The following is a 57671-nucleotide window of genomic DNA, read 5'->3' on the forward strand; positions in this document are numbered from 1 at the left end:
AGGCCGCGATCACCAGCAGGCAGACCCCGAAGAACGTACCGACGATCTTCTTCCAGGTGAACAGCCTGCGTATGAAGCTCTTGCGGGGTCCCCCGCCGGGCCCGGCGCCGGCTTCGGGCGTGGAGCGGCGACGCTGGGGCGGCGCTGCGCGGTGGCCGCCGCGCTCTCGCGCTCGTCTCTCTTCCGCTCGTCCCATGGGTCCTTCGCTCCGCTTGCGTCTCGGTGGTCAGCTCCGGACAACATCCGGCACAACAGACGCACACAGCCGCTCGAGTGCGATCTGGGGGAACCCTGCACAGTGCGCAGGGGTCGGTCAATCGATGCCGCACAGCCGCGGACCCCACCGGCCTGTTGGGCTGGTGCCGGTGAGGCGCGCGCGGAGGCACACCGTATGCGGGGGCCGACCGTTTTTTCCCCGGCCTCCCGCGTCCGGAAAACGATGTCCCGGGCTGGAGCCGGGAACGTGAAGGGCCACCGGCCCGCTCGCCGCCTCCGGTAATGCTCAGCCAACGCGAGCGTTCCCGGTGACTGCCCCGGCGGACGGTGCCGGCGTCGTCCCGGTTGCGTGTGGGCGCGGGCCGCCCGTCGGTCCTCCGGCTTCCCGCCGGCGCCGAATGTCTCCGGACCGCGTCGCCGCGCTCGTCCTGGCACTCGTGGCTCGGCGGCCGCTGTTCAGCAGCCACATGTCCCGGTTCTGTACGACCTCCAGCGAGGGCCTCACGGATCGCGTTGCCCAGGCAGCGGGGCGTCGGACTTGCTCACGGCGGGCACGCCCCGTGCCGGCGGTGAGAAGAAGGCAAGGCATCTGGGCCTTTCGGAGCGGCCAGTAGGGTCGCCCGTATGGGGAGGGGGGCCAAAGTGCCGAGCGCTCGAAGGACCAGGACCCGCACGTGCCTGAAGTGCGGCGGCCCGCTGCCGGAGAGCCGCGTGCCGCGGCTCTTCTGCTCACCGCGTCATGCGGCAGCGGGCGTGTGGATGAGCGTGTTCGTCGTCGCCCTGCTGGTCGGGCGCCTGTCTCACCTGTGGGCGCTGTTCGGCTGAGCCGACCGGGGTGTCGGTCTCGGACGACGCCCTCCCCGGCGGCCCCGCAGACGGACTTCGGACGCGGAGTGGCCGGCCGCCCTGAACCGGGAGGCCTTCTCCCCCGCCGCGGCGGATGTCGTCCACGAGGGAATGCGGTGCGCCGTCGGTGAGAGCCGGTGTTCTCAACCGATCGGGCCGTCTCCAGCGTCGGCCAGGCCCCGGCCGAGGTGCGGGCGGTGCCGGCCTGGACCCGTGCGACGTGGGCCCTGCTCCTGCCACGGCGGCCGGCCGGGACTCCCCGGTGGCCGCTTCGGCGCAGGGCCGGGCATGTGCCACGGCCGCTTCGTCGCGGGCCTCCCGCCGCATGCGCTGAACGGCGTCCAGGGCGGCACGGGTGAAGGCACCGCACGGCCGAGTCGGATCACGACCACGGCCGGGGTGAGGACCATGGACACCGCCGTCATGGCGAGCAGTGCGTTCTTGCGACCCGGCGGGTCTAGTACCAGTGGTTGGCCTGCCAGAAGGACCAGGCCTGGCACGGGCTGCCGTACCGGCTGTTCATGTAGGTGAGGCCCCACTTGATCTGGGTGGCCGGGTTGGTCCGCCAGTCGGCGCCCGCGGAGGACATCTTGGAGCCGGGGAGGGCCTGGAGGAGGCCGTAGGCGCCGGAGGAGGCGTTCGTCGCCTGGTAGTTCCAGCTGGACTCACGGTCCACGATGTTGCTGAAACACTGGAACTGGTCGCCCGCCACCATCTGGCGCGCCATCGCCCGGATCTGCGCGGCGCTGTAGCTGCTCTGGACCTGGGAGCTGGAGGATTCCCGGACGCTGTCACGGCTGGCCGCTTCGGTCTTGGCCTGGGCGCGCTTCTTGGCCTCCTCGGCCGCCTTGTCCTCGGCCGCCTTCTCGGCAGCGGCCTTCTTGGCGATCGCGGCCTCGGCGGCCGCCTTGCGGGCCGCCGCCTCTGCGTGCTTCCTGGCGCTCGCGTCGGCGGCGACGGCCTGGGCGTCGGCCTGGCGCGTCAGGGTCGCGGACTGGACCTGGGCCTGCTGACCCGCGGGTATGTCCGCGAGGAGCGTGGTGTCGGCGGCCGTCGGCTCGGCGTCGTTGTTCTGCGCGACGCTGCCCGAGGCAACTCCGACGACGCTTCCGACGGCGGTGACCGCGGTGGCCGAGGCCACTGCGAGTCCCCGGACCGAAATCCGGCTCACACGGTTTTCCTTCCGGCATCGCCCCCTTCGGTGACCCTGGCGGACGCGATCGTGCCCCTGGCACTGGCCTCCCCACTGCGGGGTCACGGGAGGCGCGGGCCCGGTGGGCAACTCACCCGGAGGGAGTGCCGCATGTGCGTGGGCGGCATACGAGCGGCTGTGTGGAGTTGGCGAGGTGCCGTACCGCTGAGGGCACAGGTGTGTCGTATGCGGGGCCTGACAGGGCTGAGACCCTGCCGTAACCGCACGCCGGACGGCAACTCCGCGTCGCGTCAAAGGCTCGCGCCCGTCCAGCCCCGCGACCGTGCCCCATGCGGTGCTGCGGCCGCGTCGCGTGGAGCGGAAGAGGGCTGCCGCGCGTACGAGAAGAGCGAGGTGATCGCGGGGATGTCGCTCGCAGCGGTGGTGGAGCCTGCTGCAGCCGGTCAGCCGCGAGAGGGTGGGTGCGGGGCCCGGTCTGCGGCGTCCCGATCGCTCACCGGATTCGACACCTTTGCGGTCGGTGCCGAAGCAGGGCGCCAAGGCCCGACCGACGACGACACCGGCACAGCGATGCTGCTCTCGGCCGACTCGCGGCGCGCGTGTGCTCCGTCCTCGGCCGCCTCGGTGCCCCGCACGCATCCTTCGCCGGCCGGTCTCCGTGAGGGTGTCCCGGTGACCGGCGCACCGAGGGCGTGACTCCGGGCAGGGGGTGGCGGCGGGACACTGCCGCCGCCGGGCAGCGGGCACCGCGTGGACGCGGGGGTATGCGTCACGTTCGCTCTCCGTGGTCTCGGCTGTGGTCAGCGCGCCGGTCGAGCCCGCTGTTACGAGGTGTCCCCGGCGGCGCGGCGTCCGTGCAGCGTCCCGGACGGCTGGTGCCGGGCATCGGGCCACCGCCTCGGCCGGTCACGGGCCGGCGCCCGATACCCGCGCCGGCGCGCCGCAGCCCGTCCCACCAAGCGCCGGGTGGCCGAACCTCGCCGGGAAGGGGCACGCCTCGCTGCCCGAATAGGGGCCTGTCTTCCGGGTCTTGCCGGGGGTCGCGGGGTGCCCGAAGGCGCCGCCTTCCGGCACCGGCCTTATCCGGAAGAAAGGCCCTGGTGGTGCCGGCTCCGGTGGCGGGGGGCGAGTACGGCTGCGCTCAGAGTCTGTTTCATCCACCGGCGGAAATCGTCGTGCTTGTAGCCGAGACGGTGAACCAGCAGGTCGTAGCTGTCAGGACTCGCGATCGCCCACGCCGTGTCGACCGCGGCTTCGGGCGTGAGGCCGTCGGCCAGTGCCGTTGCGGGGATGCCGTCGAGCACGCGGGCAAAGAACCGGTGCCGCAGGAGTTGGAGTTCGTTCCAGTCGGCCGCGATTTCAGGTTCGACGGCTGAGGCGTCCCGGTAGAGGCGCCATCCGGTCGCGGCGCGTTCGGCGATGTCCGCGACGAGATCGGCCAGTTCTTCCAGTCGCTCCGCAGGCGACATGCCCTCGAATCGCGCGGTCGCGTCTTCCGGGGAGGAGGCATCTCCGGAGAGGGCTCTTTCCATGTATCCGCGAAGAAGTTCCCGTTTGCTTCCCCACACCAGGTACAGGGTGGGCACGGAGACTCCGGCCGCGGCGGCGAGCCGGGTGACCGTCGTCCGCGTGTAGCCGTGTGCCGTGAACTCTTCCTCGGCGGCCTCCAGCAGCCTGTCGCGGGTCTCCCGCCGCAAGGCGTCGCCGATCCTCTTCTGGCGGCTCCGGTGTTCCGGTTCGTCGGTTCGGTCGACGGTCATGACAGCAGCATACCATCATGCTTTTAAGTGCCAATAAAGAGAACTAGAACGCGACTAAAAAGCATGGTAGGACGAAGCCATGAAGAAGACCACGCTCGATCGTCCCTGGAGACGCCCCGGCGCCATGGCCTACGCACGTCGCCGGATCGCCACTGCGCTGCGCCCCCCTGTCACCGTGTACCCGATGCCGTCGGACATCACGAAGGACGAGGACGTACCGGTGCGGATGCGGGACGGCGTCACGCTCCGCCTGAACCTGTTCCGCCCCACCGGTGACGGCCCGTTCCCGGTCCTCCTGTCGGCGCACCCCTACGGGAAGGACTCCGTACCGAAGAGGAGGCGCGGGAAGTGGTCGGTGAATCCGCAGTTCCGGGTGATGAACCAGTCGGCGCCGCTGCGGATCTCGGACCAGACCAGCTGGGAAGCTCCGGATCCGGTCTGGTGGGCCCGGCGAGGCTACGCGGTCATCAACCTGGACACGCGCGGTGGCGGTCACTCAGAGGGCCGCGGCGACCTGCTCTCCGACCAGGAAGCCGACGACATCGCCCAGGTGATCGCGTGGGCCGCGGAGCAGCCGTGGTCCACGGGCCGTGTCGGCATGCTCGGCGTGTCGTATCTCGCCCTGTCGCAGTACAAAGTCGCCGCGCTCAACCCGCCCGCCTTGAGGGCGATCTGTCCGTGGGAGGGCTTCACCGACGCCTACCGCGACCTCTTCACCCCTGGCGGGGTCGTCGAGGACGGCTTCGCCCGCGTCTGGCTGTTCCTCACCGGCCGAACAGCCCGCCTGAAGTCCAGTCTCGCGGCCGAGCGGCGCAGGCACCCCCTCCGCGACGCGTGGTGGGAAGCCCTCACCCCGAGCCTGTCCGAGATCACGGTCCCGATTCTGGTGTGCACCAGCTTCTCCGACAGCAACCTCCACAGTGCGGGATCGATGCGCGCCTTCCAGCGCGTCGGGTCCACGGAACGGCACGCCTACACGCACCGCGGGCCCAAGTGGGCCTCCTTCTACGGCGAGGAGGCCCTCCGGGTCCAGCTCGCGTTCTTCGAACGGCACCTGCGCGAACAGGACGTCCCCCCGCTGCCCCGCATGCGGCTGGAGATCAGGGACCGGCTCGATCACGTCGTCCAGGTGCGCGACGAGCAGGAATGGCCACTCGCACGCACCGACTGGCGCCGCCTCTGGCTCGCCGACGGCGGCGCCCTGAGCGATGTCGAGGGCAGCACGGGAAGCGTCACCTTCGACCTGCGCCGCAACGCGGCCGTCTTCGACCATCGCTTCGACAAGGACACCGAACTCAGCGGGCCGATGACCCTGCGGCTTCGCGTGGCCACCACCGGCGCCAAGGACCCGCGGCTCTTCGCCGGAATCGAGAAACGCTCGCACGACGCACCGGTGGCGTTCGAAGGAAGCTACGGGTACGGACGCGACATGGTCGCTCAGGGCCGCCTCCGTCTCGCGCTGCGCGAACTCGACCCGGTGCTCAGCACCCCCCACCAGCCGGAGCACACCTTCCGAACGCTCCAGCCGGTCCAGGACGACGAAGAGATCGAGGTGCTCATCCCCCTGAGCTCTTCCGCGACCCTCTTCCACGCCGGGGACACACTCCGGCTCATGGTGGCCGGCCGATATCTGCAGCCCCGCAACCCTCTCTTCGGTCATTTCCCCACCCACTACCGACCGACCGCTTCGGGAAAAGCCACCATCTTCTGGGGACCCGGCCACACGTCCGCCCTTGAGATCCCTGTCATCCCGTAGAGGTGGCCGGCCCCGCACCCAACCGCGGCCGCTGCCGTGCGATGCCCGCGTGGACCGGGCACAGGAGCGCACCGCCCCGCCCCTGACCGCAGGGCCGCGCACGCGTCGGGCCCGCCCGTCCGCAGGCCCCGCAGCCCTGCCGGACGAGTCTCCGGCAGGGCGCGAGCGGCCGACGGCTTCGGTGCCGGCGGCGGACCGGAGCGGCTCGGGCGAGGCGCCCCGGGTGGGGTCAGCGGGAGGACAGCAGTACCTGTGCGGACCCGTCGGGCATGCCCGCGATGCCCACCTGGTCGGCGGCGAAGTAACCCGCCCCGCGGACACCTGCGATGGCGCGGAACGGTGCGAAGCCCGCATCGCCCCGGATGCTGTGGTAGACGTTGCCGTCCAGACCGACGGCGAGGATCTGGCTGGTCCCGTCCGGCATTCCGGTCAGGGCGAGAGCGGACGCTCCCATCGCCTGGGTGGAAGGTCCCTTCGGGGTGAACCAGTTCTCCCAGGTCCCGTCGGCGTGATGCGTGGTGGCCCAGATGTTGCCGTCGTTGCCGATCGCGGTGATCTGGCTGTCCCCGTCGGGCATGGCGGCGATCGCGAGATCGTGCCCCTGGAAGTCGGGCGCCCCGCCCGTGCCCTTGACGATGGTCCACGGCTTCCAGGAGCCGTCCGTGGCGCGTGTGCCCAGCCGCATCCTGCCGTCAGCGCCGAAGAGCAGTACCTGACTGGATCCGTCGGGCATGCCGGCGATGGCCGCCTTGGTGGCCACGACCGCGCTGCTGCCGTCGGTCATGGGGGCCCAGCCCTGCCAGGAGCCGTTCGCACGGCGGATGTTGTGCCACACGTGACCGTCCTTGGCCACCGCGACGACCTGCGCGTCGCCGTTGGGCATGCCCGTGACGGACACGTCCGTGGCCGCGAATCCCGGGCTCTTGCCGTCGGCGGCCGGCAGGATGTTCCAGCCCTGCCAAGAGCCGTCGGAGCGGCGGACGTTGTGCCAGACGTCGCCGTCCAGGCCGATGCCCACCACCTGTGCGCTGCCGTCCGGCAGCGCGGCGACGGACTCGCTCGAACCCTGGAAGCGGAAGGAGCCGGAGGCTCCGTCGAGTGCGCTCGGGCTGGTCCACGAGCCCGAGGGCAGGCGGGCGACGTCGTAGTACGTGTGCGGCGTGACGGGAACCGTCAGGTTCTTGGAGATGATCTCCTGTTGCAGTTCTCCGGTTCCGACGCCGGCGGCGTTCTGGTTGACGTCGTCGGTCATGACGATGTTCATGTTGTCGGTGACGTTGGAGGTGTTCCAGTCACCGCGCAGTTTGTCCAGCAGCTGCTTGTTCAGCCGGTGCTCGATGGTGAGCAGGATGTTGTCGGCGACACTGGACGGGAACAGCTTGAGCTCGCTCAGGAACCAGGCGGCCCCCGCCAACGGGATGGAGTTGGTCGGGTCGACGATGCCCTGGAGGACGAAGAGCTTGTTCGCGTCGTCGCCCGGTGCCCTGCCGAGCACCTCGGAGGCCCGGTTGATCACCGCATCCCGGTTCTCCTGGTCCTGGTCCTTGTCGAACATCTTCAGCAGGATGTCCGCGGCGTCGTGGCTGACCTCGAGATAGCTGCCGCGGTCGGACGAGGCCGACGGCTGCCAGGCCCACGGGTAGGTGGTGCTGCTGGAGGCGTCGATGAGGACGACGTGCTTGCCCGCGGCCATGAACTGGTTGTACGTGGAGGTCGGGCTCAGCGAGCCGTCGGCGATCTCGGGGTTGTCCAGCCGGCTGCCGTCGAGGAGGCCGCCCAGCTCGGATATGGCGGCGCGGCTGTCCTCCTTGGCCGTGGCGGGCGGCGCCGCGGTCTGGACCCGGACGATCACGATCTCCTTCTTGTGCCGGTGGACCCAGTCGCCGAGTTCGTCGGCCTCGCCCTTGACGGTGTGACCCTTGCCGTCGAAGGAGTCGAAGAACTGCCGACCGAGCGGGCCTCCGTGGTACAGGTACCATCTGCCGCCCTGCTCGCACAGACGCAGGTCCAGGTACCGGGACCCGCCGTCGAGTTGCTGGACGAGAGAGCCGCTCTGGCTCCTCGACATGCTCGCGGCAACCGACAGGTTCTTCTTCGCGACCGAGGCGGAGTCACCCCAGTCGCAGATCCCGCTGTCCTTGGTGATGCCCGCGGTTCCCGCGTCATGGCTGCCGGGCATGACGATCCGGTTCAGCGGCCGGTCACCGATCGCCGCGTTCATCTGCTCCATCCAGGAGCCGAGATCCGACGGGGCCTGGTCGGCCCTGACCCCGGGCCGTGCCCCGTGAACGGTGTGCGGGGCCGTCGCCGCGACGGCCGCGGGGGCGCCGGCGGCCAATAAGAGTCCGGCGGTCGCGGCCGCCGTGGCCAGCTGTCGCCCGGGGCGTGCGGATACACCGCGCGTCCTGTTGAGCATCGAGTTCTCCTGCCGATAGTGACCGGTGGAAAGCCGCGCCATGGGCCGACGCGGCGCGAGCACCGGGATCAGAGCGCCTCGCGGGATGGAAGCGCTCCCAGTGCGGCGAGTGTGTGATCACACATGATGTCCCGTCAATCGCCACACGACCCACACACATGGCATCGACTCACCGGGCGCGCCGCCTTGCGCACCCATCGCGTACGTCCCGGTCGCGGGGAACGACTCCCCCTCGCCGACCTCGGCGCGCCTCGTCACGGCGCATCCCCCGTATGCGGGCGCGCTCGGTCGCCGCACGGCCTCTGACCAGCGCGACTCCCCCTCTTGTCATGCTCGCTCCGCCAGGCGCCACCCGGCCCCCGTGCCGGTGCCCGGCCCCTCCCCCAAGCGCATGCGGGAGCCGTCCCACGGCCGGCTGCGGGTACTCCTGTCCGTCGTGACCGGGGATGCTCCGCGGACATGGCAGACCCCTTCTCGGATGCATGTCACGGGGCGTCAACCGCTCACTTCGGGTGAGCGATCCGGGGCGCCGCACGCACCTACGCACGCCAGGCAGGCGGGCCGGCCGGCCGGCCGGCGCTCCAGTGCGTCGGCACATGCATCCGGCCCATGTGCACCTGCCCACCGCCGCGTCACCATTTCGTGGACCTGCTGCACACGGCGGGGCTCGACGCCAATGGGCGGCGAGGACCCGGCGGAACTCCGGGCGTCCGGGCCGGCCGACTCCGTCACCGGGCGGGCCGGCGCGCCACTGCGAGCGAGAGTTCGCCTCGGCGGCGCGAGGGACCTGTCCGGCGAGCAAGCGCCGGCCGTCACCGTCGGTCGGGCCTCGTCCGGTTCGGCGCCACGGAATGAGGGCGGCACTGCGGGGGGCCGAGCAACGCGCTCTGCGCCGGGGGTAGTTCCCTCATGCCCTGTCGTCTACCCCTTCGGTCCTGTTCCCGGGGCCGTGGTCGTCCCATGCTGGAGGCTCGAAGGCCGAGGGACCGGCACCGCGTGCCGTTGTCCGGCGCGGTGGCCGCTCGGTGACCTCCGGTGCACCGCCGGCATCCCCCGCCCACATGGGCCCACTCCGACCGCGAGCGGTGTCGGCGGCAGCAATGATCATGGTGATCGGGCAGGAGCGAGGCTGATATGAGAAAGAGATTCCGACTGCGAAGGGTTGCTCCGCTGCTGGCTCTGGCCGGGCTGCTGATCCCCGTGGCGGCGTTGGCCTCGAGCCCCGGCGCCGCCGGTGTCACCACGACTCTCGGTAGCCCGAAGATCGTCCCGATTCCCGCCAATCCGGTGCACTGGTACGCGAACGACTCGACGTTCCCCTATCTGCGCAACTCCAAAGGCACCACGAACATCACGTTCTGGGTGGACGGCGCGAACTATCGCAGCTCCGGGAAGAGCCTGGACAAGATGGGGCCGATCCGTCCCACGACGGCGGTGCTGCGCAAGGGTGCCGCCAACGCCTTCGACGGCAACGGCGTCTGGCTGTCGTCGGCGCAGCGGGCCCCGGGGAAGCCGGGGGGTGTCATCTACGGCTTCTACCACGCCGAGGACCACCGGTTCGCGGACGGAAAATACGGCGAGTGGAATTCCACCGGTCTCGCCACTTCCACGGACGACGGGGCCACCTGGACCAAGCGAGGGGAGATCATCGGCAAGGCCAAGCCGGCCGCCCACGCCTTCGGCGGGATCGAGGCGAACTCGGTGGTGTACGACCCGGTGGCGAAGCGATGGCTGGCGATCGGGCACGGAACCGGGTACGTATCGACGGACCCCGAGGCCGCACCGGGTACCTGGAAGGGCTGGTACGACGGCGCGTTCCGCACCCGGATGCCCTCCACCTCGTCCTCTCCCCGGCTGCAGTCGCTGCCTGGCCTGTCGAAGAACATGGCAACCGACAATGTCACGTGGAACACCTACCTCAAGCGCTTCGTCATGGTGTGGCAGGCATGGGGGAACAACAAGGACGTGAAGATCACCACCAGTGCCGACGGAGTGCACTGGGATCCGTCCCGCACTCTCTTCAGCGTCAGTTCGTCACGAAACATCGGCTACGTACAGATCATCGGTACCTCGAGCAGCGAGTCCGGGGCAGACGCGACGCTGGTCTACGAGCAGTCGCCGTCCACGACGGGGCGGTATCGCGACATGATCGAGCGGCCGATCCACTTCCATGGCAAGGGGGCGACGTCGCCGAAGACCACGGCGCCCTGAGGCGGCCTCCGCGACGGCCGGGGCACCCCGGTCCCCACCCCGAGTTCGCGCACGCGGGCGACGTCGGTGGGCCCTGCGCGCTCCGACGCCGCCGGGGCCGAAGGGGCCAGGTGACATGGCGAGGGCCGACGGAGTCCGCTGGTTCTGCCTGGCCGAAACGGTGTGGCCAATCCCCTTCGCATGTGCACGGGAACCCCTGATTCGACGTTCATCCGCCCGCTGCGTCCTCGGCCTCCCGGCGCAGCAGGTCACCCGGCTGGCACTCGAGCACCTCGCAGAGCGCGGCGAGCGTCGCGAAGCGCACCGCCTCGGCGCGGCCGTTCTTGAGTACCGCCAGGTTGGCCGGAGTGATGCGGGAGCGACCCGTCCTCCGGATCGCTCCCGCCGACCACGCCCACACCATCCCTGCCTGCACGAACACGGTGCCGGTGAGCACCACCACGAGCACGGCGCGCAGCGCACGCACTGTCAGCTTTCCCGTCCGGCACGGGGTCCCTCCGTGCGCCCACGGAGGTGAAGGTGCCTCAGGCGCTGCCACCTCGCTGCCCGATAGGGGCGGGTTCCCTTCCCGGTCGGGCAGCTCGGCGACGGTGGCACGGACCCCCGGCAGGCGTATCCGCCCTGGCCGCGCCGGTACATGAGCCCGCCCCCGCCGTGACGGTTGGGGCAGGTGCGCGGCGCTTCGGCTCGGCACCTGTCATCGCCGGGGGTACTGACGGTGGCCCGCGGCCGGCTCTACGATCACGTGCCCGATCCCGACCAGACGGGGGACACATGACCTCTCGTACCCGCACCGCCGCGATCCTGCTCGCCGTCACGGCGGCAGTCGTGACCGCCATGGGACAGCCCGCCGCCGCGGCGGATCCGTCGCCCGGCGGCTGGAGCCCCGAGGGCTACTCGCACGTCGACTCCTTAACCGGAGGCGAGGGCCTGGCCAGCGGCCCGGACGGCTCACTGCTCTACCGCGGACTCGCCTCGGTACCGCTGTCGCTCCGGACGAAGGGGTGGAACCACATCGGTGACCCGGACATCTCCGAGGGGGGCTACGTCTTCGACGCCTACCAGAACGACGGGACGACATCGAAGATGTTCACCGTCACCACGCCCCAGGGGCAGCGCTACGAGTACGAGCACACCCTCGACGGCGGCGAGGCGCACAACAACTCCTTCGCCGCCGTCTCGCCGGACGACCAGTGGCTCGTCTCCGGCGAATGGGGCGACGAGAACCGGCTGCAGGTCTTCCCCGCGCCCCTGCTCAACGCCTCGACGCCGAGCACCGGCGGTGCGCTGCCCCAGGCGGGGCAGATCTCCCTCGACCGCACCGTGAACAACGTCCAGGCGTGCGACTTCGTCTCCGGCACACGTCTGGTGTGCGTCTCGGACGACGCGACGAAGGATCTGCTCCAGGTGGACCTCCCGCACGCACTGGACGGCAACCCCACCACGGGCACGGTCACCACGCTGCTCCAGCTGCCGCGCAAGAGCATCTGCTCGGGCAGCTTCGAGGCCGAGGGCGTGGACTACGACCCGCGGACCCGGACTCTGCGGGCCGAGGTCGTCCCGCCGGGCATCTGCAAGGTCGCCACCAGGGTGTACGCGTACCGGCCGACCACCGGCTGACCGCCTGAACACCGGACGACCGCCCGACCCGCGCCGGAGCAGCATGTCACTGAGGGCCGGAAGTCGCGCCGCGTGTGCCGACCCGGCCTCGCCGAGGCGGCCCCGTCGACTCGGCGGGGCCGGCTCGGCGAGCGGGTCGCAGGTGGGCGCGCCGTGCCGGGCGGGAGGCGGTCGGCGTGTGCGGCGGCCTTCAGACGGCAGGGGCGTTGACCAGGCCGCGGGCGGCGAGCGCGGCGAGGGCGAGTGCGTAGCCGTGGGGTGTGGTGAGGTCCGCGCCCAGCAGTTCGCCCGCCCGGCGGACGCGGTTGTCGACGGTGTTCGGGTGGAGTCCGAGGGCCTGGGCGGTCGCCCGCCGGTCCTGCTGGTGGGCCACGTAACCCCGTAGCGTCACGGCGAGTTCGGGACGGGCCAGTACCGGGTCCAGCAGGCTCCCCAGTGCCCCGGCGCTGCGGCCCGGCCGGCTGAGGTGGTACTCCAGCAGCACGTCCCGCATCCGGTGCGGACCTGGCCCCCGACCAAGCGCGAGAGCCAGCCCGAGGACCTCCCGTGCGCGGGCCGCCGCCTCCGGCAGATCTGCGGGGTCGTCCGCCGCGTCCACCGCGGCGGGTACGGCCTCCTCACCGGCTCCGATCAGCAGACCGGCCACCTCCTCCGCCAGTCGGCCGTGTCCGTCACGGCCTCGGGGGAGCAGGATGTAGCCGAGGTCGTCGGCCAGCAGTACCAGGGCCTCCAGGCCGTCGCCGCGGTCCAGCCGCCGCTGCCACGACCGCTCCAGCCGCCGCCTGGACACCGCGCCGCTCCGGCCGCTCCCCGACTGGGACGTGGGCGGCTGGACCACCACGACGACCGCGCCGCGCGGGAAGCCGAGGGTGTCCAGCTCCTCCCCCGACAGCTGCGATCCGTGCACGAGGGCGAGCCCCAGGGACCTGCGGCGCTCCCGGGCATGTGTCCCAGCGGCGCTCTGCTCGGCGGTATAGGCGGCCACGACGTCGCCGATGTCTCCCGGCAGCGCCGAGAAGAGCAGGTCGGCCAGCTCCAGCAGGGGGCCTTCCTCTCCCGGTTCCGCCAATGCGCGCAGCACCGACCACATCTCCTGGCGCGCGACCAGATGCGCGTGGACCAGCGCGGTCAGCGGGAAGCCCTCGCGTGCCCGTTGCGCGGCCCGTCGCCGGAAGAGCCGGTAGGCCTCCGCTCCGGCTGTCGTCATCTCGCCACGCGCGACCTGCGCGAACACCCGCAGACCTTGGCGAACCGTCTCCGCGATCTCCACGTCGACCATGTCGTCCGGCAGGTCGCGGTACCCCGGCAGGCCGTCGAAGCTCTCCCGCGAGATACGGCGGGCGAGCGCGTTGATCCCCGCCTCCCACCGGGACGCCAGCCGTCGCGCCTGCTCCGAGACCTGCAGGGCCGGGGCCGACAGGGCCGGGGCCGTGTCCGCGGCGGCGGGGTCGCCGGCGGTGGTTCGGGCGGTGGCGGCGCGGTCGGACATGGCGACTCCTCGCCGGAGTGGGCGCCGTGTCCGCGGCGCCGGGCCTGTGATGTGTCACAGAGCCTGTGTGACGTCAGCCGCTTGTGTCGACATGACTCGGATCACACACTCACAACCCTGATCCGGACTCCGATCCGGAGACCGCCGCCTCGGACAGACCACCTCGCAGCCCAGTGCACAGGGAGAATCCCGTGAACGACCACATCCCGGCCGCCTACCGCGCCTACCTCGACCGCGTCTGGGAGGGCACCGCGTCCATAGGCGAGCACATGACCGGTGCCTGGTCCAAGGACGGCCTGATCCCGGTCGCCCCCGGCGCCGCGGTGTTCGCCTCGTTCGCGAACGTCGCCGTCCTCGACACGGGCGACGGCCTGGTGCTGATCGACTCCGGCGAGTTCCGCACCGCCGAGGAGCTGCACCGCCAGGTCCGCGCCTGGTCGGACGCGCCGGTGGCGGCCGTGGTCTTCACCCACGGACACGTCGACCACGTCTTCGGCGTCCACCCGTTCGACGCCGAGGCCGGGAGCCGGGGCACCGCGCGGCCGGAGGTGATCGCGCACGAGCTGGTCGCGGAGCGCTTCGACCGCTACGCGGCAACCGCCGGGTACAACAGCTGGATCAACCGCCGCCAGTTCCAGCTGCCCGCGCTGGAGTGGCCCACCCGGTACCGTCGCCCGGACACCGTCTATCGCGACAGCCTCAGCCGCCGCCGCGGCGGGCTCACCTTCGAGCTCCACCACGCGCGCGGCGAGACGGACGACGCCACCTGGGTATGGATCCCCGAACTGCGGGCCGTCTGCACCGGCGACCTGTTCATCTGGAACGCTCCGAACGCGGGCAACCCCCAGAAGGTCCAGCGCTACCCGCTGGACTGGGCCCGTGCGCTGCGGGCGATGCGGGAGCTCGACGCGGAACTGCTGCTGCCCGGCCACGGCGTGCCGATCGTCGGTGCCGAACGAGTGCGCCAGGCACTGGGCGAGACCGCGGAGCTGCTGGAGACGCTGTGCGAGCAGACCCTGGAGCTGATGAACACCGGGGCCCGGCTCGACGAGATCGTCCACACGGTCCGCGCCCCCGAGCACCTGCTCGCCCGCCCCTACCTCCAGCCCCTCTACGACGAGCCGGAGTTCGTGGTCCGGAACCTGTGGCGGCAGTTCGGCGGCTGGTACGACCAGAACCCCGCCCACCTCAAGCCCGCACCCGACGCCGTCCTCGCGGCCGAGGTCGCCCGGCTCGCCGGCGGCCCGCGGGCGCTCGCCGCCCGCGCCACCGAACTCCTCGCGGCGGGCGAGGACCGCCTCGCCTGCCACCTCGCCGAATGGGCCGCCCAGGCCGCGCCGGACAGCCGCGAGGTCGCCTCCGTCCGTGCCGACGTCTACGCCCGCCGCACCGATAGCGAGCGCTCCACCATGGCCAAGGGCGTCTTCACCTGGGCCGCCTGCGAGTCCCGCGCGCACGCCGCCGGACGGGACATGTTCGAGGTCCTGGCCTCCTCGCACACCGGGGAGCGCGACAGCCTCGGCACGGTCGTCGTCGACACCGCGCGGCGGGCCGGGCAACAGGACGCGTGACACGCGGGCTTCGTGCTCGCCACCCCGGAGGGCGGGAAGCCGTCCTGGTCGTCCGGACCGCCGAGTCCCCGACTCAGCGGGTCAGTTCGGGGGCCGCAGTCGCACGGGGACCTTGAGGTGTCCGTGCGCGATGAGGCTCGGCAACGGCTGCAGCTTCTCGGGTGGCACGGCGAGAGCCATGTCCGGGAAGGTGTCGAACAGGGCGGGAAGCGCGATCCGTGCCTCGGTGCGGGCCAGGGCGGCGCCGAGGCAGAAGTGTGCGCCGTGCCCGAAGGCGAAATGCTGCTTGTCCTCACGCAGGACGTCGAAGTCTCCGGCGGTGGCGCCGTGCAGGTCGGGGTGGCGTCCGGCGGGGCCGTACGAGGCGAGGATGGCCTCGCCCCGGCGGACCACGATGCCGTCGGGGAGGGATATGTCCTCGACCGCGTACCGCAGCGGCAGGTGGCTCACCGGGGCCGCGTAGCGGAGGGACTCCTCGATGACGTCGTCCCAGGAAGCGCGCCCGGCTCGGACGTGAGCGAGCTGGTCGGGGCGTGAGAGCAACGCGACGACGGCTTGGTCGAGCAGGTTGATGGTCGTCTCGTAGCCTGCCGTGATCACCGTGAGCAGCGTGTCCAGCAGTTCCTGCTCGGTGAGCGCGTCTCCGTTGCCCTCGTCGTCGCGCACGTGGATGAGCGCCGAGGTGAGGTCCTCCCCGGGGGTGGCACGCTTCGATGCGACCAGTTCGGTGAGCATGCCGTACAGGTCCGCGGTGTTGGCGCGGGCCTCCTCGTAGGTCAGCGAGGTGTCGAAGACTCCGTGGACCACTGTACGGAAGTGGGCCCAGCGCTCTTCGGGCAGACCCACGAGGTCACTGATCACCTGGATCGGAAGGGGCGCGGCAAAGGCTTCGCGCAATTCGATCGCTTCGCCCGGCCGGGTTTGGGCCATCTTGTCGATGATGCCGGCCGTGATCCATTCGATCCGTGGCGTCATTGCGACTGTGCGCCGGGCGGTGAACGCCTTGCTGACGAGACCACGCAGCCGCCGTAACTCGTCCCCATAGGCGGTGAACATGTCCTTCAAACTGACCCATAGGGCTAGCGGCCACCTGTCGGATATCTCGCCGTTGATGAATGCGGGCCAGTGCTGACTGGCGTCCTTCGAGACTCGACGGTCGTTCAGCAGAACCTTGAGTACAGCGGGATCGCTGACAGACCACGCGGGCACGCCGAGGATGTCCACGAGCGTGGCGGGGCCGGCGGTGTGGAGGGTGGCTTCCTCGGTCTTTCTGCCGCGGCCCATGGGATCGAGCACAAGGGGCTGGGTACGGTCCAACTAATTCTCCTCGGGAGCGTCCGGATCAGGAGCACCGCACTCTAGCTCCACCGGCCACGGCCGAACGGCGGACTGGATACCCGGCCGTTGAACTGACGCCGAATCAGTCAGGGATGTTGATCATTCTCGCCGATCGGCCGGTGGGCTGCCCGTCAGTCGCTGGACGGTTTCCTCCAGCTCGCGCGGCTGGTCCGCGGAGAACTGCTCGTCGTCGTAGTCGAGAACCAGCATGGGAGTTCTGATGCGGCTCGCGACGTCGTCGGTGAGGGCGAGTGCCTCCATGGCCCTGGCCGGGGTGTAGATGATTGTCCGGACTTCGACGGTACGAGCCTGCCTGCTGCGCGTCGAAATGCTCGGATGCTCTGAGCATTGGGTGTGAACAGGAGGCACGAACAGGAAATGGCGGTCCGGGCGCCGGTTCGGGAGGGGGAAAGTGCGTGCACGGCTGCGCGTTCACCCTCTGGGCCGGACCTCTCGGCGCAGGTCCGGCCCAGGGCGGCAGGCGTGGTCGGCGCGGTGCGGAGTACCGCCCGGGCTATCGGGCGGCGAGGTCGAGACCGAGGGCGGGGATCCGCAGAGAGCGGGTGCTGACCTCGACGCCGGTCGTCGTGAAGCGGCGGGCCCGCAGAACGCCGGTCACGAAGGCGCGGACCTCCTGAGGCTGCTGGGAGAGCTTGCTCAGCAGTGTCGCGGGGACTTCCACGGCTCCGTCGTACGCACGCGGGTTGTCATCCAGGCCATCGGCCCGGGGGAACTGCCGCAGGGGGTCCACTGTGTGCAGCGTCAGACGGAGCGAGGAACCGCCACGGAAGCGGAGATCCAGTGGTGTCGCGCCCGTGGCGGTGTTGAAGCCGGCCACCTCGGCGCTGTAGCCGCTGCCGTTCCCCGCGTAGGAGAAGGGCGACGGCGGAGCCAGGGTGTCGGCGGAGCGGTCGTCGGCCGTGTTGTCCAGCAGCCGTCGCCGCAAGGGGTCTGCGGTGGGAACGAACGACCACTCGGGGGCACGCATGTCCTTGTGCCACAGGCCCGTCACGCCGTTCTTCACGCCCTCCACCCGCAGTTCCCTGGCGTTCGGCCCGGGACCGGACTTGTGGACCGAGATGAGGTCGGTGATCTCACCCGGGACCTTCGGCTGGTGGACCCAGTCCTGCGCGGGGAGCTGCACGGCCGCGTAGTGGTGGTCGAGGCGCTCCAGCAGCAGGTTCGGTGCGGTGGGCAGACCGCTCTGGTCCTCGTAGGAGTAGCGGAAGACGACGGAGTTGGCGCCGGACATGTCGAAGTCGTACGTGCGGGTGTACATGTCTCCGTAGCGGTTCGTCACGAACACGGTGGAGCCGCTGGCCGACAGCCTCGTCGCCTGGAAGCGCCCGTCCGCGGGAGCGCGCAGCTGATAGCTGTGGTCGCTCGGCAGCCATGGGTCCAGGTAGGTGATCCGGCTTCCGTCGCCTGTGAGCGCGTATACGTGGCTCACCTTGGCGGGCTCGATGTCGTGCGCCTTGCCGATCCCGTCGCTCCATTGCTCGTCCTCGGCCGGCGAGATCACCGACCAGGCCCAGTCGATCGTGCGGTCCGGCAGCGTGTTGCCGCTGCCCAGCCAGAGGGGCGCACCGAATCTGCTCGTCCAGTTCCACCAGCGCGGCGCGTTCATGGCGTGGTCCATGGTGAACAGCCGGCCATCCGCGTCGGCGGCCACCAGTTCGTCGTCGTCGGCGGAGATGCCGCTGATCCGGCCGTCCAGGCAGTCAGGGACCGGCACCACGCGCCAGCCGCCGCGGAGGTCTGCGGGCTTGACGTACACACCGCCGTCGGCCAGGGCGAACGACCACACGCGGTTGAACGTACCCTGCGTGTCCCGGAAGCCGACCTGATCGGGTAATCGCACGTCGGCCGGCGCGTGGGGCAGTGCCGTGATCCCGTCGGTGCCGTCGGCGGGCACGTCGGGCGCTCCCGCGGTGCCGACCGGGGAACACCGCTCGGCCTGGGTGCGCGCGCTGGCCTGCGGGGCGGTCACCGCGGTGCCGGCGACCAGGAAGGCCAGCGCGAAGACGGCTGACCGGCGTTGAAACACCCTTGTACCCATGCTCTTCCCTTCGTGCGGGGGCATGCCCGGGGCCCCTTCGACCCGGGTGCCGGGGACGGGGAGTTACCGCCGGACACCATGCCCCGACGGCCGCGCCCGGGACACCGCCACCGGGCAACCGCCCCTCTTTGTGAAAGAGGTGTCCCTGGAGACGAAGTGACGCTCGGGTGGATCTTGCCCGGCCCCGGACGCGTCAATGTCCCGGTCGGCTGCCCGACGCCGGTCTCGTGCCGAAGGCCGCGAACGGTACGGCAGGGCGGCAGCGATCCGGCGCACGCCGGTGAGCGGGCCGTGTCCCGGACGCCCTGGCGCGCGCCGCCACAGGAGCCTGTGCCCTTACCGCCGAACGGCACGAGAACGGCCCGGTCGCTGTCTCGTTCGCCATTCTGAACAGGCAGAAAGCGGTGCGAGACAGGACCGGGCCGGCGTTTTCGTGCCCGAACTCAGAACGTGAACGGTCAGGGGAGCACGGTGACGGCCTCCGCCTGGGGACCCTTGTGGCCCAGCACCACGCTGAACTCCACTCGCTGACCTTCTTCAAGAGAACGGAACCCGTTGGCCTGGATGCTCGAGTAGTGAACGAAGACATCGGTACTCGTGTCGTCCGATGCGATGAAGCCGAAGCCCTTCTCCGCGTTGAACCACTTGACTGTTCCGGTGGTCCTGTCATCTGCCATTTCTGCCCTCCAAAGGGTCTCAGAGCCGGCCGCCACACTGTGCGGAAGCCAGAGGTGATCGCCCTGGTCCTCGGGAACTGTTAACGGCAGAGCCGCTGTGAACTGACATTGCAGTCATTCGTGCTTCGGAACCATGACGGGCCGCAATCAGTCGCCTGATATCGCCTCACCACAGGGAAACCATAAGGCCGGGCGGACCTATCGAGAAGGCCCTAAAGGGCAGCGCTGCGGGCTTCACCAAGGGGCGCGCGGCAGGGCCTCGCCACCTTCCTGTACCGCGGCGTACGCGTCGCGTCGAGGTCAAGTACCCCTCGTTACGGATCGTTTCGAGCGGTGCTCGGCCGCTCGGGCTCAACCCGCTCGGGCGGATCCTCAGGCCAACAGAAAAGGTGGTATTCGCCCGCAAGTCGCTCCATGGGGATGAGGTCGGTGATCCCGCAGACCCTCAAGACCTTCACACAGTGACCGGACGTACAGTCATAAAGCTTCTCCACGATGGAGATACGTTTAAGCTTTGACCGGTGACGGCCAGCGTTTCAGGCACACTGGTCAAACCGGAATTCAGTGCGGAGAGTTATATGGCAACTGGTTCGGTCAAGTGGTTCAACAGCGAAAAGGGCTTCGGGTTCATCGCGCCGGACGACAATAGTTCCGACGTTTTCATTCACTACAGCGCCATCAACGTGCCCGGATTCAAGTCCCGGCCGGACCCTTCTTCTCCGGGGTCTCACCCTGTTCGCTGGTGAGCCGCTGACGTGGGCACCACCAGGCGAACCGACGGGGCTGACGGGACTGTCGGAGCGGCATACCGTTCACACGGGGCCGGTGTGTTCCACACCCAGGCTCCGCCGACCCGGACGGCCGGTCCCGTCAGTCCCGCGTCTCGCGGCCCGCTCACGTCCCCTAACGGCCGGCGGGTGTTATCTCGGCGGCTCTGCCCTTCTGCGAGCGAAGGGTCTTGGCGCCCACCTTGCCCGCCTCGATGGTGCGGGGGTCGACGGCCTCGCCGGGGGCGCCCACCGAGTAGGGCCCGTGAGGCTGCTTGTCCCGGTCGTGGGGCAGGAGGAAGAAAGCACGGCGGGCGAAGAGACCCGAGTCGGGATCACTGGCGGCGTCCGGCCGGAGGTTGGTGTAGCCGATGAGGCGGCCGTCACGCGAGTATCGGGGCCTGCCCTTGCGGGTGGGCACCTTGTCCAGGGCCTGCCGGACGTAGTCGAGGTCTTCCGGGTCCTCCAGCCAGACCACTTCGGCTTCGTCGGTGAGCTGGCTGTCTTGCAGCATCGAGCTCATGGCCGCAGTCCCTCCTGTCCCGTGGGCCGGCCTCCGGCCGGATCGTGCGGCGCGCTCACCGCAGGTCGTCTCGTCCATTATCGCAAGAGTCCGCAACAGGAACCCGCCGGTCTCCCTGCGGAGCGTCATTCGTCCGGTCCAGCCCCGGCGACGGGGAGAAGGGCCAAGCCGGGGTAGAGCTTGCGGTCGTTGTTCTTGATCATCTCCGCCGGGGAGGCCAGGCCGAGTTCCTGACGGATGCGGCTGGCGAAGGCACGGCTCGTGGCGGGGCGGATCCCCTCGTCCGAACACCAGCGGCCGTAGGTCTCGTAGAGCAGCTTCTGCTCGACGCGCAGCTCGGGGTTGCGCTGTCCGCCCCGTCCCTTGGTGCACCGCTCGGCGATGAACCGGCCGATGTGGTCCTCGGTGCGCTCGTAGGCCTCGGTCGCAAGCCGCACGGAGGCCGGCCCATGGAGCGGGTCCCTGGTGGCGAGGTATTTCTGGGCGCCCTGGATGAGCCAGTTCAGGATGCCGGGGCCCTCGTCGCGGACGAGTTCCTGGGCAAGGTTGTCGATCTTGAGTGCGTCGGGGACCTTGCGTTCGAACGGGATGATCCTCATGCGCCGCCAGAACGCGTAGCCGCCGGTGCCGACTTCGGGCCGGTGGTTTCCCAGGAGCCACAGCTTGTGCGTGGGCCGGAAGGTGAAGAAGTCCTGCCTCATGCGGCGCGCGGTGATGGTGTCACCGCCGGTGAGCAGCTTGACGCGGGCCTCGTTGAACTTGTCGTTGGGCTTCAGCTCGGAGCACACCACGATGCGCCGGCCGTGCAGTTCGGTCAGCTCGGTACTGTGTTCGGTGAACTTGCCCTTCTCCATGAGGAAACCGGGCGGGGCGGCATTGGCGTAGTCCCCGAGGACCTGCATCATCACCTCCAGCAGGACCGACTTGCCGTTCGCTCCCGACCCGTACAGGAAGGGCAGGATCTGGGCGCCCACGTCTCCCGTGACCGAGTAGCCGAGCAGCAGGTGCAGGAACGCGATCGTCTCCTGCCCCTTGGCGTCGTCCCCGAAGGTGTCGCGCAGGAACCCGTGCCACCGGGGCAGGGGCATCTTCTCCGGGCCGACGGTGGTGGCGCGCGAGTGCATGTCCGACAGGGGGTCCGGCTTGCGCAACTCACCGGTCCGCAGGTCGACAACCCCGCCCGGGGTGCACAGGGCGTACGTGTCCCCGTCCATCGAATCGGGGTCGAGGCTGAGTCCCGGGGCCGCCTGCGCCTGCTCCAGCAGGGCCTTCATCCCTGCCGTCGACTGGGTGCGGCGCCGGTGTGTGGACAGCTCACGGTCGCTGAAGCCCCCGAGTGGGTCGCTGCGCGGCATTTGCTCGGCCATGTCCCCGGCGGCCCACATCGCACCCTTCTCCCCGCCTGTGCGCTTCCACCGGTACTGCTCCCAGCAGTACCACCCGAGACCCTCCACATGCCTGAAGCGATCGCTGTAAAGACGCGCGAACAGCTTGGCGTTGCCCCGGTCGGTCAGCTCGTCCGGCAGCAGACCCGCCGGTACGACTCGTCGTGCTCCGTCGCCTCCCGTCTGCGCCGGCACGGTCGCCTGGTCCCCGGACGGACCGATCTCGAGGCTTGTCTGACGGATCTGTCCGGCGGCGGCCGAGGTGTCGAAGCGTACCGACTCGGCGCTGCTCATGAGCGTCCCTTGTGAGAGCCCGGGTGGAGAGGGCCGGTGGAAGGTGCGGGAACGGGCCACGAGGTCCTGGCGAGTGCGTGCTCGCCGCGAACGCGCCGGGCACCGCTAGGTACTGACGAACCTGTCGCAACCTGCCCGAGCACTGGAGAGTCCTTGTCCTGGCCGATCATCTTCGCCTACGGCGGCACCAACCCCGTAGACACCCCTTCCATCACGCCACGACCCGTCTCTCACGCGGGATCAACGGGACTGACGGGACTGAAGTTCCCACTCAGAGTCAGAGGCTAGCGCACACCTCGCCGTTCCAGAACACGCTTGGCCTGCATGTCGAACATTCAGTCCCGTCAGTCCCTCCCGGCATACGGCAACCGAGCCGGACGCCCCGGGCCAGGACCCGGCGCCGCTTTCGGTCCCGTTCAGTCCCGTCGGCAAAAGACCAGCTCAGAGAGTTGAGGCCGCCGATCACGGGACTGACGGGACTCAAGGCTCTATATATGAGCTACGTAGCACAGGAAGTACTACAACCTTACGTACGCGCGCATACGCGCGCGCCTGATCGTTATAACTCCCACCTTGAGTCCCGTCAGTCCCGTAAACTCTGTCTCCACGCTTCTGACCAGCACTTTTGGCAACGGGCCTGAAACGGGACCGAACACTGCGTTCAGTCCCGCCCACTTCCCGGTACTCCCGGTCGTCGCCGAGACCACACGGACAGAACAAGGAAGCGTGGCTGAGCCGTGCGGGTGGCCCGGGTGACATACGCGTGCGTGCTCGGTCGGCACGCGCTCTCGTCGTGGCGTGCTTTCGTGGGCTGGTGTGACTACGGGGTGTCCAGGGGCGGTTCACATCGGATCGTCGAGCTGCCTGGCCCGGCTACAGGTCGAACTCGACCTGTTCGACCTCGGTGAGGCGCACCTCCTCCAGGCTGCCGGCGCGGCGGCCGCTGTCCTGGAAGTACACCTCTCTCAGCGCTTCGGCGGTGATCTCCTGGAGCCGTTGGTCGGAGGCGCCCTGTTCCCTGGCGTCGAAGAGACGGGCGGCGTACTGCGGCGGCAGCGCCACGGTCAGGTGTCTGAGGCGGGCGTCGTCCGTGGAACCGATCGGCGCGGTGTAGCCGATCCGGGCGCGGGTGTCGATGACGATGCCGTCCGTGGTCGCGGCTCTCTGCCGGGCCCTGGCACGGATCTGGGGCTGCCACCGCTTCCTCACCTCGCGCCCGAGGCGCTCGGCGAGGTCGGGACGCGGTTTCCTGATCTGGTCCTTCACGTACCGCTCCACGGTGCGCTGGGAGACCCGCAGCAACTGGGCCACCGCCCTGGTGCCCTTGAGCTGTTTGACCAGATAGCGCATCTGCGCGGGCGCGCTCTTGGGCACCGGGCGGGTGAACGACTTTTGCACGGCCGCGTCCAGGCCGTCGCCGAACAGGCTCATCGGCCTCTCCTACTCCCCGTTGTCGACGTCGGTGACCGTGCCGTCCTTGATGTACCGGGCGAGGTTGAGCTCCGGGGCGTCGAAGCGATCGCGGACCTCCTCGCCCCACAGGACGGTCTGGGTACCCTCGTGCTTGACCAGGCCCGGGTTGATGCCGAGCTTGAAGCCGCCCGGCAGCGGCTTGCCGTCCCGGTAGGGCAGGAAGTCCAGCGGTGAGGGGCCGCCGGCCGCGTACACGACGCAGTCGGACAGGATCGCGACCGGGTACTGGCCGGTGTACACCGCGTGCTTGACGATCTTCCGGTGCAGGTTGATCCGGGTGCGGGAGATGACCGCGGCGCGGATGTCCGGCCGCCACGTCGGACGTGCCAGGGCCCGCCACGGCTGACCGGGCCGCCAGCCCTCGCCGCGGGGCCTTTCGCGCAGCTTGCCCAGGCCGCCCTTGACCGTGGCCTTGATGGCCGAGACGACGATCGCCAGCTCGGGGTCGCGGTCCTTGTGACCGTCCATCGCCGCGAGGAAGTCCGCGGGCGACAGGTCCGCGGCCACGCCGAGGTCGGCCATCGTGGCGAGGTAGGCGTCGCGCAGTCGGCTGTACCAGCCGTCCAGGTAGCGGCCGTTCTCGTAGCGGACGTACGCCTCGATCGGGCGTACCTCGTGGCCCAGTTCCTGGGCGTAGGCGACGGTCGGGGTCGCGTACCAGGCCGGGCCCTCGGGGCGGTCGCCCTTCGGTGTGAACGGGCTGGGCAGCAGACGCGCGTCCAGGTCGGCCCACTTGTCCTTGCCGACCTTCACCCGGGACAGGTCGACGTGGGAGAGGTCCACCAGCCACGAGCCGGGCAGCTTCGGGTCGAACACCGGTGCCTTGACGTGGGTGGGCGCACCGAGACCGACGATGAGGCCGTTCGCTCCGGCGGCGAAGGCCATGTTCACGTCGATGCCGACCAGGTGCCGCAGGGTGCACTCGGCGTCCGTCATCGGGCGCGCCCAGTCGTATGCCTCCTCGAACAGCTTCTCCGCCGGGCCCCGGACGTGGAACCGCGGCAGGTCCGCCAGGAGCGGGTGCCCGTCCGGGGCTTCGCACGGCGCACAGTCCACCGGGTCCTTGCCCAGGCTTCCGGGGTTGTGCTCGGAGTGCCGTCTGCCGTCGGCGCCGGGCTCGGAGGCGCGGGTCGGCGGGTGCAGCGCGGTCATCAGCTCCAGGCCGGTCACGGCCGTGGAACCGCGCGGCGTCATCACCCGCGACGCGTACACGCCCAGCAGCCGGGCGAGCTCCGCCGGCGGAAGCTGCCCGGCCGCGCCCCAGTGGCGGGAGTCGAGCGCGTGCCAGGACGGGATGCACAGCTGGACGCAGGCCCGCTCCGAGCCGTGTGCCGGGCGGTAGATCCGCGCCCACGGTCCGAAGCCGCGCTTGGTCAGCTTCCAGTCGGCGCGCGCCAGTTGCTTGATGACCTTGTGGGCCTCGGGGATCCGTCCGGCGATCCGCTCCTCGTCGGTGAGGGTGACCGGCAGGCCGTAGCGTTCCAGCGCGGCCTCGGTGAGTACGAGCAGCGGGTCGGCGTCCTTGCCCGGTCCGGACAGCTTCGGCTGCCCGAGCCTCGCTTCCGTGAGCGTCCACTCCACCAGGGCCGGGATGCTTTGGGCGGGCACGTCCAGGACCAGGCCGCCGACACCGTAGGCGAGGACGTGACCGTCTTCGTCGACGTCGATCACGGAGAGCGGACCGTTCTCGAACCGCGGGTCGGCGGCCGGCACGGCCGGCTTTCCGGCCGCCGACCTCGTGCCTGGCTTCGTACCTGGGCGCCGGGATGACACGGGGGGCCTGCGCGCCGGCGTCGGACGGGCGGTGGTGGCCGAGGCCGGCGGGGCTGCGGCGGGGTCGGTCGGGGCTGGAGCCGGCAGGGCTGCCGCGGGGGCGGGGGCGGGTTCGGGCTCAGGGGACGCCTCCTGCACCCGGTCCGGGACCGGGAAGCGCGCGGCAAGGCCCTCCAGGAGCCGGGCGTAGGCGGCACGTTTCGGCGGCCGCGGGTCGGTCCTGCCCGCCTCCCAGTTCCCCACCGCCTCGCGGCGGGTGTTCAGCGCCTTGGCGACCTGGTCCTGACTCAGACCGGCCGCCTCGCGCAGCCGCCTGCGCTCGGCAGGGGCGGGGAGATCGTCTTGTGCGACTTGCTCGAGCAGGGCGTCGATCGCGCTGAACAGGTCGTTCTCAGGGAGCACAGGATTCACCTCAGGAAGGACCCTACATCAAACGCGCATCAAACGCGCATCAATCCAGCATTGGATCGCTCATCGGAGCACTCGTCGGAACGCTCATCGGCGCGCCCGGCACACCGGGCGCGCGGGCGCCGGTCCTGACTCCGGGCCATGGTGGCCACCCCGGGTTCAGTCCTGAACCTTGCCGCCCGTGATGCGCGAGATGATCAGCGCGACCAGGATGATCAGGCCGTTGAGGGCGCCGATCCACTGGGCGGGGACGCCGGCCAGGGTGAGCACGTTCTGGATCATGAAGAGCAGGAGGATGCCGCTGAAGGCCCCGAACATGGTGCCCTTGCCGCCGTTGAGGCTGATTCCGCCGATGACGGCGGCGGCGTAGACGGTGAAGATGTAGCCGTTGCCCTGCGCCGAGGCGACCGACGCCAGGCGCCCGGAGAGCATCAGCCCGGCGAGGGCCGCGAGGACGCTGCCGGTGACGATGACGATCCACAGCACCCGGTCGGTGCGGATGCCCGCGGCCTTCGCCGCGTCGACGTTGCCGCCGATGGCGTACAGCGAGCGGCCGAAGCTGGTCCAGCCGAGCACGCCGATCGCGCAGGCGAAGAGGGTGAGGCAGATCCAGATGGAGACGGGTACGCCGAACCATTCGGCCGTGCCCAGGTAGAGCATCGACTGCGGCAGCTGGAAGAACGTCTGGCCGCCGGAGATGCCGGTCAGGAGGCCGCGCAGCACGATGAGCATGCCGAGGGTGACGATGAAGCCGTTGAGGCCGAAGCGGATGATCAGCAGGGAGTTGACCACGCCGACCAGGGCGCCGGCGGCGAGCGTGACGGGGACCGCCCAGGCGCCGGGGAGGAGCCCGAGGCCGTGTCCGGCGCCGGCCGGCACCACCAGCCACGCGGCCACGCCCGGTGCCAGGCCCATGGTGGATTCCATCGACAGGTCCATCTTCTTGACGATGAGGACCATCGTCTGGGAGAGGACCAGCAGGGCCGTCTCGGACATGGTCTGCAGGACGTTGATCAGGTTGTCCGCCCGCAGGAACACCGGGCTGACGATCTGACCGACGATCGTGATGACCACGATCGCGGGGACGAGCGCGAGGTCGCGCAGCCGGGCCAGCGGTATCCGGCCTCCGAACAGCCTGTTGCGCTTGGCCCACCACCCGGCGGCCTCGGGGTCGGCCGTGTCCGCGAGGGCGGTTTCAGGCATTGAGGTCCATTCCTTCCATGGCGCCCACGAGGTCGTGGTCGTGCCAGCCGCGGGCGGTCTCCGACGTCACCCGGCCCTGGAACATCACCAGGACCCGGTCGCACATACGCAGGTCGTCGAGGTCGTCGGAGGCGATGAGCACTCCGGTGCCGTCCCGCGCGGTCTCCTCGACCTTGCCGAGGAGGAAATCCTTGGAGCGCACGTCCACACCCGCGGTCGGGTTGATCAGGACCAGCAGCCGCGGGTCGTCGGCGAGTGCGCGCGCCATGACGACCTTCTGCTGGTTGCCACCCGAGAGGGCGGAGACGGGCAGGTCGGGTCCGGGTGTCTTGATCGCCAGGTTCTCGATCAGGCCCCTTGCCAGGTGGTCCCGGCGGCTTCGGCTCAACAGCCCGTTGCGCCCGAGCCGCTTCGACACGGACAGAGTGGCGTTGTCCGCGACCGACATGCCGGGCACGATGCCCTGACGATGCCGGTCCTCCGGCACGAACCCGGCACCGGCCGCGAGCGCGGCCGGCACACTGCCGGGCCGCGGCCGGCTTCCGGCGATCTCCACGTCACCCGACCGGGCCGAGCGCAGGCCTACGACGGTCTCGGCGACCTCCGTACGACCGCTGCCGGCGGCGCCCGCGAGGCCGACGATCTCCCCGGCGCCCACCCGGAAGGTGACGTCGCCGTAGGTGTCGCCGGTCAGGCCCCGCACGTTCAGCGCGGCGGTCGCGCCGGCGTCGAGGGTGCTCACCCGCTCCTCACCCCGGTCCGTCGCAGCCTCGCCGGTCATGGCGGCGACCAGTTCGGCGCGGGGCACGTCCGCGACGGGCGCGGTCAGGATGTGGCGGGCGTCCCGGAAGACCGTCACCGTGTCGCAGATCTCGTAGACCTCCTGCAGGTGATGGCTGATGAACAGGAAGGTCACGCCCTGGCGCTGCAGGTCGCGTATCCGGTCGAAGAGGCGGTTGATGGCCGCGCCGTCGAGCTGGGCGGTCGGCTCGTCCAGGATGACGAACCGGGCCCCGAAGGACAGCGCGCGGGCGATCTCGACGAACTGCCGCTGTTCGACGCTCAGGTCACCCGCGGGGGTCCGCGGATCCACGTCCACGGACCAGGCCGACAGCAGTTCCTGTGCCTGGCGGCGCACGCCCCGCCAGCTGATCAGTGGCCCCCGTCCGCTTTCGTACCGGTTGTCGTACCGGTTGAGGAAGAGGTTCTCGGCGACGGTCAGGGTCGGGATGACGGTCGACTTCTGGTAGACGCAGGCCACGCGCCGGCGCCAGGCGTCGCGGTCCGCGAGCCGGGGTGCCGGGGCGCCTCCCAGGGTGATCGTCCCCGCGTCGGGGGCCTGGAGTCCCGTGAGGAGGGACACCAGGGTGGACTTTCCGGCTCCGTTGCGGCCGACGAGCGCGTGGGTCTCGCCGGGATGGATGGTGATCCGGGCGCCGTTCAGGGCGACCGTCGGGCCGAATCGTCTGACGAGCCCCGTGGCCTCGACGGCCGGCGTGTCCGCCGGGCCCCGCCCGCCGTCCGCCGGGCCCCGCCCGCCGTCCGCCGGGGCGGGCGTGGGGCCGGCTGCTCGGGGCCCGTCGCTCATCTCAACCGCCTTGCGTTCCTGGGGTGTGCGTGGTCTTCGATCGTCAGCCGACGCTGTTGCCCCACAGGGACGCGTCGGTGCTCTTGACGCTGGGAACACCGCCGTACGTGCCGCCGTCCACGGTGACGAGCGGGGCGGAGAGCTGGTCCTCCAGCAGCCCCTTGCGCACCTGCACGATGGTGCTGTCGTGGCCGGTCCTGCCGGGCTTGAACGTCTTCCCGTCGATCGCGGCCTTGAGGTAGTACAGGGCGTACTTGGCGTACAGGTCGGCCGGCTGGGAGACGGTGGCGTCGATCTTCCCGTCGGCGATGTCCTTCATCTCCTCGGGTATGCCGTCGTTCGACACGACGAAGACGTGGTTCGGGTCGGACGGCTTGACCAGCAGGCCCTTCTGCCTGAGGACCTGGAGGGTGCCGGACAGGGCGAAGCTGGACTGCATGTAGACGCCCTTGATGTCCGGGTTGGCCGTCAGGTCCGTCTGCAGCTTCTGCGCGGCCACGGCACCGTCCCAGTTGGTGGCGTCGCCGATCACCTTGATGTCCGGGTAGTTCTTCTTCATGCAGGCGTTGAACGCCTCGGTGCGGTCACGGCCGTTGATGGAGGACAGGTCGCCCTCCAGCATCACGACCGTGCCCTTGCCGTCGAGCTTCGTGCCCAGGTACCGGCACGACTTCTCGCCGTAGGCGCGGTTGTCGGCGCGGACCACCATGAAGACCTTGCCGCTGTCGGGACGGGTGTCCACGGTGACGACCGGGATCTTCTTGGCCGCCAGCTGGTCCAGGGTGGGCGCGATGGCCGCGGTGTCCTGCGGGGCCATCACGATGCCGTTGACCCCCTGGCTGATGAAGGTCTGCACGTTCGCGGTGAGCTTGGCGACGTCGTTCTGCGAATTGGTGATCTTGAAGTCGAGGCTGAGATGTCCCGCGTACCTGGGCGTGTACTTGATGTACGAGTTCCAGAAGTCGGTGTCGGCGCGCGGGTAGTCGATACCGACCAGCGGCCGGCTCTTCACAGTCGCGCCGGAGTCGGGGCCACCACACGCACCGAGCAGCACCAACGCGGACAGGGCGGAGGCGGTGGAGCGGAGAACGGTCCTGATTCTCATCGGTACTTCCTCGCGACGGTCCCGAGCGGGAGAAGGTCCGCTTGGGCGGCAGGTACCGCCGCCCCCGGAAAGATGGGATGTGGGTATAGACGTGCGAGTGGATCACTGTCCACCCGCGAGAAGGATCGCTTGAACTCCCGGCACGAACCCCGATGCGGGCATGCCCGGGTGCCGGGCCGATAGGATCGCCAGGCAAATACATCCCATCATTCAGGTCTACGGCGGCAGTTCGGCGGACAGTGCCGGGTCAGGCGGCCGTTCCACGGCATCGCCGCGGTGCCACCGCGGGGCTGTCCCGGGTCGCCGTCCACGATGGCCCGGTCCCGCTCGGTGCACCTGACCGCGACGCAACTGCTCATCGCCGCTGACCGATGTCGACCAGTTATGAAGCATCGTGAAGAATGCCGTCCTGGCCGGGCGGAGTGTGCGCCGGTGACAGCGTCGACCGCTGATGTGTTGGGGCGGGTGCTGAGCGGGCCACTCCGCCATCACCCTTCCGCGGCACCGGCGGATCCGGGCGGCGGTCGTGACTCCGATGCCGGGCATGGAAGTCAGGACCCGGGAAAGAGGGTGGGTCTCCATCAGTTCTTCGATCCGGGCCGCGAGGAGTCTGCGCTGGTCCAGCACGGAGCCGAGGCTGGAGAGGAGATGGGGGATGATCAGTTCGGCGGCAGTCGGTGCCGGGGACACGATCCGCTCGTCGAGCGGAGTGCGGACGACCGTCGACGGCCCGCGGCGTGTGGGGCATCGTGCGGGCGGCGTCTGCGATGACATACGCATCGCGGGCGTCGGGTCTTGGCCTCGTCCGGGTAGAGGTCGGCGATCCGCCGCATCGTCAGGTCTGGGAGATGGGCGACGCGGCAGCCATGTCACGGGCCACGGCTAGGGACAGTGCGCCTTTGGAAGCGGGCTGGTCGATGACCAGCAGGACGGCGCCGTGCTTGGCCTGGAGCCTGGCGAAGACCTCTCGGAGCTTCGGCTTCCGGGGCCGAAGGCCGACCCGGCGGCGCCGCCGGCGTCCCGCGAGGAGGCAATCACCGGCGGCACGAAGGACTTCGCCCACGTCGGCGGCTACGCGGTCATCTCCCCGACGGGTCAGCCCAGAGCATGCGCATCGTCGTCCACGTGACCTACCTCGTCGACTGTCCCAAGCCCAAGTCAGCGGTTCGTCGTTGATTCGGTGTGAATCGCCGTGGACCGAATCCCGCCGTTGCCGGTGACCGAGGTCCAGCGGGCTGTACTTGAGTGATGGGTGCGTCGCCGGTCAACGGCTTCGATCGGGTGCGGCGCCGGCCGCAGACCGTGCACGTTCCGTGAGCATTTTCGGCCGGAGGATTCCGCCCTGATCCTCGTGCGCGTGCGTCGTCCGCACGCAGTGCCCGACGCATCGGCGAATTTTCCGAATGACGTGTCCCACTCATTCAATGAGCGCTTCGCGGCCGTGCACGGGTGTGAGCAGACGGAAAGCGTCCGCTCCACGCAGGGGAGACGACGTGTCCGCCGGACGCGGTCACGAGTGCCCGTCGGCCCAGGGCAACCGGGTCTGCCACTGGGGGCCGCCGAGTGAGCGGGCGGCGAGCGCCAGCAGCAGCAGATCGTCGATGTCCCGGTAGTCGAGCCCGGTCACCTCGCGGATCCTGCGCATCCGGTAGGCGGTGGTGTTCGGGTGGATGCGCAGTACCTCCGCGGCCGAGCGCAGGCTGAACCCGGCGCGGCAGAAGACGATCAGTGTGTCCTGCAACGACGTGCCCTTGACGTCGTCGTGGCGGGCCAGGGGCGTGAGCACGGTCTCGCGCAGCCACGGCGTGTTGCCGAGATCGGCGACGATCCGGTCGAGCACTCCCGCGCCCAGCCGGCCGAGCCGGGACATGAGCGCCTGGTCGGTGCTCAGCCCCTCGTCGACGGCCGCACGCGGGCTGGTGGCGAACCAGACGTCGAGGATCTCGTTCATCTGCACCTGCGAGGTCAGCCGCAGGCTGAGGGCCAGGACGTTCGCATGGGCCCACTGTCTGGCGACCCTGGCCGTCTCGGCGTCGGTGCAGTGCGCGACCCGAGTGCGGCTCTGCGATGTCGCGCCGGACGGCACGTCGCTGCTGGTGTCCGAGGGCGTGCTCAATCTCAGCCACCGCGACGGGCACGAGCGTCCCGCGCCGCTCGTCCCGGGCCGGTTCGAGGACGTGGGGGTCCAACTGAACGCGCTCGGGCACCGTTTCGAGCCCGGACACCGCGTCCGCGTCGCCCTCTCGACGACCTGCTTCCCGCGGGTGTGGCCCTCGCCCGCCGCGGCCGTCCTCACGGTCGACACCGGGCGCAGCGCGCTGGTGCTCGCGGTCGCCGACGGGGTCAGGACCCTCGCGCCGCCGCCCGAGGCGCCGACGCTCGTCACCGCCGGGCCCGTCCGTGAGGTGGAGCCGGCCGTCAGCCGGCGCGACGTCATCCGTTCGTTCGCCGACGACGAGGAGGCCGTGGTGGTGGTCACCTCGAACGGCGGGGTGAGCGTCATCGACGAACGGCTGATCCTGGCGACCCGGGCCACGGACCGGTTCCGCATCGCCCCGGACGATCCGCTGAGCGCGGAGGCGGAGTGCCGGCGAACGTACACGGTGGGCTCGCCCCGGGCGCCGTCGGAGATATCCGTGGTGAGCCGTCTGCGTGCCGACGCGGACAGCTTTCACGTGGTCACCGAGGTCGTCGCGCGACAGGGCGGCGAGGAGATCCACCGCCGGACATGGAGCAGGGCGATCCCGCGCCGGTTCGTCTGAGGGCGGAGAAGAGAAGGCGGGGGCCCGGCGGACGCTCACAGGTCCCTTCGGGCGCCCCGGTGGCGGCCGTCGCCGGGCCGGCCGAGCCGGAAGCGAAGGTCCCCGTCGGGGAGAGTGCTGAGAGGAGTGTGGACCTGATGTCTTCCGGGACCCTGGGCACATCGGACGTCGTGGCCGGTGGGCGCACCGGCCCGGTGGTCCTGGACGGGACCGGTCTCGGCGTCGAGGACGTCGTGCGGCTCGCCGACGGGACCGCGCGGCCGGTACCGGACGGCGAGGCGATGGAACGCGCCGGGAGGTCCTGGACCGCCGCCCGGCACATCGCCGCCACCGGACGCGTCTACGGCCGTTCCACCGGCGTCGGTGCCAACCGCTCGCAGGACGTCCCTTCCGAAGCCGCGGCCGGACACGGTCTGCGGCTGCTGCGCAGCCACGCCGGTGCCATAGGTGAGGACCTGCCGGTCCGGCAGGTCCGGGCCATGCTCGCGGTCCGCGCCAACCAGTTGCTCGCCGGAGGCGCGGGACTGCGGCCGTCCGTGATCACGGCGCTGTGCGAGGCACTGGAGAGCGGTGCGCATCCGGTCGTGGGCGAGTTCGGGTCGGTCGGCACCGGTGACATCGCGGCCCTGGCGCAGCTGGGGCTGGCGCTGGCGGGCGAGCACCCCTGGCGGGGGCCCTCCGCGCCTCCGCCGCCCCAGCCCCTGGACGGCAACGACGCGTTGGCGCTCATGAGCAGCAACGCCCTCACCCTCGGCCAGTCCGCGCTCGCGCTGCACGAGCTGCGCGGGCTGATCGCCGCCACCGAGGTCGTCGCCGCCCTGTCGCTGCTCGCGGTCGACGGTTCGCACGAGGCGTACGCCGCTCCCGTGTTCGCGGCCTGCCCGCACCGGGGCAGTTCCGGGGTCGCCCGGCGGATGCGGCGGCTGACCGGCGCGCAGGACCGACCTGCGCCGCCCCTAGGCCGTATCCAGGATCCTTACGGCTTCCGCTGCCTGCCGCAGATCCACGGCCCCGCGCACGAGGCGGCCGAGGCGCTGGAAGAGGTCCTGCGCGTCGAGATGAACGCGGCCACGGAGAACCCCCTGATCTCGCCCGAGTGCCTGGCCGCCTACCATCACGGGGGCTTCTACCAGGCCCGGCTCGCCCTCGCGCTGGACCACTTCAGGCTGGCCGTGACCCAGGTGGCGCGGCTGTCCACCTCCCGGCTCTCCACTCTCAACGAGCCCGCCTACACGCGCCTGCGCCCCTTCCTGGCGGGGTCCGAGGCCGCTTCGTCCGGGGTGATGATCCTGGAGTACGCCGCCGGGGCCGCCCTCGGTGATCTGCGGGCGTTCTCCGCGCCCGCCTCGCTCGGCCACGCGGTGCTCTCCCGGGGCGTCGAGGAACAGGCCAGCTTCGCCTCCCTCGCGGCTCGGCAGACGCTCCGGGCGTGCGGCGCCTACCGTCTTGTCGTGGGCTGCGAACTCGTGGCAGCCGTAAGGGCGTTGCGCATGCGGGGCCTCAGGCCCGAAGGCGGGCTTCCGGCGGCCCGGGCGCTGGAGCTCGCCGAGTCGGTGCTCGGCGGGGATCCGGCCGACCGGCCGCTGACGGACGACGTGACGGCGGCGGCCGCACTGCTGGACCGCTTCACGAGGATCTGACGGGGCGGCACGCCCTGAACCGGGAGGAAGCAGCCGGGCGCTCACAGGGTGCCGGCGAGTTCCCGCAGCATGCGGTCGGCGGCCGCCACGCTGATCGACAGGTGGCCCTCGCCCTGTTCGAGGTGGGCCACGGCGCCGGGGATGTGGGCCGCGAGCCACTGGCCGTGGGCGAAGGGCACCATCAGGTCCGCGCTTCCCTGCCAGACGAACGCGGGGACGGCCAGGTCCTCCAGGGCGAAACCCCAGGGGCGGACGAACGCGATGTCGTCGTCGATCCACCCGTCCACTCCGTCTCGCAGGCCCTCGCCGAATCCCGCGGACATGTCCTCGGCGAACTCGTCGGTCAGCTGGTCACGATCGACCGGCGGAAGCAGCGTTCGCATGCTCTCCCTGAGCCCGGCCGCGTCCGCGTCCCGCAGCTCGGCCGCCGCCGCCTCCACGAACCCGCGCACCGTGGCCTCGCCCTTGACGGCCAGTCCGAATTCCTCCACGTTCGCCTCGCCCATGCCGGCCAGGAAGTCCAGTCCGGGCACGCCGTACGGCGCCACGCCGGCGACGGAGAGGACCCCGGCGACTCGTCCGGGCAGCAGGGCCGCGGTGGCCAGGGCGTGCGGTCCGCCGCCGGACCAGCCCGCGACCACGCACCGCTCGGCTCCGATGTGGTCGAGGATGTCCGCCACGTCCGCGCCGGCGGCGGCCACGTTCCGGCCCGGCGAACGGGTGGAGTGACCGTAACCCGCTCGGGAGAAGGAGACGTGACGCAGGCCCTGGGCGTGGGCGGCGCGTTCGATGGCGCGGACCGGCGGCTTGGCGCTGGGCGTGCCGTGGTGGAAGACCAGCGGAATGCCGTCGTCGGGACCGGAGACGCGCACGTCCAGCTGCCGGCCGTCTCGGGTGGACATCAAGGTCACGGAGTGGATTGTGCCGCACCGCCGGAACGAGGGCCACACTTCCCGGCCGTTCGGGCGGAGTGGCCCGGTTCAGCAGTTCCAGGCGTGCGAGCCGATGTAGTAGTTGCCCGCGAGCGTGACCTGCTTGCCCTTGGTGACGCAGGCTCCGATGGCGCTCGAGTAGCCGGTGTACCGGTAGATCGTCACACCGAGGCCGGAGGTGCCGTGGTTGTAGACGTACTTCGGGTAGGACCTGGCCGCCCAGGAGCACTCGGCGTACCAGTCGGGCGAGTTGTCCTGCCACTGGCACTTCTCCCCCGCGGCGTCCCAGGCGCAGAAGTATGTGCTCGGGCACTTGGACCAGTCCACCGCCGCGGCCGGTGAGGCGTTCGCAATCGTCACTCCCCCGGCGGCCAGTGAGACGACGGCCAGGGCACGGGCAATGCGCGATCGTAACGGCATATTCCCTCCTTCACGGTTGGCTCCCGAAACTACTGAGCGTCCCGTGTGCGGCACAAGGACGGCTTTGCGTCATGGGATGGTCTGGCTGGAGAGCGGAACGCGGAACCAGGGGGTTGGGGGCCCGATGGGGAAGCAGTCCCTGCCGCGAGGCGCCGGCTCGAGGGAGTGGTGGTGGACGAAGACCCACGGGTAGCCGCCGCGGTTCGAGGCCGCCCGGAGCCGCTTGTCCGGTCGTCAGGGGCCGGTACCCGCTCCGCTCTTCGACGGCTCCGGTGTGCCGGCCGGTGACCGGGGCTGCCAGCCGGGGCGGTCGAGGAGGTGCCGGAGCCGGTTGCGCCAGGAGGAGGTCCTGGCCAGGTCGCGGCCGATGGACGCGTACTCGTGGAAGGCGATCCTGAAGGGGTTGTACGTGTCGATGTTCTTGGTCAGGCCGTAGACGGGACGGTCCACCTCGTCGGCGTAGGTGCCGAAGAGACGGTCCCAGACGATGAGCATCCCGCCGAAGTTGCGGTCCAGGTAGCCGCCCTGCGAGGCGTGGTGGACCCGGTGGTGGGAGGGGGTGTTGAGGACGTACTCGACGGCCGGGTGGAGTCTGCCGATCCGGTCGGTGTGCAGCCAGAACTGGGTGATCATGATGATCGCCCCGCACAGGAACGACGCCCACGGCGGGACGCCGAGGAGGATCAGCGGCACGTAGAACAGCTGCGACGTGACGCCCGTCCAGGGCTGGCGGATCGAGGTCGTGTAGTTGTACAGGCGGCTGGAGTGGTGCACGACGTGGGAGGCCCACAGGATGCGTACGACGTGGTGCTCGCGGTGCATCCAGTAGTAGCAGAACTCCTGGGCCAGCAGGATCAGCGGGAACGTGGCCCAGGTGACCGGGATGCGCAGCGGGGTCAGCTCGTAGAGGCCGACGAACGCGACGAACGTCACCGCCTTCCAGAACAGGTCCGCGACCGCCACGCCGGCGGCGATGGCCACGTTCGCCGCGCTGTCGCGCACCGAGTAACCGCTGGCGTTCTCGTCGGGGTGCAGCCGGTAGTACACGATCTCGATGAGGATCAGCAGCGCGTACAGCGGCACGGACAGGATCAGAAGATTGGGTGGCTGTTCCACAAGGGGCTCCTCCCGTAAGGCAGTTGATCGGAGCGCATCGCTCCGACAACGGAGTATCGGAGCGGATCGCTCCGAAACTCAATAGGCTGGACGGCATGAACTCGCATTCCACGCGCGGACGGCAGGCCGAGGCCCGGCGCAACGACGTCCTGCTGCTGCACGCGGCCCGCGACGTCTTCGCCGAGAAGGGGGTCGACGCTCCGGTCGCCGAGGTCGCCAAGCGCGCCGGTGTCGGCATGGGGTCGCTGTATCGCAGGTACGGCAGCAAGGAGGAGTTGCTGCAGCACCTGTGCACGGTGGCGATGGAGCAGTCGATCGCGGGCCTGGACGAGGCGCTGGCACGGCCCGGTACCGGCTGGGAGGTACTGTGCGGCTTCGTGCGCGCGGAGGTCGAGGCCCGGGCGGGGGCCTTCAGCGTCCTCGCCGGTGTACTCCCCCTGACGCCGCGGATCGACGAGGCCAACGCGCGCGGGCGCCGGCGCCTGGAGGCCCTGCTGGGCCGGGGGCACGACGACGGCACGGTGCGCCCCGACGTCATCTGGCTCGACGTGACGCTGCTGATCGTCCACTTCAGCAAACACCCGCGCACCACCGACGAGGACCGCAACGCCTGCTGGCGGCTGCTCGCCCTGGGCCTGGAGGGTCTGCGGGCCCATCCGGGTCGGACCCCGCTGCCGGGCCACACGCCCGATGTCGACCGGTACATGGCGCAGTGGAGTTCCTGACGGGCTCGCCGGCCGACGGCGTGCGACGCCGCCGGCCGGCGGTGGTCATACCGGCTGGACGGGGATGAACTGCCCGTAGTCCTGGAGGTTGCTCGCGCAATCACCGATCGACTGCTTCATCCCGTCCGCTGTACGCAGGACCTCCTCGTCGCCCGCGCTCCACGCGCGGGACCATCATGCGGCCGGGTGGAGCTGGAGGACGGTGATGCTGTGGGCGGGGAAGGTGTAGGTGAAGTCCCCGGTGCCCACGGTGGTGGTGCCCGACTGGATCGTCACGTTCCCGGCGCTGTCGCGGTCGTTGTAGGCCTGGTAGCTCGACGGGGCAAGGCCGCATCGCCAGCCTCTCCTTTTCTGGGCACGTTCAGTCCTCTTTCGGTCTGTCAGGGTTCGCGGGTTTCGTCGAGCGTGTGGACCCGAAGCACGAGGTGCCGTACGGCGAGTGCGGTGAGGCGATCGCCCGCGAAGCGGGACGCTGCGCGAGCGGTGACGATCAGGGCGGCATGGCGGTCGAAGGGGGGTGAGAGCGGCCGGGTGGGTGACTCGGGGTTGCGGGCAGGCAGACAGCAGGCACGGATCGGTGGCCGACTGGTATGAGGTAAATTTCTGGCCGGAAATTACCTCTCCGGCCCAAGCCCTGTCCAGAGGTCAAGCGCTGCTGTGCGGAAGCCCGAGCGTGCGTGTGCACGGGCGAACTCTCGCTGGGTGGCGTCACGGTGGGCAGAGGGCGCTTCCGTGGAGGTCTCAGGTCGCGACGGCGGGGACGGCGGCGCGGATGCCGCTGGCCGGCTCAGCGCGGCGAAGGCCGGGTCGGCCTTCACCGACGCCGTGTGGAGGCGGGTCGGTCCGGTGCCCCTCCTGCCGAACGGGTTGTCCGGGACCGTTGTGCCGGAGGGGCAGTCCCCTCGACGAACCGGAATGCTCGCGCCGCCTGGGCGCCGGAGGCGATGACGGTGCCGCGTGCACCGTCCCTCCGCTCCAGGGTCGCCGTGAGGACGGCGAGGGGTCGGGCGGCCGCGGCAAGAGGTCGCGCCCTCGCCACCCGGCGGTCCGCACCACGCTCGGCCGACGCCGACCGGACGCTGCGGGGCCCGTCGCGCCCCGCGCCGTGGACCCGCCGGCGGCGAGCGGATCGACCGCCGGTCAGGTGTTCGACTGATGCTGCGGACGCGCGGTCAGTGCCCGTGTTTGATCCATGCGTCCAGGTGGGGTGCTTCGGCCCCGATGGTGGTGGAATCGCCGTGGCCGGTGAGGACCTTGGTCTCCGGCGGCAGGGTGAGCAGCCGGTCGCGGATGGAGTCGATGATCGTCGGGAAGTGGGAGAAGGAGCGTCCGGTGGCGCCCGGTCCGCCCTGGAAGAGGGTGTCGCCGGTGAAGACGGCGCCGAGTCCCGGGTCGTACAGGCAGACCGCGCCCGGGGCGTGTCCGGGGGTGTGCAGGACGGTCAGGTCGGTGCCGGCGGCCTTGATGACCTGGCCGTCGAGGAGGTGGCGGTCGGGTTCGCGGTCGGGGTGGGTCATCCGCCACAGGGGCAGGTCGTCCGGGTGCAGCCAGATGACCGCCCCGGTGAGGTCGGCGAGGGCCGGGGCCGCGTCGATGTGGTCGTTGTGGGCGTGGGTGCACACGATCGCGCTCAGCCGCCGGTCGTCGACCGCGGCGGCGATAGCCTCGGCGTCGTGGGCGGCGTCGATGACGATCACCTCGCGCTCGTCACCGACGATCCACACGTTGTTCTCGACGTCCCAGGTGCCGCCGTCGAGGCTGAACTGCCCCGAGGTGACCAGGCGTTCGATGCGCACGGTCATCAGAGCACCACCACCGAGCGCAGCACGTCGCCGGGACCCGGATCCGGCACCACGATCGTCTCGATCCGCACCGGCTCGCCCTTGCCCGGCGCGATCACGCCGCGCACTTCCTGCGCCATGGTCTGGCCCCTTCCATCGTTTGCCTTCGCCTGCCGTCGGCTTGTCCTGACCGCCGGACCCGACGGGTCTCATCCCGCGGCCCAGCCTGCGTAGAACAGGCCGAGCCGCGCTTGCTGTGGCGGCCGCGGGGGCCGTCCCTTGCGGGCCGGCAGCTTGATCAGCAGCGGTGTTCCGATGAGGTTCAGGAACAGGCCGATGGCCCCGGCACACAGGATCTGGCTCATCTGGCGGTGGTGTTTCCCCTCGGGTGCATTCCGCGCGAGACTGCCTTGCCGGCATCGCGGGCTGTCACAGCCCACACCCTATGCGAACGCCCGATCACCGGTACGGAAAAGTGCCCTCCGCGTGATCGTTCTACCCGCTCCGGACACGCCCCGGGCGGCAGCGGCCTGGGGAAAGACCCTGGTCCTCTTTCCCGCGTTCCGCGCGAGAGTGGACGGCGAAGTCACACCTCGCCTTCGCGAGCGCCTCCCGATCGTGTGGATGCCTGGTCCCGCAGGCACCCACGGCTGTGGAAGCGTCTCGTGGGCCGCGTGCGAAGCTCCGGCAGACGGGCCGGGAGACATGGGAAGGTCCTGGATCCCGTCTGCTCTGCTCGCACGGGGGTGGATGCCGTTCGCACCATCCGATGGGCGGCCTGTGACCGCACGGTTCTGTGCTTCCTGAGGCACGGAGCCGTGCGGGGACGAGGCGGGTGCTGTGCACGCGTGCGCAGAGCCCCGGCACCGGTGCGCCGGAGCTCTGCGCGTCGCGTTCGCCCGGTCGGAGCGCTCACCCGGCTCGCCACGAACGGACCCCGTCGCTGCCGGGCCGGGGCGGATTCAGCCGGTCGTGGTCTCCTCGTAGGCGAGCGGGTCGGTGTAGTAGTCGTGCAGGAACACGGTGGCCGAGGCGACGACCAGTGAGTGTTCTCCGAGTGCGGACGGCACCAGGCGGGCGGCGGCGGCCGTGCCGTGGCTGCTCCAGCGGGCGAGTTCGCGCTGGGCGGCGGGGATGAACTCGGGGGCGTCCAGCGGGCCGCCGGCCAGGACCAGCAGGTCCGGGTTGACGATGTCCAGGAGCAGGGCGGCGATCCGGCCGACGTTGCGGGAGCGTTCCCGCAGCAGCCGGGACGCCGTCCGGTCCCCCTCGCGGCTGAGTCGCACCAGCTCCTCCAGCCGGCCGGACGCTCCCACGACACCGCACTCGCGAGCCTGCCGCAGCAGCGCGTCGCCGCTGACGACGTTCTGCGCGCATCCGCTTCTGCCGCAGACCTCGCACCGCACACCGCGTGCCCCCTGGACGGGCAGATGGGTGAGCCAGCCCGCGGCCGAGCCGGGGCCGTGATGCACCTCTCCCCCGATGACCAGGGCCGAGCCGACGATGTTCCCGACGAACAGCTCCACCGCGCTGGTCACTCCGACGGCCGCGCCGAAACGCGTCTCCGCCATGGCCAGACCGCGCACGATGTTGTCGAACAGCACCGGGGCGGGCAGCCGTTCGGCGAGCATCCGGCCGAACGGCACGTCCTTCCAGCCGAGTGCGGCGTGTTCGACCACGATGCCCGCGCGGGCGTCGACCCGGCCTCCCATGGCGGCACCCACGCCCAGCGTGACACGGCCCTCACCATGCTCGGCGAGCAGTGCCAGAACGCCGTCCGCCGCCTGATCGGCGATGGCCTCGGGAGCGGTGGAGACGTGGTCCAGCGTCATCCTGCCGAGCACCTCGCTGCGCAGGTCCACCAGGCCGATCTCGGTACGCAACTGGCCCACATGGACACCGACGGTCAGCCGGGAGCCGGCGGCGAGGTCGACCGGAATGCGAGGGCGCCCCGAATCGGCGGGACCGAGCACGGACGGCAACTCGTACAGCAGCCCGGTGGTCAGCAGCCTTCCGGTCAGCCGGGTGACCGCGGCCGGGGACAGACCGGTGAGCTGAGCGATGCGAGTGCGCGGCATGGACCCCTGGTCGAGGAGCACCCGCACGATCGCGGCCACGTTACGGTGCGCCGCGTCCAGTGACGTCGCCGCACTGGCGTTGCCGTTCGCCATCGTCCCGCCCCTTCGGATCGCGCCGCGCCGTGAGATTCCGCCGTCCGCTCAAGGGCGATCCGTCAACAGGGTCTTGCACGTGCCTCCCTTACGTCATTAATTTACACCACGGAATTTATCCTCGCCCGAATCGCGGTCCGCGGCGGTGACCTCCCCCGGGTCCCGGACAGCTTGGAGCCGTGGGCTGGATCGGCCGCGTCGGCGCCGACGAGTTCGGTTCCCTCGTCCTGCGCACCCTGCGAGCCGAGGGTGTGGACGTCAGCGGGGCCAGGATCGACGAGGACGGCCGCGCAACCGGCCTGGTCGTTCTCGAAGCCCGCGCCGGCGACCTGATCCGGGTCACCTACCACCGCACCGGATCGGCGGGCTCCGTCCTGGGCACCGACGACGTCCTGCCCGCCCTGGACAGCCGCGTACGCGTACTGCACCTCACCGGCATCACGCCGGCCCTCAGCTCCACGGCGGCTCAGGCGGTCCGGGCCACCGCCGCTCGTGCCCAGGAACTCGGTATCACCGTGTGCCTGGACGTCAACTACCGTGCCGGGCTGTGGAGTCCCGAGCGGGCCCATGCCGTGCTGCGCCCACTGGCCGGCCGGGCGGACATCCTGGTCGCCTCCGCGGACGAGCTGCATCTCGTCTCCGGGGACCCCTGCCTCGACGAGGCGGAAGCGGTGAACGCGCTGCTCGCCGAGGGGCGACGCGAGGTCGTGATCACCCGGGGCGGCGACGGTGCCGGCGTCACCACCCGCGACGGGTTCGTGGAGCTTCCGGCCCGCACGATGCCCGTGACCGACGTCGTCGGTGCCGGCGACGCCTTCGTCGCCGGGTACCTCTCCGGCGTCCTCGACGGCCTCGCCGTGAAGGACCGCCTGCACCGGGCCGTCGCCACCGGCGCCTTCGCCGTCACCACCCGCGGCGACTGGGAAGGCCTGCCGTCCCGTGCCGAGCTGGCACTCCTCGACAGTCCTGCGGGCACCACCCTGCGCTGACCGCGAACGGCGAGGGGCCGGCGGTGCGCGCCGGCCCCTCGCTTGTGTGGGGTGTCAGCCCTGGTCGGCGCCGATGTTGGGGGCGCCGGTGGGCAGGGGGTTGCCGTAGAAGTCCTGGGTCGGGGTGGCGGGGATGTCCGCGAAGATCCCGCTGCCCAGGGCGTCGAAGGTCGGGTCGGCCAGGGACACACCGGCCCCGCGCGCCGGACTGGTCGCCGCGAGCTTGAAGCTGTTCGCGTCCGTGCGGTCACTGCCCACGAACGCCGGGTCGGCCTTGACCGACGTCGCGTCCGGGCTCAGGACCGCGTTGTCGAGCAGGTTGTCGTGGATCTCGTTCGTGGTGGCTTTGTTGATGCCGGCGTCCTGGATCTTCGTGCCGTTGGAGGCGTCCAGGATGTTGTTGTACATGAAGCTGTTGTTCATGAACAGGCGGTCCGGGAGGGCCGGCTTGCTCTGCACGGCGTACGACAGGGTGTTGTTGTAGAGGTACACGCCGGTGCTGAAGTCGTTGACGGTGTAGGGCGGCGGGTGGGTCGGGTCGTACGCGTCGATGTAGATCAGCTGGCCCGGGTCCGCGTCGGTGCCGCCCTGCCGCCAGCCGGAGTCGACGACGACGTTGTAGCGGATGATGACGTTGTGGTTGTTGCCGAGGACCTCGATGCCGTAGCCCTGGGCGTCGTAGAAGTAGTTGTACTGCATCAGGACGTTGGTGTTGCGGGCGTCGACGTGGAAGCCGGCGGTGTCGCGAGGGCCGCGGGAGTGCCGGCTGACGTTGTGGTCGACGACGACGTTGGTGTCGCCGAGGAGCCAGCCGCCGCTGCCGCGTCCTATCTGTACTCCGTTGCCGCTCGCGCCGGAGTACTCGATGTCGTTGTTCTGGATCAGCGCGCGGTCCGTCCACTTGACCAGGAAGCACGAGCCGCCGGTGTGGTCGCAGGTGTTGTCCCGGATCACGACGTTGCTGACCGGGGTCGCATCCAGCACCCGAGTCTCCGGGTTGATCGACAGCCCGAACCGGGTGCCGTTCTGGAAGTGGCTGTCCTCGACCGTGATCGTGTCGAAGGTGTTGGTGGCCGCGGTCGACTCGAAGGCGATCCCCGACTGCACGTTGGCGTCGAAGCTCGCCAAGGTCGTGATCGAGTTGACGTCCGCCACCGTGACGTGGCTGAACGTGTACCCGCTCAGGTTGCGGGCCACTGTGCCGTCGTTGACGATCTGCACCCCGTACGCGCAGGCGTCGGATATTCCCGAGCGGCTCGCGGTCCGCGGGTTCGTGATCTCGATGTCGTCGAACGCCAGGTGGTCGTAGCCCTTGACGAGGACCGTGGCGCAGTAGTCGGACACCCCGTTCGATCCGTTGAGGACCGGCTGCGGCGCGCTCGGGTCGCCGTAGGAGGTGTAGGTGATCGGGGCTCCGGCGGCTCCGGAGCGCTTCACCAGGAGCTGGCCCGTGAAGGTCTCACCCCGCGCGAACTTCACGGTGTCCCCGGGGTTCAGCGCCGCGGCCGACACCTTCGCCAGGGACTTCCACGCCTGCCCCGGCGCCGTACCGGTGTTGCCGTCCGAACCCGCCACCGCATCCACGTAGTACGTCACCGGGGTGGCCGCCACCGCCGGCGCGGCAGCGGCGAGAACCGCCCCCAACCACACGGCGTTGGCGGCCAGCACCAGCCCCCACGCCGATCCTCTGTGCCTGCGCATCCTGACTCCTACTCTGCTCGAGGGCCGGCGCATGTCTTCGCGCGGAACAGGGCCGATACGCGCCGTTGGATATCGGTGCCGCGAACGCGTGGAGCAGCTGGGGGTATTCAGCGGAGTCTCCGATTTCCGCGCGGCATGGGCGAAGATAGGTAAGCGGAATTTTTCCGTCTACACGCCACACAAAAGGGCCGCACCATTCAGCGGCGGTGAGCAGTGCGGGCCGGCGAGCGGGCTGCCGCGCGAAGCGGCCGGCGGGGCGCGGGGTCCCGCCGCCCCGCCATGTCGCCTGCGCAGGGCCGGGTGCGTTCCTGGCCCGGGTACCCGGGCCAGGGCGCCCAGCAGACCGGGCCGTGGCGCGCAAGAGTGCCTACCGGCGAGTAGCACGGTGAGGGCCGGGCCCCCATCATGAGCGGGCGTCCGAAGGTCCGTTCGCGCCACGGCCTGCGCGCCGATGACGGCTCGCAGCTCCCCCAGGAGGCCCCCCACATGCATGCCGCCCGCGCCAAGATCGCCCGCGCGTCCGCCACCGCTGTCACCGCCGTCGCCCTCGTCGCCCTGCCGGCCACCACGGCCACGGCCGCCGAGGCGGCCTCGCCCCGCCCCGCGGCCGCCGGCCTCGTCTCCACCACCGGTGTCGACTACGACACCTGGAGGAGCGATGTCGCCGCCGTCGTCGCCGAGGCGCGTCCCTGGATCGAGGCCAGGTCCGCGAACCCGGGCGGAGAGCGGCAGGCGATCGTCCTGGACGTCGACAACACCGCGTTGGAGACCTACTTCCACCCGTTCTGGGAGCAGCCCGTCCCCGCGGTGGCGGACGTCAGGGATCTGACCCGCTACGCCTCCTCCCGGGGCGTGGCCGTCTTCTTCGTCACGGCCCGTCCGGGGCTCGTCGAGTCCCTGACGGACCGGAACCTGAGGCAGGTGGGCTACCCGGTCGACGGGCTCTACGTCGCCGACCTGGCCGATCTCTTCCACGTCAGCGCCTACAAGACCGAGAAGCGAGCCGAGATCGAGGCGAAGGGATACAAGATCATCGCCAATATCGGCAACAGCGCCACCGACCTCACCGGGGGCCACGCGGAGCGCACGTTCAAGCTTCCCGACTACGGCGGCAAACTGTTCTGAACAGGTCCGGCAGTCCCCTGCCCCGGTCGGCCGGGGCAGGGGAGCCGTGCTTTGCGGGCGGCTCGGACGCGGCCGGCTCGTCACCGCCCCGGACGACGCTCAGCCGTCCCCGCCGATCCGTACACCAGCGGCTTTCGCACCGCGCTGGTGTGCCGTGGCTGGTGTCGCGGTTTCGTGGTGCCCGACATCACCGTCCCCAGCCAGCCGAGGAGGAACCCGGCCGGGACGGAGATGATGCTGGTGGTGGTGAACGGGAACCAGTTGATGTCGGCGTGCGGGAAAACGGAGAACGGGGTGCCGGAGATCAGCTTCGTGCCGGGCAGGATCAGCAGGACCGACGCGGCGCCCCCGATGAGCGTGGCCATCAGTCCGGTGCTGTTGTAGCGGCTCCAGAAGAGGCTGTACACCAGCGTCGGCATGATCACGGACGCGCCTATGCAGATGGAGACCATCGCCAGCGGCAGCAGGCTGCGTTGTTGCATCAGGCAGGCCAGCACGATCGTCGGTACACCGATGATGACCGCGGACAACCGGGCCAGGTGCATTTCCCGGCGGGCCGGCAGTCCCTGGGCACGGGTCGCGAACACGTCATGCGCCAGGGAGTTGGCACAGGCGAGGATCATTCCGGCCACGGAGGCGAGTACCGTCAGGTAGATGGCCGTTGTCACCAGCATGAACAGCAGGGACTCCACGGTCGAGACCTGGGAGCCGAGCGCCGCCCGCGAACCGAGCAGGTAGGCGGTGTTGCCCTGCGCGTCCGTGGCCGCGATCGCGCGGGAGCCGAGCAGAGCCGTGGCTCCGAGGTCCACCACTGTCATGACCAGCACGAACAGGACGACGATGGAGACCGCCCAGGACAGGGAGCGGCGCAACCGCCGACCGGTCGAAACGGTGTAGAAGCGCATGACGTTGTGTGGAAGGCAGGCGACGCCGAGCGTGACCGTCAGGACCGTGACGACCATGTCGAGGCGGGCCCCGGCCCCGGTGCCGAACTCCCCTCCGGAGTCGAGAAAGGCCGGTCCGTCGAAGCTGTGTGCTGCCGCCGTGTCGAGGAGGGATCCGAGATCCCAGTCGAAGCGGTACAGCAGGAGCAGGGCGACGATGACGCCGGAACCGACCAGGATGACGGTCTTCAGGCTTTGGATGAGAGCGGTCCCCTGCATGCCGCCGATCGCGGCAAAAGTGATCATGGTCAGCCCGAGGCCCACCACGCAGGCCGTTTTCGCCGCGCCGCTGGAGAAGCCGATGATGTACGCCATCAGCTGTCCGATGTCCGCCACCTGGATCAGCATCATCGGCAGCAGCGCCGCGATCGTCGCCACACCGGTGGCGATGCGTGCGGGGCGGCTCCGCATCCGGTGTGTCAGGGCGTCGCCCATGGTGAACCGGCCCGCGCTGCGCAGCCGTTCGGCCAGCAGGAACATGACCAGGGCCAGCGAGAGCGCCGTGCTGAGGGCCAGCAGGACACCGTCGTAGCCGCACAGGGCGACCACTCCTCCGGTGCCGAGGACGGTGGCCGCAGAGATGTAGTCACCCGCGATGGCCAGACCGGTGCGCAGCGCGGACGGGGAGCCGTAGCCCGTGTAGAACTCGTCCAGATGGTCGCTGTCCGGTCCGGTCAGCACGCACACCATCAGAGTGAGAGCGCCGACGCCGCAGAACGCGACGAAAGAAAGGCCGGAGAGGGCGCCGTGGCTGGCAGCGGATGCGCTCCAGACGCCGTCGCGAACACGGTCCATCAAAGTATCCCTCGCCAGGGGTCCGCTTCCGCCTCATCGGGGGAGCCGTCCACCAGCGGGGCCGCCTGGCGGTGCGCGGCGTGCTCGTACAGCGCGACCGCCAGCCAGATCAACGGGAACTGAAGGAGTGTGAGCAGCAGGCCGGTCGGGATCCCGTCGACACCCGGGCGGGTCATCAGGCCGGGCGCGCATCCGGACAGCAGCAGGAACACGGTGAAAGCGCCCAGCACGGCGAGCGTGATGATCCGCTGCCGCCGGCGGTACACGGCGTGGGGTACCTGCGGGTCGTCATGGTTCTGGAGCATCTCCGGGCCGAACTGCGAGGACGGCGGCTCGGAGCGGACTTGCCAGGTGTAGGTACCCGGAGGCGGGTGGTGGGACATCCCGGGACTCCTTGCATGGTGCGGTGCGCGTGCGGCGTCGCGCGGAGAGGGGGGAAGGGAAGGAAGCCTCACCGTAGAGCGAAAGCCGAAGGAGCAGACCGCGATCGGGCCCAAATGATCAGCCAGCCCGCACTTCCTGCACGAAGGGGCAGTGTCCGGGAGGTGTGCACGTGTGTCGACTGCTCGGGGCCCGGGACACCGGCCTCGTTCCGCGGCCGAGGACAGCGGGACGCGACTGTGCGCAATCGACGTCCGCCGACGGCTCCGGCTCGTCGAGGTGATTCCGGGATCGGACGGACACGCGTGACGAGGGCGGTACGCAGAGCCCCGGCTTCCCTGGCCGGGGCTCTGCGCGACGCGCTCCCCGGCCCGCCACCGCGTGAAAGCTCTGCACCCCCTTGGCTCAGAACCCACGCGGTGAGCGGCCGCTCGCCGAGCGGCGCGAACGCCGTCCACTCTCGCGTGGCACGGGGGAAGAGCGCACCAGGGATTTCCCCCAGGACCGTCCGACCGCGCCTCGTCACGAGTCCGCCCGTGGAAAACACCGAGACCGTTCACGGCACACCGGAGGTGCGCCCGCGCCCCACCACGGTTCCGCCTCCCGGAGTGCGCGGGCGGCGAGCCGGGCTCAGTTTCTGACGTGGCCCTCGTCCAGCGCCGGGTCGGCGTCCCGCTGCCTCGGCAGAGCCTGGAGCGTTCGTACCGCCATGCCCGCCCGGTGCACGTCGGCCAGGGCGCACAGCGCATGGACCGCGTCGTTGAAGCGCCCGAGGGAGGGCGGGTCGGAGGGGCCCAGCAGCTGCACCTTGAGTTCGGCGCGAGCGGTGGCGAAGGCGTCCCGCTCGGGGTGGCGCACGGACTCCAGCAGTGCCGGTACCCCGGCGGCGTCCGGGGTGAGAACGGCACCCGCCCGCACCGTGGGGAACGTGTCGCGGAAGTCCTGCTCGGGCAGCCCGCTGGTGTTGACGACGGCGTAGGGCTTCTCACTCGCCAGATAGTCGGAGACGACGCTGGATACGTCGCTTATCAGCAGGTCGGCGATGTTGAAGCAGGCGTAGACGCTCGGCCCCTCGCCGGTGACGATCCGGTGCTCCCATGCGGGGAGCGAGTCCCAGTACGCCGACTCCCAGGCGGTCGTGGCGGCGGCCACCGCCGCGGCCCGGCCGGGTTCCGGGACCGCCTGCACCAGCATCCGCTCCGTGTCGTCCGCCGCGGCCCTGCACGAGGACGTGGTGAGCCGGCGCAGTTCGGCGGTCCTGCCTACCAGGTCCACGGTGGCCTCGAGCGGGGGCCGCTCGCCGGGGTGCTGCTCGGCGCGCCCGACGTTGGCGGTGTGGATCATCTGCCGGATCCGCCCGTCCGCGCGCGCCGCCCGGGGATCGACCGAGCCGGTGAGCGGGTGTGGCCGGTACAGGAGGCGGACCCCCGGATCGGCGAGGAGGAGGCGGACGATGTTCTCCCCGGCCTCGATGATCGACGTGTTGCCGGGGTCGGCGTCCCAGCCTTCCCACGTGGGGGCGTAGAGAACCGTGACGCGGCCGGTGGGCGCGCCGGTGTACGGCCGGATCGCGTCCAGTTGCGGGCGTCCGATCTCCACCACGTCCCGGTCGTCGATACCCACGTCCGCGAGGGCGTACCGTCGGCGCGCCGCGGGACCGGCCACCCACACCTCGTCGTAGGCCTTCGCGTACGGATTGCAGCTGGACAGCTTGTCGCTCTCGCCGTGGTTGACGAACGCGTGCTTGACGGTGGGGATCCGCAGCACCTGCGAGGTCTTCCCGGAGTTCGACGGATGGATCAGCACCTTCAGGGTGGAGTGCTCCAGCCTCATCAGGTCGGCGACCTTCGGCAGGCACACGACGGGGATGTCCGTGGACGCGATCCGGCGCACCATGGACCGCTCGCGCAGCACGATCACGGGGCGGCCCTCGATCCGGGACAGCGGCTCCAGCCACATGTTCGCCTGATAGGCCGAGTCGGCACCGCCGGAGAAGTACAGGCCCACCGTCGGCCGGTACTCCGCGAGCCATGTCTCGAACCACTTCAGTGCCTCCTGGCCGGTCACCGGCCGGTGTCCCGCCGTCAACCGCCTTACCAGCACGCCGATGGCCAGGGTTTCGAGGGCCACGGACAGGGCGATCGCCCCCGCGGCCCACGTGGCCGATCCGGTCGCCGCGGTGATCAGCAGGCCGGCCGTCGAGGGCAGGGCGAACAAGACGAGCCGCAGTCCGGAACGGCGCATGAGCAGCGCCGGGGGTGCCGGGCTCAGTCTCAGTGGCGAGGTGTCGATGTTCCGGGTCACCACCGGCAGCGTGCGGACCCGGCGCACGAGTATCGAGCACGCCTGCCCGGCGATGTGGAGGGCGTAGAAGAGCAGCAGACCGCCGAGGAAAGCCAGGTGTCTCGCCACATGGTCCTTTTCCTCGATGAGGATCACGCCGGTCAGCAGCATGAGATCCCGCGCGGCCTGGCGCGCGGTCACGGTGGCGTGGAGCTTCTCGAGGGCGCCGGCGGTGGCCGGCTGCCACCGGTGCAGGGCGAGGTCCGCCGCCAGTCCGATGGCGGTGGCGGCCACCAGCAGGGTGATGTCGCAGAGGAGGGCACCGGCGGCCTGCGCGGCGAACGCCAGGACGAGCACCGCCGGGAGCGGCAGGCGTGCCGCCGCGGCGCGAAATCGGGCGGGCAGGGGGAAGGCTGACACGTCGCGGGCTCCAGGCGATTCGACTTTTCTGAGCACGGACTTGCTGACGGGCGCCGTTGGATGAATGCGGGCCGGAAGCCGGTACGTACAGATGTTCCATGTTCCACGGGGTGGAGGGACTGTACCCGCACGACCACTTTCCCCGTGCCGCAATGCTCATGGGGGCGCTCACCCCTCGGGCGGGCGCCCGGACGCGTCGGCGCCGACGGGGCGCAGGTTCCGTCGAGCCTGTCGCCGCCCCCGCCGCGGCGCCTGCCGGCCCGGTGGACCCGAGCGCCTGCCGATCCGGTGAACTCCGGTGACGAGTACCGAATTTGAGCCATGGAGAGCAGCGACGGACGGCAGCCGGAGGAAGGGTCGAACGTGCAGGGAGAGTGAACGATTCCGGCCACGCTCCGGCACGTCACGGCCATCCGCTGCCGAAGCCGCCCGAGACGCCTCGCCAAGAGACGGCGGCGCCGTCCGTGCCGTGAAGGGGCCCCGGCCCGCGCACGTCACCGCAGGCACGGACACGGTTCGCCGGTCGGGCTCCGTTCTCCGGCGGTCGAACCGCGGTCGGAAACGGGTGAGGATCACCGGCCCGGAACCCCGCCGAGACGGCGCCGGCATCGCGGCGACCACCCTCGCCGGGGCCGGAGTTCGCGCTCGCGCGGCCGTCGGCCGTTTGACGCTGTTCACGGTGCAGGACTAGAACATCGCCTCACCGAGCGGCCGAAGTGCTTGATTCGCGAGCGGGGATCACGGCGGGTCGGCCCCGTGCGGTGCTCTGCCCCATCCATGGACGGGCGCCTTCCTCCTTCGCCTCGCACACCCCGCCCGCGACTGTTTCGAGCCGTTCTGCAGCACACCCCCCCCCCACAACCGGAGTGTTTGGATTGAGACTCAGACTCGCCGCGGTCCTGCCCCGAAGTATCCGGCGCCGAGAAGGCCGCGGTCCCGGGAAGGAGGACCCGCGGGTCCGTCCCTCCGAGACCGGTTCGCCTCGCGGGGAAACCCGGCGATCCCGGCACCGGACCCGGCGTCTCCCCCGCCGGGCGAAGGTCGGTCTCGCCGTCTTCGCCGCCCTCCCTCTCGTCTGGGCGACCGTGTGGCCCATGCTCCAGCCGGCGACGGCGGACACCGGCTCGCACTCCCTGCTGTACGACCCCGGGCCGTCGCACGCCTGCTGGGGCCGACTCGTCGAGCATCCTCCCGACGGACGGACATCCGATCCGTCGCACAGCAGCAGCGCCGGCTGCGGCTCCTTCGCCGCCACCAAGGAGTTCACCCGGGGAAACGCGAAGGGCCCCACCTGGGACCTGGGCACCTACGGATGGAACGACTCCGACTGGGGCAGGTCGCCGGGTTTCTCCTTCTCACCGCATACCGGCACCCGGACGGTGAGCATGCGGAACCACGCGGCCGGCCTCGGCTGCGGGCTGCACGAGACCAACATCAGTTACACCTACCAGGGCAGCCAGCTGCGGCCGGGGCTCGACCGCGGGTCCGTGACACTGGGCGACGGGCAGACGAACGCCACCTACACGGCGAAGGTCCGCAAGACCAGCGGTTTCACCTGCGCCGGTGAGCACCGCGCGATGCTCACCACGGACTTCATCTTCGAGAATCCCGACATGGGCAAGGACGTACCGCAGGTACTGTCCGTCATCCACTTCGCCGCGCCCGGGTCTTCGGTCTCCGGGCACGACAGTGTCGTGTGGGACAACAAGTGCGCCGGCAAGAGCTGCCGCGTCATGGTGCGCAGTACCGACCTTCGTCCGACGGACGGGAAATGGGCCTCGGTCCATGACGATGTCACTGAGCTGTTCAAGCGCTACCGGTCCCGCCTCGACCCCAAGGGCTCCCCGGACACGAACTTCATCCTGCGCGGCATACAGATCGTGAGCAGCAACACGGGGACGGACACGAACACCTCGGTGCGCGACATCGACGTGCGCATGACGCCGAAGGCGGCCACCCAGAGCGTCGTCACGTACCAGAAGACGAACGGCAGCCTGTGCCTGGACGACCGGTCCGGCAGCCGGAAGTCCCCCGCCGTCGCCCAGATCTACTCGTGCAACGGGACCGGTGCCCAGAAGTGGACCATGGGCGCGAACAACAGCCTGAGCGTGAACGGACTGTGCCTGGACGCGGCGAACGGGGGCAGGACCGACGGCACTCCCGTGATCCTGTACCGATGCGACGGCGGGCAGAGCCAGAAATGGGTCCTCGGCCGCTGGGGCCAGATCTACCATCCCGCGTCCGGCCGATGTCTGGAAGTGCGGGGCGGATCCACCACCGGCGGCGACAGCCACCTGCAGCTGTACGCGTGCAACGGCGGCTTGGGCCAGAAGTGGTGGGCGCCGTTCGGCGACTACGACATACACCGGATGTGAGCAGACCTCACCCCACACGATAAGCGGCACCGGGCACCGTCGCTCCCGTCGAGCGGCACCGCCCGGTGCCGTCGCTTACTATCGGGTCCCCCCGCGATCCGGCACGGTCTTCGCCCTGGTGTGCCGCCACGCACGGCGTCGTCTCCCGCGGAGCCGGGGCACGGCCGGGCGCGGACACGCGTGGACCAGGCAGAGGAGTGACGTGAACGACGTTCCACCGGGACCGGCGGCACAGGCTGCCCCGCAGGAGGAGCGGCACGCCAGCTGGCTGGAGCTGTTCTTCGATCTCGTCGCCGTCGCGGGAGTGGCGCAGATCGCACACCTGCTCCACGGTGCGCCCGCACCGGCCGACCTCGGCCTCTACGCGCTGCTGTTCCTCGCCCTGTGGACCGCGTGGGCCTGCTTCACCCTGTACGCGAACGTGGCCGGTGAGGGCACCCGCACGCGCACCGTGCTGATGGCGATGTTCGGCCTGGCGGTCATGGCGGCCGCGGTGCCGGGCGTGCACGAGAGCGGTGAGCACGCGAGGATCTTCGCCGCCGCCTACGTGCTGACCCGGATACTGGCCACCCGGGCCTGGCAGCGGCGCCGGGAGGTCCTCGTCGACTGGCCCGCCGCGCAGATCTCGGCCGGCGTGGTGCCGTGGACGGTGTCCGTCTTCGCGCCCGCTCCCCTGCGGTACTGGCTGTGGGCCCTCGGTCTCGCCCTGGACCTGTACATCACGTTCGCCGTCTCCGCGCGCGACGTCGTCGAACAGCGCGAGAGTCGTGAGCAGTCCGACGACCGACGCCGGGGGCAGCCCTTCGCCGGACCGTTGACCGTGGCCCGGTCGCAGTCGGAGCATCTGAGTGAGCGGCTCGGCCTCTTCGTCATCATCGTGCTGGGCGAAGGCGTCGCCCAGGTGATCGACGCCGCCTCCGACGCCGAGTGGGACAAGAGCCTCGGGGCACTCGCCGCCGCGGCCTTCGTCCTGCTCGCCGCGCTCTGGTCACTGTCGTTCCGGCGCGGCTACGCGGGCGTGCCGTACCTGGCCGAAGGGGTGCTGCCCGCCCGCGCGGTGCTCCCCCTGCACTGCTTCATGTCCGGCTGCCTCGCGGCGCTGGCCGCGGCCCTCGGCGCCGCCGTCGGTCACCTCGACCGGCTCCCCGACGGCACCCGCTGGCTGATGTGCTCGGCACTGTCCGGGTACTTCCTGCTCAGCGGGCTCACCTGGCTCCCCAGGGCCCGCCGGGAGAACCACTGGCTGCCCGCCGTCGCCCTCCCCTGCTGCGCCCTCCCCCTGCTCCTGGCCGCGCTCGCACCGAACGTCCGGCCCGCGACCCTCGTCTGGCTGCTCGTCCTCGTCGTGCTGTGGCCGACGTACTACGAGCGCCGACGCACGAGGACCGTCCGGCCCGGGTCGGTCTGAGGGCCTTGGGCAACTGGTAACCGTTCAGCACCGGGGGACGAGGCTTGCGGACCGGGCCCTTGTCAGTGGCTGCCTGTTCACTTGGCACATGAGCGACAAGATGAGCCACAGCGATGTCCACCGAACCACGGCTCCCACTCACGGCGCCGAGATGGTGGAGCCGTCGCGGTTCAAGATCCGCAACGTGAGCATCGATGGCCGGGGTGACGTGGTGAGAGTCCGAGGAGGCGGTTCCCACCAGCTCGGTTTCGATGTGCTGCACGATTGTGCGGGATGCGGCAACGCCATCAACCAGGTGATCGTCGGACTGGCGGGCCAGGACCGAGCCCAGGCGTCGGTATGGAACGGGAAGCAGCGCAGCGGGGGCGGTTTGAAGGTGGTCAATGCCGGCACGCACGTCGAGGCGCTGGCGGAGGACAACCCGGGTCCGGCGGAATGGGTAAGTGTGTCGTGCGACCTCGTCGTTCCCGACGAACCCGGCGTCTACTCGGTCCGAGCACGTTACGCCCAGGCGTATCAGGGACGCCTGATGACGGCCGAAGGACGTGCGATCCCACAGCCGGAGTACCAGGAGGTGCTGGGTTGGTGGAAGGTCGACCGTCCGGAGGGGCCCGGCCCGGAATCGACCATTGGCACCATCATCGTCGAGGGGTGAGCCGCCGGTGAGGCCCTTGCCCGGCACCGGGGCGGCAGCACACCGAGTCCGAGCCCTTCTGTGTGCCGGGCGGGGGCGCCGGGGCCCTGGGCGCGCCCGTCCAGCCACGGGACGCTCGTCACGCGCGAGCCCGTTCGGCCTCGGCGATCGGCGCATCCGGGCCGCGAACCGCCGGACCTCGCAGCACGCCTTCCCGGGCCGGTTCGATCTCGGTGCACGAAAAGACAGTGTCCGAAGGAACGCTGAGGGCCGCCGCGCGTGCGGATGACAAACGAATCGGTACGGCCACGTCGGGCTTTCCGCGCCAAGGGCCGGGGCCGCGGGTCGACGGGCGCGCCGAAAGGACCAAAGGGCGGCGCCAACGGGCAAGTTCGGCACGTGATCGGCTAGTAAGGTCTGGGGCTGCGTGATCGCTGACGGCGGCATCCCGACCGTGTCACGCACAAGGCCCGTACGGGCCGGTGCCTTCGAGTGTGCGCCGAGGGGGACGCCGCCGGAACCGCCCGCACGAGACCGCGAGCGGGTTCCGGGAGTGCTCCCCGAAGCGACACACCGGGACGCCCAGTTCTGCCCCCGCACATGACACGGCAAAGGTGTCGCGTCCACGCGACAAGGATCAGGAGCAGCCTGTGCTGGGCACCCCCCAACCCGTCCGCGAATCCCGCAACGGGCGGTCGGCGCCGACGGGCCGCCCGGCCCACCGTGCGGCAGCGGGCGGCGCCCGGACCTCGAGGTCCCGCACGACACCCGGCGCCCCGCCGCACGGGTCGCATCGCGCCGCACGGCCTGGAAGGCGCCGCCGCGCCCTGCGCCGGCCCGTGTTCATCGACCGCTCGGGGTGGCGCCGGCGGGTGCTGACCGCCACCGCCACGGGCATCGCGGCCGCCTGCCTCGGCTACCTCGTCTTCTGCGGCTCCCTGGTGGCCGGGCTGTGGCGGCCGGTCGCGGCGACCCCGGCCCGCCTGAACGGACCGACACCCTCGGCCCCCGACGCTGCCGCGCCCGCGGGGACACGGGGCGGCGACGTACGCGCCGCCGCACGGGCCCGCCCAGGGACCGGGGCGGGCCCGGAGCACGATGAACCGGCACGGTCGGCGCGGCCACTGAGAGGGGAGTTCCGGCGGTGAGCCGGCACGCCGCCGTGCGTCGTCCACCGCGCGCCCACTGGCTGCTGTTCCTGCTCGTCCTGGCCGTCGTCGCGGTGGCGCTGGTCTTCGAGGGCTGGACCACGCACCAGGTGGACGCCGCACGCACGCGGGTGCCGTGCAGCGCCCCGATACCGCGCGAGGCGGACACCGGAAGACCCGTGCTGCGATTCGGAGCGGGAGGGGTCCAGACCGCTTCCGTGCCGCCCGGGACCGCGGCGCTCACCTTCGACGGCGGACCCGATCCGACGTGGACCCCGCGGCTGCTCGACCTGCTGCGCCGGCACCACGTGCACGCGACGTTCTTCGTGTACGGAAGGCTGGCGGCCCGGTATCCGGCGCTGACCCGTCGGATCGTGCGTGAGGGTCACGAGATCGGCTCCTACACCTACACCGGCGGTGACCTGGGCGCCGCGTCACCGGTCCGCGCCCGGCTGGAACTGTCCCTCACCCAGACGGCTCTGGCCGGTGCGGCCGACGTCGGCACGACCCTGCTGAGGCTGCCGCACACCACGTCCGCGGACACGCTCTGCGGAGACGAGTGGACGGCTGCCGAGCACGCCGCCGCCCAGGGCTATCTGATCGTCGCGGCGGACCCCCCGACCCGCGGGCCCGGGCAGGGTGTCGTCGCGCAGTTCAGCCAGACCGACCTCGGCTACCGGGAGGCCCGCACGCTGCTGCGGGACCCTCGGGTGTCGCGGTTCACCACCGTCAGCGGCGGGCTCGGCATACCCTCGGCGGTCCGCCCGGCCGCCACACGCCTGCACGCACAGGGCGTGGGACTGATGGTGACGCAGCGGCTCGGCCACTCCCTCGCCGCGGCGATGGCGTGGGCACTGGCCGCCACGGGTGTGCTCGGCGTCCTGCGACTGCTGATGCTCGTGCTGTTCGCCCGCGCCCATGTGCGCAGACAACACGCCGCCCGGACCGGCGCGCCGGGGCCGCGGCCGGTCCCGGACCCGGTCACGGTGCTGGTCCCCGCGTACAACGAGGAGGCCGGAATCGCCTCCACCCTCGGCTCGCTGCTCGCCTCCACCCATGCGGACCTGCAGATCATCGTGATCGACGACGGTTCGACCGATGCCACCGCCGCCATAGCGGAGGCCGTGGGCGACGCCCGGGTGACCGTCGTCCGGCAGCCCAACGCGGGCAAACCCCGGGCCCTGAACACCGGTCTGGCACACGCCCGCCACGACATCGTGGTCATGGTCGACGCCGACACCATCTTCGAGCCCGAGGCGCTGGCCCGCCTCGTCCAGCCGCTCGCCGACCCCGCCGTGGGAGCGGTCAGCGGCAACACCAAGGTCGGCAACCGGCGGAGCCTGCTGGGCAGATGGCAGCACCTGGAGTACGTCATCGGCTTCAACCTGGACCGCAGGATGCTGGAGGTCCTGGAGTGCATGCCTACCGTGCCGGGCGCGATCGGCGCCTTCCGCGGGGACGCGCTGCGGGGCATCGGCGGCATCAGCGACGAGACCCTGGCCGAGGACACCGACCTGACGATGGCGCTGTGGCGGGCGGGCTGGCGCGTCGTCTACGAGGAGTCGGCCGTCGCCTGGACCGAAGTCCCCGACACCCTGGGCCAGTTGTGGCGTCAGCGCTACCGCTGGTGCTACGGCACGCTGCAGTCGATGTGGAAGCACCGCCGCGCCCTGATCGAGACCGGACCGGCCGGGCGCTTCGGCCGTCGCGCGCTGGCCTATCTCGCCCTGTTCCAGGTCGTGCTGCCGCTGTGCGCGCCGGTGGCGGACGTCTTCGCCCTGTACGGGGTGCTCTTCCGCACCCCCGCGGGGGCGATCGCGATCTGGCTCGGCTTCCTCGCCGCGCAGATGCTCTCCGCCGGGTACGCCCTGCGCCTCGACCGCGAGCGGCTCGGCACCCTGTGGGTGCTGCCGCTCCAGATCTTCGTGTACCGGCAGTTGATGTATCTGGTGGTCATCCAGTCGGTCGTCACGGCGCTGCTGGGCACGCGCCTGAGATGGCACAGCATGGAGCGCAGCGGCACGGCCGATCCGTACCTGCTGGACGAGCCCGGCCAGGCCCGTCCGCCCTGGAGTGTGCCGGCACGATGAGCGCACGAAAGGATCCGCCCCGGGAGCAGCCCCGGGGGGCGCGGACCGGGCCCGTCGTCGATCTCCGCCGTTTCGCCGAGCGCCCCAGTTCCCGCTACGGCCCCCGGCGCGCGCACGCCCGGCCCGGCAGGCGCGGCAGGAAGCTGCGAACGATCGTGTGCGTCGTGCTGGCGACACTCGTGTCCGGGGTGGCCGGTACG

General features: G+C 70.7%; 43 protein-coding genes and 3 pseudogenes (1 of these 46 running past the window's edge). 16 read left to right on the forward strand and 30 right to left on the reverse strand.

Annotation, left to right across the window (positions count from 1 at the left end; genetic code table 11):
- From ACZ7FF_RS38910 to ACZ7FF_RS38920, 3 genes are all read right to left on the reverse strand, one after another.
- Positions 1 to 196, reverse strand: a 196-nt coding sequence (locus tag ACZ7FF_RS38910; RefSeq protein WP_470818689.1) for a hypothetical protein, incomplete at its 3' end; no start/stop codon positions are given.
- Between the two features lie 1323 nt (positions 197 to 1519).
- Complete coding sequence (locus ACZ7FF_RS38915) at positions 1520 to 2233, reverse strand: aggregation-promoting factor C-terminal-like domain-containing protein (RefSeq protein ID WP_470818691.1); 714 nt, start codon at positions 2231 to 2233, stop codon at positions 1520 to 1522.
- Positions 2234 to 3294: 1061 nt separating this feature from the next.
- Positions 3295 to 3912 (reverse strand): TetR/AcrR family transcriptional regulator, encoded by a 618-nt coding sequence (locus tag ACZ7FF_RS38920; protein WP_470818692.1) that lies wholly within the window; start codon positions 3910 to 3912, stop codon positions 3295 to 3297.
- A gap of 142 nt (positions 3913 to 4054) precedes the next feature.
- On the opposite strand from ACZ7FF_RS38920, the gene ACZ7FF_RS38925 reads away from it, so the two are divergent.
- Positions 4055 to 5731, forward strand: coding sequence for a CocE/NonD family hydrolase (locus tag ACZ7FF_RS38925; RefSeq protein WP_470818694.1), 1677 nt, complete (start codon positions 4055 to 4057; stop codon positions 5729 to 5731).
- A 229-nt stretch (positions 5732 to 5960) separates the two neighbouring features.
- Here the strand turns inward: ACZ7FF_RS38925 and ACZ7FF_RS38930 are convergent, their stop codons facing one another.
- Positions 5961 to 8147 (reverse strand): DUF8189 domain-containing protein, encoded by a 2187-nt coding sequence (locus ACZ7FF_RS38930; RefSeq protein ID WP_470818696.1) that lies wholly within the window; start codon positions 8145 to 8147, stop codon positions 5961 to 5963.
- 1134 nt (positions 8148 to 9281) lie between these two features.
- Here ACZ7FF_RS38930 and ACZ7FF_RS38935 point away from each other — a divergent pair.
- Complete coding sequence (locus tag ACZ7FF_RS38935; RefSeq protein ID WP_470818697.1) at positions 9282 to 10358, forward strand: hypothetical protein; 1077 nt, start codon at positions 9282 to 9284, stop codon at positions 10356 to 10358.
- Between the two features lie 208 nt (positions 10359 to 10566).
- On the opposite strand, the gene ACZ7FF_RS38940 is transcribed toward ACZ7FF_RS38935, so the two are convergent.
- Positions 10567 to 10761, reverse strand: a complete 195-nt coding sequence (locus ACZ7FF_RS38940; protein WP_470818783.1) for a helix-turn-helix domain-containing protein — start codon at positions 10759 to 10761, stop codon at positions 10567 to 10569.
- Between the two features lie 371 nt (positions 10762 to 11132).
- Between ACZ7FF_RS38940 and ACZ7FF_RS38945 the strand changes: the two genes are divergently transcribed.
- On the forward strand, positions 11133 to 11978 hold the full coding sequence (locus ACZ7FF_RS38945) for a hypothetical protein (RefSeq protein ID WP_470818698.1): 846 nt from the start codon (positions 11133 to 11135) through the stop codon (positions 11976 to 11978).
- A 190-nt stretch (positions 11979 to 12168) separates the two neighbouring features.
- Here ACZ7FF_RS38945 and ACZ7FF_RS38950 read toward each other — a convergent pair whose 3' ends face one another.
- Positions 12169 to 13467, reverse strand: coding sequence for a PucR family transcriptional regulator (locus ACZ7FF_RS38950; protein ID WP_470818700.1), 1299 nt, complete (start codon positions 13465 to 13467; stop codon positions 12169 to 12171).
- A 191-nt stretch (positions 13468 to 13658) separates the two neighbouring features.
- Between ACZ7FF_RS38950 and ACZ7FF_RS38955 the strand changes: the two genes are divergently transcribed.
- On the forward strand, positions 13659 to 15038 hold the full coding sequence (locus ACZ7FF_RS38955) for an alkyl sulfatase dimerization domain-containing protein (RefSeq protein ID WP_470818701.1): 1380 nt from the start codon (positions 13659 to 13661) through the stop codon (positions 15036 to 15038).
- Positions 15039 to 15119: 81 nt separating this feature from the next.
- Here ACZ7FF_RS38955 and ACZ7FF_RS38960 read toward each other — a convergent pair whose 3' ends face one another.
- The 4 genes from ACZ7FF_RS38960 to ACZ7FF_RS38975 all read right to left on the reverse strand — a co-directional run bounded on the left by ACZ7FF_RS38960 (position 15120) and on the right by ACZ7FF_RS38975 (position 19112).
- Positions 15120 to 16322 carry a cytochrome P450 family protein gene (locus ACZ7FF_RS38960; RefSeq protein WP_470818702.1) on the reverse strand — a complete coding sequence of 401 codons (1203 nt, stop codon included), beginning with the start codon at positions 16320 to 16322 and terminating at the stop codon, positions 15120 to 15122.
- A 153-nt stretch (positions 16323 to 16475) separates the two neighbouring features.
- A complete protein-coding gene (locus tag ACZ7FF_RS38965) occupies positions 16476 to 16637 on the reverse strand; it encodes a hypothetical protein (protein ID WP_470818704.1) in 162 nt (53 codons plus the stop codon).
- Between the two features lie 253 nt (positions 16638 to 16890).
- Positions 16891 to 18435, reverse strand: coding sequence for a hypothetical protein (locus ACZ7FF_RS38970; RefSeq protein WP_470818706.1), 1545 nt, complete (start codon positions 18433 to 18435; stop codon positions 16891 to 16893).
- 458 nt (positions 18436 to 18893) lie between these two features.
- A complete protein-coding gene (locus ACZ7FF_RS38975) occupies positions 18894 to 19112 on the reverse strand; it encodes a cold shock domain-containing protein (RefSeq protein WP_470818708.1) in 219 nt (72 codons plus the stop codon).
- Between the two features lie 578 nt (positions 19113 to 19690).
- On the opposite strand from ACZ7FF_RS38975, the pseudogene ACZ7FF_RS38980 reads away from it, so the two are divergent.
- Positions 19691 to 19813, forward strand: a pseudogene (locus tag ACZ7FF_RS38980) (cold-shock protein); the annotation flags it as partial.
- A gap of 202 nt (positions 19814 to 20015) precedes the next feature.
- Here ACZ7FF_RS38980 and ACZ7FF_RS38985 read toward each other — a convergent pair.
- The 9 genes and pseudogenes from ACZ7FF_RS38985 to ACZ7FF_RS39025 all read right to left on the reverse strand — a co-directional run bounded on the left by ACZ7FF_RS38985 (position 20016) and on the right by ACZ7FF_RS39025 (position 31747).
- The gene (locus ACZ7FF_RS38985; RefSeq protein ID WP_470818710.1) at positions 20016 to 20402 is read right to left on the reverse strand and encodes a DUF6009 family protein; all 387 of its coding nucleotides are present in this window, start codon (positions 20400 to 20402) and stop codon (positions 20016 to 20018) included.
- 125 nt (positions 20403 to 20527) lie between these two features.
- A complete protein-coding gene (locus ACZ7FF_RS38990; RefSeq protein ID WP_470818712.1) occupies positions 20528 to 22081 on the reverse strand; it encodes a DNA primase family protein in 1554 nt (517 codons plus the stop codon).
- 873 nt (positions 22082 to 22954) lie between these two features.
- Positions 22955 to 23512: a telomere-protecting terminal protein Tpg gene (gene tpg, locus ACZ7FF_RS38995; protein ID WP_470818714.1), complete on the reverse strand. Its 558-nt coding sequence runs from the start codon at positions 23510 to 23512 to the stop codon at positions 22955 to 22957.
- A gap of 9 nt (positions 23513 to 23521) precedes the next feature.
- The gene (gene tap, locus ACZ7FF_RS39000; RefSeq protein WP_470818716.1) at positions 23522 to 25729 is read right to left on the reverse strand and encodes a telomere-associated protein Tap; all 2208 of its coding nucleotides are present in this window, start codon (positions 25727 to 25729) and stop codon (positions 23522 to 23524) included.
- Positions 25730 to 25894: 165 nt separating this feature from the next.
- Positions 25895 to 26938 carry an ABC transporter permease gene (locus ACZ7FF_RS39005; RefSeq protein WP_470818718.1) on the reverse strand — a complete coding sequence of 348 codons (1044 nt, stop codon included), beginning with the start codon at positions 26936 to 26938 and terminating at the stop codon, positions 25895 to 25897.
- Complete coding sequence (locus tag ACZ7FF_RS39010) at positions 26931 to 28526, reverse strand: sugar ABC transporter ATP-binding protein (RefSeq protein WP_470818720.1); 1596 nt, start codon at positions 28524 to 28526, stop codon at positions 26931 to 26933. Before ACZ7FF_RS39010 ends, ACZ7FF_RS39005 begins: the two co-directional genes overlap by 8 nt.
- A gap of 43 nt (positions 28527 to 28569) precedes the next feature.
- Positions 28570 to 29631 carry a sugar ABC transporter substrate-binding protein gene (locus ACZ7FF_RS39015; RefSeq protein WP_470818722.1) on the reverse strand — a complete coding sequence of 354 codons (1062 nt, stop codon included), beginning with the start codon at positions 29629 to 29631 and terminating at the stop codon, positions 28570 to 28572.
- A 516-nt stretch (positions 29632 to 30147) separates the two neighbouring features.
- Positions 30148 to 30730 (reverse strand): annotated as a pseudogene (locus ACZ7FF_RS39020) (IS110 family transposase); the annotation flags it as partial.
- 411 nt (positions 30731 to 31141) lie between these two features.
- Positions 31142 to 31747 (reverse strand): PucR family transcriptional regulator, encoded by a 606-nt coding sequence (locus tag ACZ7FF_RS39025; RefSeq protein WP_470818724.1) that lies wholly within the window; start codon positions 31745 to 31747, stop codon positions 31142 to 31144.
- On the opposite strand from ACZ7FF_RS39025, the gene ACZ7FF_RS39030 reads away from it, so the two are divergent.
- Both ACZ7FF_RS39030 and ACZ7FF_RS39035 read left to right on the forward strand, forming a co-directional pair.
- The gene (locus ACZ7FF_RS39030) at positions 31740 to 32393 is read left to right on the forward strand and encodes a CocE/NonD family hydrolase C-terminal non-catalytic domain-containing protein (RefSeq protein WP_470818726.1); all 654 of its coding nucleotides are present in this window, start codon (positions 31740 to 31742) and stop codon (positions 32391 to 32393) included. The genes ACZ7FF_RS39025 and ACZ7FF_RS39030 overlap by 8 nt on opposite strands.
- A 137-nt stretch (positions 32394 to 32530) precedes the next feature.
- Positions 32531 to 34033, forward strand: coding sequence for an aromatic amino acid ammonia-lyase (locus ACZ7FF_RS39035; RefSeq protein WP_470818728.1), 1503 nt, complete (start codon positions 32531 to 32533; stop codon positions 34031 to 34033).
- A gap of 41 nt (positions 34034 to 34074) precedes the next feature.
- Here the strand turns inward: ACZ7FF_RS39035 and ACZ7FF_RS39040 are convergent, their stop codons facing one another.
- The 3 genes from ACZ7FF_RS39040 to ACZ7FF_RS39050 form a co-directional block, all read right to left on the reverse strand.
- Complete coding sequence (locus ACZ7FF_RS39040; protein WP_470818785.1) at positions 34075 to 34935, reverse strand: alpha/beta fold hydrolase; 861 nt, start codon at positions 34933 to 34935, stop codon at positions 34075 to 34077.
- 78 nt (positions 34936 to 35013) lie between these two features.
- Positions 35014 to 35385, reverse strand: a complete 372-nt coding sequence (locus tag ACZ7FF_RS39045) for a hypothetical protein (RefSeq protein WP_470818730.1) — start codon at positions 35383 to 35385, stop codon at positions 35014 to 35016.
- Positions 35386 to 35619: 234 nt separating this feature from the next.
- Complete coding sequence (locus tag ACZ7FF_RS39050) at positions 35620 to 36501, reverse strand: sterol desaturase family protein (protein WP_470818732.1); 882 nt, start codon at positions 36499 to 36501, stop codon at positions 35620 to 35622.
- Between the two features lie 95 nt (positions 36502 to 36596).
- On the opposite strand from ACZ7FF_RS39050, the gene ACZ7FF_RS39055 reads away from it, so the two are divergent.
- Positions 36597 to 37226: a TetR/AcrR family transcriptional regulator gene (locus ACZ7FF_RS39055; protein ID WP_470818733.1), complete on the forward strand. Its 630-nt coding sequence runs from the start codon at positions 36597 to 36599 to the stop codon at positions 37224 to 37226.
- Between the two features lie 1172 nt (positions 37227 to 38398).
- Here the strand turns inward: ACZ7FF_RS39055 and ACZ7FF_RS39060 are convergent.
- From ACZ7FF_RS39060 to ACZ7FF_RS39075, 4 genes and pseudogenes are all read right to left on the reverse strand, one after another.
- Positions 38399 to 39028: an MBL fold metallo-hydrolase gene (locus tag ACZ7FF_RS39060; protein ID WP_470818735.1), complete on the reverse strand. Its 630-nt coding sequence runs from the start codon at positions 39026 to 39028 to the stop codon at positions 38399 to 38401.
- Positions 39029 to 39039: 11 nt separating this feature from the next.
- Positions 39040 to 39147, reverse strand: a pseudogene (locus ACZ7FF_RS39065) (S-(hydroxymethyl)mycothiol dehydrogenase); the annotation flags it as partial.
- A 69-nt stretch (positions 39148 to 39216) separates the two neighbouring features.
- Positions 39217 to 39372 carry a hypothetical protein gene (locus ACZ7FF_RS39070; RefSeq protein WP_470818788.1) on the reverse strand — a complete coding sequence of 52 codons (156 nt, stop codon included), beginning with the start codon at positions 39370 to 39372 and terminating at the stop codon, positions 39217 to 39219.
- Between the two features lie 597 nt (positions 39373 to 39969).
- Positions 39970 to 41178 carry an ROK family protein gene (locus tag ACZ7FF_RS39075; protein ID WP_470818736.1) on the reverse strand — a complete coding sequence of 403 codons (1209 nt, stop codon included), beginning with the start codon at positions 41176 to 41178 and terminating at the stop codon, positions 39970 to 39972.
- A gap of 179 nt (positions 41179 to 41357) precedes the next feature.
- Here ACZ7FF_RS39075 and ACZ7FF_RS39080 point away from each other — a divergent pair, with 179 nt between their 5' ends.
- Positions 41358 to 42167, forward strand: coding sequence for a sugar kinase (locus ACZ7FF_RS39080; protein WP_470818737.1), 810 nt, complete (start codon positions 41358 to 41360; stop codon positions 42165 to 42167).
- Positions 42168 to 42221: 54 nt separating this feature from the next.
- Here ACZ7FF_RS39080 and ACZ7FF_RS39085 read toward each other — a convergent pair whose 3' ends face one another.
- On the reverse strand, positions 42222 to 43868 hold the full coding sequence (locus ACZ7FF_RS39085) for a right-handed parallel beta-helix repeat-containing protein (protein ID WP_470818738.1): 1647 nt from the start codon (positions 43866 to 43868) through the stop codon (positions 42222 to 42224).
- 486 nt (positions 43869 to 44354) lie between these two features.
- Between ACZ7FF_RS39085 and ACZ7FF_RS39090 the strand changes: the two genes are divergently transcribed.
- Positions 44355 to 44993: an HAD family acid phosphatase gene (locus ACZ7FF_RS39090; RefSeq protein ID WP_470818787.1), complete on the forward strand. Its 639-nt coding sequence runs from the start codon at positions 44355 to 44357 to the stop codon at positions 44991 to 44993.
- 80 nt (positions 44994 to 45073) lie between these two features.
- Here the strand turns inward: ACZ7FF_RS39090 and ACZ7FF_RS39095 are convergent, their stop codons facing one another.
- The 3 genes from ACZ7FF_RS39095 to ACZ7FF_RS39105 all read right to left on the reverse strand — a co-directional run bounded on the left by ACZ7FF_RS39095 (position 45074) and on the right by ACZ7FF_RS39105 (position 49816).
- Positions 45074 to 46732, reverse strand: coding sequence for a sodium/solute symporter (locus ACZ7FF_RS39095; protein WP_470818740.1), 1659 nt, complete (start codon positions 46730 to 46732; stop codon positions 45074 to 45076).
- Positions 46732 to 47115, reverse strand: a complete 384-nt coding sequence (locus tag ACZ7FF_RS39100; RefSeq protein WP_470818741.1) for a DUF485 domain-containing protein — start codon at positions 47113 to 47115, stop codon at positions 46732 to 46734. Before ACZ7FF_RS39100 ends, ACZ7FF_RS39095 begins: the two co-directional genes overlap by 1 nt.
- Before the next feature lie 628 nt (positions 47116 to 47743).
- A complete protein-coding gene (locus tag ACZ7FF_RS39105; protein WP_470818742.1) occupies positions 47744 to 49816 on the reverse strand; it encodes a hypothetical protein in 2073 nt (690 codons plus the stop codon).
- Positions 49817 to 50910: 1094 nt separating this feature from the next.
- Between ACZ7FF_RS39105 and ACZ7FF_RS39110 the strand changes: the two genes are divergently transcribed.
- The 6 genes from ACZ7FF_RS39110 to ACZ7FF_RS39135 form a co-directional block, all read left to right on the forward strand.
- Positions 50911 to 52191 (forward strand): ricin-type beta-trefoil lectin domain protein, encoded by a 1281-nt coding sequence (locus tag ACZ7FF_RS39110; protein ID WP_470818743.1) that lies wholly within the window; start codon positions 50911 to 50913, stop codon positions 52189 to 52191.
- Between the two features lie 202 nt (positions 52192 to 52393).
- Complete coding sequence (locus ACZ7FF_RS39115) at positions 52394 to 53599, forward strand: low temperature requirement protein A (RefSeq protein ID WP_470818744.1); 1206 nt, start codon at positions 52394 to 52396, stop codon at positions 53597 to 53599.
- A gap of 88 nt (positions 53600 to 53687) precedes the next feature.
- The gene (locus tag ACZ7FF_RS39120) at positions 53688 to 54254 is read left to right on the forward strand and encodes a hypothetical protein (RefSeq protein WP_470818746.1); all 567 of its coding nucleotides are present in this window, start codon (positions 53688 to 53690) and stop codon (positions 54252 to 54254) included.
- 851 nt (positions 54255 to 55105) lie between these two features.
- Complete coding sequence (locus tag ACZ7FF_RS39125; RefSeq protein WP_470818748.1) at positions 55106 to 55381, forward strand: hypothetical protein; 276 nt, start codon at positions 55106 to 55108, stop codon at positions 55379 to 55381.
- Positions 55378 to 57471, forward strand: a complete 2094-nt coding sequence (locus tag ACZ7FF_RS39130) for a bifunctional polysaccharide deacetylase/glycosyltransferase family 2 protein (RefSeq protein ID WP_470818750.1) — start codon at positions 55378 to 55380, stop codon at positions 57469 to 57471. Before ACZ7FF_RS39125 ends, ACZ7FF_RS39130 begins: the two co-directional genes overlap by 4 nt.
- Positions 57468 to 57671 carry the start of an LCP family protein gene (locus ACZ7FF_RS39135; protein ID WP_470818751.1) on the forward strand. It continues 918 nt past the right edge of the window, so the window shows 204 of its 1122 coding nt (coding positions 1-204); it begins with the start codon at positions 57468 to 57470; its stop codon lies off the right edge, out of view. Before ACZ7FF_RS39130 ends, ACZ7FF_RS39135 begins: the two co-directional genes overlap by 4 nt.

It is taken from the genome of Streptomyces sp. NPDC037126 (assembly GCF_055605965.1).

Excerpts from the sequence above, each read along its gene's own strand:
- ACZ7FF_RS39005 (WP_470818718.1), bottom strand. The coding sequence starts at position 26,938 with ATGCCTGAAACCGCCCTCGCGGACACGGCCGACCCCGAGGCCGCCGGG.
- ACZ7FF_RS39045 (WP_470818730.1), bottom strand. The coding sequence starts at position 35,385 with ATGCCGTTACGATCGCGCATTGCCCGTGCCCTGGCCGTCGTCTCACTG.
- ACZ7FF_RS39060 (WP_470818735.1), bottom strand. The coding sequence starts at position 39,028 with ATGACCGTGCGCATCGAACGCCTGGTCACCTCGGGGCAGTTCAGCCTC.
- ACZ7FF_RS38950 (WP_470818700.1), bottom strand. The coding sequence starts at position 13,467 with ATGTCCGACCGCGCCGCCACCGCCCGAACCACCGCCGGCGACCCCGCC.
- ACZ7FF_RS38935 (WP_470818697.1), top strand. The coding sequence starts at position 9,282 with ATGAGAAAGAGATTCCGACTGCGAAGGGTTGCTCCGCTGCTGGCTCTG.
- ACZ7FF_RS39010 (WP_470818720.1), bottom strand. The coding sequence starts at position 28,526 with ATGAGCGACGGGCCCCGAGCAGCCGGCCCCACGCCCGCCCCGGCGGAC.
- ACZ7FF_RS39095 (WP_470818740.1), bottom strand. The coding sequence starts at position 46,732 with ATGGACCGTGTTCGCGACGGCGTCTGGAGCGCATCCGCTGCCAGCCAC.
- ACZ7FF_RS39035 (WP_470818728.1), top strand. The coding sequence starts at position 32,531 with ATGTCTTCCGGGACCCTGGGCACATCGGACGTCGTGGCCGGTGGGCGC.
- ACZ7FF_RS39075 (WP_470818736.1), bottom strand. The coding sequence starts at position 41,178 with ATGGCGAACGGCAACGCCAGTGCGGCGACGTCACTGGACGCGGCGCAC.
- ACZ7FF_RS38965 (WP_470818704.1), bottom strand. The coding sequence starts at position 16,637 with ATGGAGGCACTCGCCCTCACCGACGACGTCGCGAGCCGCATCAGAACT.
- ACZ7FF_RS39015 (WP_470818722.1), bottom strand. The coding sequence starts at position 29,631 with ATGAGAATCAGGACCGTTCTCCGCTCCACCGCCTCCGCCCTGTCCGCG.
- ACZ7FF_RS38925 (WP_470818694.1), top strand. The coding sequence starts at position 4,055 with ATGAAGAAGACCACGCTCGATCGTCCCTGGAGACGCCCCGGCGCCATG.
- ACZ7FF_RS38960 (WP_470818702.1), bottom strand. The coding sequence starts at position 16,322 with ATGGGCCGCGGCAGAAAGACCGAGGAAGCCACCCTCCACACCGCCGGC.
- ACZ7FF_RS38975 (WP_470818708.1), bottom strand. The coding sequence starts at position 19,112 with ATGGCAGATGACAGGACCACCGGAACAGTCAAGTGGTTCAACGCGGAG.
- ACZ7FF_RS38930 (WP_470818696.1), bottom strand. The coding sequence starts at position 8,147 with ATGCTCAACAGGACGCGCGGTGTATCCGCACGCCCCGGGCGACAGCTG.
- ACZ7FF_RS38940 (WP_470818783.1), bottom strand. The coding sequence starts at position 10,761 with ATGGTGTGGGCGTGGTCGGCGGGAGCGATCCGGAGGACGGGTCGCTCC.
- ACZ7FF_RS39085 (WP_470818738.1), bottom strand. The coding sequence starts at position 43,868 with ATGCGCAGGCACAGAGGATCGGCGTGGGGGCTGGTGCTGGCCGCCAAC.
- ACZ7FF_RS39110 (WP_470818743.1), top strand. The coding sequence starts at position 50,911 with ATGCTCCAGCCGGCGACGGCGGACACCGGCTCGCACTCCCTGCTGTAC.
- ACZ7FF_RS39040 (WP_470818785.1), bottom strand. The coding sequence starts at position 34,935 with ATGTCCACCCGAGACGGCCGGCAGCTGGACGTGCGCGTCTCCGGTCCC.
- ACZ7FF_RS38990 (WP_470818712.1), bottom strand. The coding sequence starts at position 22,081 with ATGAGCAGCGCCGAGTCGGTACGCTTCGACACCTCGGCCGCCGCCGGA.
- ACZ7FF_RS38985 (WP_470818710.1), bottom strand. The coding sequence starts at position 20,402 with ATGAGCTCGATGCTGCAAGACAGCCAGCTCACCGACGAAGCCGAAGTG.
- ACZ7FF_RS39120 (WP_470818746.1), top strand. The coding sequence starts at position 53,688 with ATGAGCGACAAGATGAGCCACAGCGATGTCCACCGAACCACGGCTCCC.
- ACZ7FF_RS38970 (WP_470818706.1), bottom strand. The coding sequence starts at position 18,435 with ATGGGTACAAGGGTGTTTCAACGCCGGTCAGCCGTCTTCGCGCTGGCC.
- ACZ7FF_RS38945 (WP_470818698.1), top strand. The coding sequence starts at position 11,133 with ATGACCTCTCGTACCCGCACCGCCGCGATCCTGCTCGCCGTCACGGCG.
- ACZ7FF_RS39100 (WP_470818741.1), bottom strand. The coding sequence starts at position 47,115 with ATGTCCCACCACCCGCCTCCGGGTACCTACACCTGGCAAGTCCGCTCC.
- ACZ7FF_RS39055 (WP_470818733.1), top strand. The coding sequence starts at position 36,597 with ATGAACTCGCATTCCACGCGCGGACGGCAGGCCGAGGCCCGGCGCAAC.
- tpg (WP_470818714.1), bottom strand. The coding sequence starts at position 23,512 with ATGAGCCTGTTCGGCGACGGCCTGGACGCGGCCGTGCAAAAGTCGTTC.
- ACZ7FF_RS39070 (WP_470818788.1), bottom strand. The coding sequence starts at position 39,372 with ATGAGCCAGATCCTGTGTGCCGGGGCCATCGGCCTGTTCCTGAACCTC.
- ACZ7FF_RS39090 (WP_470818787.1), top strand. The coding sequence starts at position 44,355 with ATGCATGCCGCCCGCGCCAAGATCGCCCGCGCGTCCGCCACCGCTGTC.